This window comes from Amycolatopsis sp. NPDC051128, assembly GCF_040682715.1.
GTDB lineage: Bacteria > Actinomycetota > Actinomycetes > Mycobacteriales > Pseudonocardiaceae > Amycolatopsis.
Genome location: NZ_JBFBBN010000011.1, coordinates 1 through 57,671, shown reverse-complemented (window position 1 = coordinate 57,671; position 57,671 = coordinate 1). Strand labels below are relative to the sequence as shown.

At 74.7% G+C, this 57,671-nt stretch carries 5 protein-coding genes and 1 pseudogene (1 of these 6 running past the window's edge); all 6 read left to right on the top strand.

Annotated elements, in window-relative coordinates:
• Positions 1 to 8,487: the 3' portion of an SDR family NAD(P)-dependent oxidoreductase gene (locus AB0M82_RS14345; RefSeq protein WP_364721472.1), read on the top strand. It extends 1,830 nt beyond the left edge of the window; the window shows 8,487 of its 10,317 coding nt (coding positions 1,831-10,317); its start codon lies off the left edge, out of view; the stop codon is at positions 8,485 to 8,487.
• 2 nt (positions 8,488 to 8,489) lie between these two features.
• On the top strand, positions 8,490 to 23,396 hold the full coding sequence (locus AB0M82_RS14340) for a type I polyketide synthase (protein WP_364721470.1): 14,907 nt from the start codon (positions 8,490 to 8,492) through the stop codon (positions 23,394 to 23,396).
• A 26-nt stretch (positions 23,397 to 23,422) separates the two neighbouring features.
• Positions 23,423 to 37,576, top strand: a complete 14,154-nt coding sequence (locus AB0M82_RS14335; protein WP_364721468.1) for a type I polyketide synthase — start codon at positions 23,423 to 23,425, stop codon at positions 37,574 to 37,576.
• Between the two features lie 25 nt (positions 37,577 to 37,601).
• Positions 37,602 to 42,935 carry a type I polyketide synthase gene (locus tag AB0M82_RS14330; protein WP_364721466.1) on the top strand — a complete coding sequence of 1,778 codons (5,334 nt, stop codon included), beginning with the start codon at positions 37,602 to 37,604 and terminating at the stop codon, positions 42,933 to 42,935.
• Between the two features lie 46 nt (positions 42,936 to 42,981).
• Positions 42,982 to 51,180 carry a type I polyketide synthase gene (locus AB0M82_RS14325; protein WP_364721464.1) on the top strand — a complete coding sequence of 2,733 codons (8,199 nt, stop codon included), beginning with the start codon at positions 42,982 to 42,984 and terminating at the stop codon, positions 51,178 to 51,180.
• Positions 51,181 to 51,226: 46 nt separating this feature from the next.
• Positions 51,227 to 57,649: pseudogene (locus AB0M82_RS14320) on the top strand (type I polyketide synthase); the annotation flags it as partial.
• Positions 57,650 to 57,671 lie beyond the last annotated feature (22 nt).

Below are 57,671 nucleotides of genomic sequence, written 5' to 3'. Positions count from 1 at the left end.
GAGGTCTGGCGCTCCCACGGGGTCGAACCGGCGGCCGTCGTGGGCCACTCCCAGGGGGAGATCGCCGCCGCCGTCGTCGCGGGTGGCCTGTCCCTCGAGGACGGTGCCCGGGTGGTCGCGCTGCGGAGCAAGGCGATCCTGCGGCTGTCGGGCCTCGGCGGCATGGTGTCGCTGGGTGTTTCCCCCGAGCGTGCGGAAGAGCTGATCGCGCCCTGGGCCGGGCGGATCTCGCTCGCGGCGGTCAACGGGCCGTCGTCGGTCGTGGTTTCCGGCGAGACCGAGGCCCTGGACGAGCTGCTGGCCTCGGTGGACGTCCGGGCCAAGCGGATCGCCGTCGACTACGCCTCCCACTCCGCGCAGGTCGAGCTCCTGGAAGACGAACTGGCTGCCGCGCTGGCTCCGGTCCGGCCGCGGACGGGGAAGATCCCGTTCGTCTCCGCGGTGACCGGCGAGCCGCTCGACACCGCCGAGCTGGACGCGAGTTACTGGTACCGCAACCTGCGTGAACCCGTCCGCTTCGACCGGGCCGTGACGTCGCTGCTGGCGGGCCGGGCGACCGTGTTCGTCGAGTGCAGCGCCCACCCCGTGCTCACCGTCGGCGTCGAGGAGACGATCGAGCGGACCGGCGCGGCCGCCGCCGCGGTCGGCACCCTCCGCCGCGACGACGGCGGCCTGACCCGGCTGATCACGTCGCTGGGCGAGGCGTTCGCCCGCGGTGCGGACGTCGACTGGGCCGGGTTCTTCGCGGGCACGGGCACCCGCCGCGTCACCCTGCCGACCTACCCCTTCCAGCGCGAGCGCTACTGGTCCGGGCCCGCCGCCCCGCGTCGCCGCACGGCGGCCGACGACCTGCGCTACGAGACCACCTGGCGCCTGGTCCCGGTCGAGCGATCCTCTTTGGACGGCACCTGGGTCCTCTGTGGTCCGGACGGGGAACTCACCGATCGCCTCGAGCGCGGTCTTGTCCGCCACGGCGCCGAGGTGGTCCGCTCGGCCGGCGAGCCGGAAGACCTCACCGGCGTCCGCGGTGTCCTGGCGGTCGCCCCGACCGGGCGCGTGCCGGGCCACCCCGCGGTCCCGGCCGGGTTCGCGACGACCCTCGGCCTGGTCCAAGCTCTCGCCGCCGCGGAAGCTCCCCTGTGGACGGTCACGCGCGGAGCGGTGTCCACCGGCGCCGCGGACCCGGTCACCGACCCGGAGCAGGCGCTCGTCTGGGGCCTGGGCCAGGTCGTCCGCAAGGAGCAGCCCGGCCGCTGGGGCGGCGTCGCCGACCTGCCCGCCGACGTGGCTGACACCGACGACAGCGTCGTCGACCTGTTCCTCAGCGCCCTGACCGGCACCGAAGACGAACTCGCCGTCCGGCCCGACGGCGTGTTCGCGCGTCGCCTCACCCGCCCCGCGACCGCCACGGTTCGCCGCGAGTGGCGCCCCGAAGGCACGGTCCTGGTCACCGGCGGCACGGGTGCGCTCGGCGCGCACGTCGCCCGCAGGCTGGCCACCCTGGGCGCCCCGCACCTGCTGCTGGTCAGCCGGAGCGGCGGCGGCGCCGAGGGTGCGGCCGAGCTGGAGAACGAACTCACTGCCCTCGGCTCGCGGGTCACCATCGCCGCGTGCGACGCCGCCGACCGCGACGCGCTCGGCGCGCTGCTGGCCGCTCTCCCGGCCGACGCCCCGCTGCGCGCGGTGATCCACACCGCCGCCGTCCTCGACGACGCCGTCCTCGACGAACTGACGCTCGACCAGGCGAGCCGCGTCCTCCGTGTCAAGGCCGAAGCCGCGATCGCCCTCCACGAACTGACCCGCGACCTCGACCTCGACGCCTTCGTGCTGTTCTCGTCCCTCGCCGGCACGTACGGCGGCGCCGGCCAGGGCAACTACGCGCCCGGGAACGCCTTCCTCGACGCCTTCGCGCGCTACCGCCGTGGCCTGGGACTGCCGGCGACGTCGATCGGCTGGGGCCACTGGGCGGGCGGCGGCATGGCCGACGGCGCGCTCGAGGCACGCCTGGTGCGGCGCGGCGTCCCGCCGATGCCGCCGGAAGTGGCGCTCGACGGGCTGCAGCGCGTGCTGGACCTCGACGACACGGCCGTCGTCGTCGCGGACGTCGACTGGGCGGCCGCCCAGGACCCGGGCCCGCTGCTCGCCGACCTCCCGGAGGTTCGCGAGCAGCTCATCGCCGAGCCCGGCCTCGCGGACCTGGCGCCGGACGAGCGGGACCGGCGGCTGCTGAAGATCGTCCGCACGCAGATCGCCGCCGTGCTCGGGTTCGCCGAGCCCGACCGGATCGACGCCGCCCGCGCCCTGCGCGACCTGGGCTTCGACTCGCTGACCGCGGTCGAGTTGCGGAACAAGCTCGGTGCGGCGGTCGGCCTGCGGCTGCCCGCGACCCTCGTCTTCGACCACCCGAGCCCGGCCGCGCTGGTCCGCCACCTCGCCTCGCACTTCGGCGGCCGCGAAGACGTCACCGACCACGCCGAGCGCGGCGCGGCCGACGAGCCGATCGCGATCGTCGCGATGAGCTGCCGGTTCCCCGGCGGAGTCGGCTCGCCCGAGGACCTGTGGGAGCTCTTGGCCGCGGGCCGCGACACGGTGGTGCCGTTCCCGGCCGACCGCGGCTGGGACGTCGACGCCGTGTACGACCCGGATCCCGAGACCCCGGGCCGCTCCTACGTCCGGCACGGGTCCTTTGTGGACGATGTCACCGGCTTCGACGCGGCGTTCTTCGGGATCAGCCCGCGCGAGGCGCTGGCCATGGACCCGCAGCAGCGGCTGCTGCTGGAAACGACGTGGGAGGCGTTCGAACGCGCCGGGCTCGACCCGGCGGCGCTGCGCGGCAGCCGGGTCGGCGTCTTCGCCGGCACCAACGGCCAGGACTACAGCACCCTGCTGATGAACGCCCGCGAGCAGGTCGAGGGCTACCTCGGCACCGGCAGTTCGGCCAGCGTGTTCTCCGGCCGGGTCGCGTACGCGTTCGGGCTGGAGGGCCCGGCGGTCACGGTCGACACGGCGTGTTCGTCGTCGCTGGTGGCGCTGCACCTGGCGGCGCAGGCGCTGCGGCAGGGGGAGTGTTCGCTCGCGCTGGCCGGCGGGGTCACCGTGATGTCCACGCCGATCGGGTTCGTCGAGTTCTCGCGGCAGCGCGGGCTGTCGGCCGACGGCCGGTGCAAGCCGTTCGCGGCCGCCGCCGACGGCACGGCCTGGGGCGAGGGCGCCGGGCTGCTGCTGGTGGAGCGGCTGTCGGACGCGCAGCGCCTCGGCCACCCGGTGCTGGCGGTCCTCCGGGGCTCAGCGGTCAACCAGGACGGCGCGTCCAACGGCCTGACGGCACCGAACGGCCCGTCACAGCAGCGGGTGATCCGCGCCGCGCTGGCGACCGCGGGCCTGGAACCGTCCGATGTGGACGCCGTCGAAGCGCACGGCACGGGCACTCGCCTCGGCGACCCGATCGAGGCGCAGGCCCTGCTGGCCACCTACGGGCAGAACCGGGGCGGTCCGGTGTGGCTGGGTTCGGTGAAGTCGAACCTCGGCCACACGCAGGCGGCCGCGGGTGTCGCAGGGGTGATCAAGATGGTCCAGGCCCTGCGGCACGGGGTACTCCCGAAGACCCTTCACGTGGACGAGCCGTCCTCTCAGGTGGATTGGACGACCGGGGACGTCCGGCTCCTGACGGAGTCCGTGCCTTGGCCCGCTGGAGAACGGGTGCGTCGCGCCGGAATCTCGTCCTTCGGGATCAGCGGCACCAACGCGCACATCGTGCTGGAGGAAGCTCCTCGCGCGCCCGTCGCTCCGGCAGAGACCTTCTCGGGTCCTGTCGTGCCGTGGCTGGTCTCGGCTCGGAGCGAAGCCGGCCTGCGGGCTCAGGCCTCGCGTCTGCTGGAGTTCCTCGAGTCCGGACCCGATCTCGTCGAGACCGCGCGGACGCTGGCGACCGCTCGCGCGTCGCTCGAGTGCCGGGCCGTCGTGCTGGCGTCCGACCTCGAGGGCTTCCGCCGTGGGCTGACCGGGCTCGCCGAGGGTCGGTCCGTCGCCGAAGTGGTGCGATGCGCGTCCGGTGGGAAGGTCGCTTGCCTGTTCTCCGGGCAGGGTTCGCAGCGGGCCGGGATGGGTCGGGAGTTGTCCGAGGCGTTCCCGGTGTTCGCGTCGGCTTTTGATGAGGTTTGTGGTTATTTGGATCCGCGGTTGGGGGAGTTTTGGGGTTCGGCGGAGACGGAGTTCGCTCAGCAGGGGATTTTTGCTGTTGAGGTGGCGTTGTTCCGGCTTCTGGAGTCGTGGGGTGTGCGACCGGACTTCGTGGTCGGCCACTCGGTGGGGGAGGTCGCGGCGGCTCATGTGGCCGGGGTTCTTTCCCTTGAGGATGCTTGTGCGTTGGTTTCGGCTCGCGGTCGGTTGATGGGTGCGCTGCCTGAGGGTGGTGTGATGATCGCGGTTCAGGCGGCTGAGGTGGATGTTGTGCCGTTGCCGGAGGGTGTGTCGCTGGCGGCGGTGAACGGTCCGGATTCGATTGTGCTGTCGGGCTCTGAGGCCGCGGTGGCTGCGGTTGCCGCGAAGTTCGCGAAGACCAAGCGGCTCAATACGAGTCATGCGTTCCATTCGGCGTTGATGGAGCCGATGCTGCCCGAGTTTGCGGTGGCCATTGACGGGCTTGTGTGTGCTCCGGCGGTGGTGCCGTTTGTGTCCACTGTGGATGATTCGGTCGAGTTGTCGGGGGAGTATTGGGTGCGGCAGGTGCGGGAGCCGGTGCGGTTCGCCGACGCTGTCACGCGGCTGCGCGCCGAGGGGGTCACGCAGTTCGTCGAGATCGGGCCGGACGCCGTGCTCACTCCGATGGTCGAGGAGGCCGTGCCGACCCTCGTCGCCGGACGGCCGGAAGGCGCGAGCGTCCTGGCCGCCTTGGCGCGGCTGGCCGAGACCGCCGACTGGTCCCGGGTGTTCGGCGCCGGCCCGATCCGCACGGACCTGCCGACCTACGCCTTCCAGCACGAGCGGTTCTGGCTGGACGCCGCCGCGGCCGGCGACGTCGACGCGCTCGGCCAGGCCGCCACCGGCCACCCGCTGCTCGGCGCGGCGATGGAGCTGCCCGAGTCCGGCGGCTGGGTGCTGACGGGCGCGCTGTCGACGCGGACGTCGCCGTGGCTGGCCGGGCACGCCGTGCACGGCACGGTCATCCTGCCGGGCACGGCGTTCGTCGAACTCGCGCTGCGCGCGGGAGCCGAAGCGGGCTGCCCGACGCTCGAAGAGCTGACGATCGCCGCGCCGCTCGCGCTGACGGACACCGTCCGGGTCCAGGTGGCGGTCGGCGCGGCCGACGACGCCGGTCGCCGCCCGGTGACCGTGCACTCCCGCCGTGACGACGCCGAGCCGTGGACGCGGCACGCCACCGGCGTCCTGTCCGCCGAGCCCGTCGCCGCCGACGACGACCTCGGCGAGTGGCCGCCCGCCGGCGCGTCCGAAGTGGACGTCACCGACCTCTACCCGGGCTTCGAAGACCGCGGATTCACGTACGGACCGACGTTCCAGGGCCTGCGCGCGGGCTGGGTCCGGGACGGCGAGGTGTTCGCCGAGGTGGCGCTCCCCGCCGCCGACCGCGACCCGGCGGCCCGCTTCGGCCTGCACCCGGCCCTGCTGGACGCGGCCCTGCACGGCCTGGGGCTGGGAGAGTTGCTCCCCGACGACGGCCAGGGCCGCCTCCCGTTCACGTGGTCCGGCGTGACCCGGCACGCTTCGGGCCCGGCCTCCCTGCGCGTCCGGCTGACCCCCGTCGCCCCCGACACGGTCGCCCTGACGGTGGCCGGCTCCGACGGCCGCCCAGTTCTGTCGGTGGCGTCCCTCGTACTGCGCGCGGTCTCCCCGGACCAGCTCAGCCAGGTGAGCGACGCGCTCTTCCGCGTGGCGTGGCAGGAGGTCAGCGGTCCGTCCACTGCGGACCCGGTCCTGCTGCCGGTGGAAGCCGCGGATGTCCACACGACAACGGCGACCGTGCTCGCCGCGATCCAGTCCTGGCTCACCGATCCCCGCGACGGCGAGCTGGTGTTCGTGACACGAGGAGCCATCGCCGCGACCGACGGCGACAACGTGGCCGACCTCGCCGCGGCGGCGGCGTGGGGCCTGGTCCGCTCGGCCGGCACCGAGAACCCGGGCCGCTTCCGCCTGCTCGACCTGGGCGACGACACCGACTCGGTGCCCGCCCTCCCCGACGGCGAGCCAGAGCTGGCCCTCCGCGGCGGGCGGCTCTTGGCCCCCCGAATCGCCCGAGGCCCGGCGGCGGGCTTGGAGCTGCCGCTCGAGGATTGGCGGCTGGTGATCACCAAGCCGGGAACGGTGGACGGCATCGCGGTCCAGGTCTGCCCGGCGGCGCCGCTCACCAGCGGCGCGGCGCCGTTGCTCGGCGAAGGCGAAGTCCGCATCGCCGTCCGAGCCGCGGGCATCAACTTCCGCGACGTCCTCAACGTCCTCGGCCGATACCCCGGCGGGCCCGTCCCCCTGGGCCAGGAAGCCGCCGGCGTCGTGACCGAGATCGGCGCCGGCGTCACCACCCTGAAACCCGGCGACCGCGTCTTCGGCCTGTTCCCCGGCACCTTCGCCGCCCACGCCGTCACCGATCACCGGCTCGTCGCGCCCATCCCCGCCGGCTGGACCTTCCCGCAGGCGGCGACCACCCCCGTCGCCTTCCTCACCGCCTACTACGGCCTCGTCGAGCTCGCCGAGCTGAAGCCCGGCGAGTCCGTGCTCATCCACGCGGCCGCCGGCGGGGTCGGCATGGCCGCCGTCCAGCTCGCGCGGCACCTCGGGGCCGAGGTCTACGCCACCGCGAGCCCGGGCAAGCACACGACCGTCACGAACCTCGGCGTCGAGACAACTCACCTCGCCTCGAGCCGCACCCTCGACTTCGCCGACCGCTTCCCCCGGGTGGACGTCGTCCTCAACTCCCTGACCGGCGAGTTCGTCGACGCCTCCCGGAAGCTGCTCGCCGACGGCGGCCGGTTCCTCGAGATGGGCAAGACCGACGTCCGGGACGGCGAGAACTACCGCGCCTTCGACCTCGCCGAGGCCGGGGCCGAACGGCTCGGCCGGATGCTCGCCGAGGTCCTCGACCTCTTCGAAAAGGGGCACCTGCGCCCCCTGCCGGTCACCGCGTGGGACATCCGGCAGACCCCGGACGCCCTCCGCCACCTGAGCCAGGCCCGGCACGTCGGCAAGCTCGCCCTGACCGTCCCGCACCGGATCGACCCCGACGGCACCGTCCTGATCACCGGCGGCACCGGCGCGCTCGGCGCCGCCCTGGCCCGGCACCTCGTCCGCGACGGCGTCAAGCACCTCGTGCTCACCAGCCGCCGCGGGATGGCCGCGCCCGGCGCGGCCGCCCTGAAAGAGGAGCTGCCCGAGGTGACGATCGCCGCCTGCGACGTCGCCGACCGCGACGCCGTGGCGGAACTTCTCAAGACGCTGAGCAAGCCGCTCACCGCCGTCGTGCACGCCGCCGGGGTACTCGCGGACGCCACGGTCGACCGGCTCACCCTCGGCGACCTCGCGACCGTGCTGCGGCCCAAGGCCGACGGCGCCCGGCACCTGCACGAACTGACCCGCGACGCCGACCTGGCCGCCTTCGTGCTGTTCTCGTCGGTGTCCGGGCTCTCCGGCACGGCCGGGCAGGGCAACTACGCCGCCGCCAACGCCTACCTCGACGGCCTCGCCCGCCACCGCCGCGTGGCCGGGCTGCCCGCCGTCTCGCTCGCCTGGGGCGCGTGGGAGGCGGGCATGGCCGGCGGGCTCGACGAGGCCGACCGGCGCCGGATGGACCGGTCCGGACTGCTGCCACTGTCCACTGAGGACGGCCTCGCGCTGTTCGACACGGCGGTCCGAGACGCGGCGAGCCTGCTCGTCCCGATGCGGCTCGATCCGGCGGCGCTGCGCGGCGACGACGTCCCGCCGCTGCTGCGCGGGTTGCTCCGCGCCAAGCGGCGTGCGGCGGCGCCGTCCGACGCGGCCGGGCTGACCCGGCGGCTGACCGGGCGCACCCCGGCCGAGCAGGACGGGATCGTCCTGGAGCTGGTCCGCGAAGCGATGGCCGCCGTGCTCGGCCACGCCGACGCCACGGGCGTCGACCCCGGCCGCGGGTTCCTGGAGGTCGGCTTCGACTCGCTGACCGCCGTCGAGCTGCGCAACCGGCTCGCCACCGCGACCGGCCTGCGGCTGCCGTCGACGCTCGTGTTCGACCACGCCTCGCCCGCGGAGCTCGCGGCGCACCTGCGCGGCGAGCTGACCGGCGACGAGGCAGGCGCCGAGCGGCTGCTGTCCGAAGTGGACGGCCTGGAAGCCCGGCTGCTCACCGCCGATCTCGACGACGCCGCCCACGCGGCGATCCACGGCCGGCTGCAGACGCTGCTGGCCAAGTGGTCCGGCACCGCCCGGGCCGTCGTCCCCGACAGCCTCGCCACGGCGTCGGCGGACGACCTCTTCGACTTCATCGACAACGCATTGGGGAGCTGACGGTGTCCAACGAGGACCGGCTGGTCGAGTACCTCCGGCGGGTGACCGCCGAGCTGCAGCAGACGCGCACGCGGCTGCAGGAGGTCGAGTCCGGCGAACCCGAGCCGATCGCCGTCGTCGGCATGAGCTGCCGGTACCCCGGCGGCGTGGCGTCGCCCGACGACCTGTGGGACCTGGTCCGGGACGGCCGCGACGCCGTCACGCCGTTCCCGGCCGACCGCGGCTGGGACCTCGCCGCGCTGGCCGGACCGGACAGCGAACGCGGCACGAGCTACGCGACCGCCGGCGGGTTCCTCGATGACGTCGCCGGGTTCGACGCCGGGTTCTTCGGTATCTCGCCGCGCGCCGCGCTGGCGATGGACCCGCAGCAGCGGCTCCTGCTGGAGTCGGCGTGGGCGCTGTTCGAGGACGCCGGCGTCGACCCCGCGAGCCTGCGCGGCGGCCGCACCGGCGTGTTCGTCGGCGCGTCCTCCTCGGGCTACGGCAGCGGCTGGAACGTCGCTCCCGAAGGGCTCGAAGGCCATCTGCTGACCGGCAACGCCGGCAGCGTCATCTCCGGGCGGCTCGCCTACCAGTTCGGGCTGGAGGGGCCGGCCGTCACGGTCGACACGGCGTGCTCGTCTTCGCTGGTGGCGCTGCACCTCGCCGCGCAGGCCCTGCGCGCGGGCGAGTGTTCGCTCGCCCTGGCCGGCGGCGTCATGGTGCTCGCCTCGCCGACGTTGTTCGTCGAGTTCAGCCGCCAGCGCGGCCTGGCCGCGGACGGGCGCTGCAAGTCCTTCGCCGCCGCCGCCGACGGCACCGGCTGGGCCGAAGGCGTCGGCCTGGTGATGCTGGAGCGGCTCTCCGACGCCCGCCGCAAGGGCCACGAAGTGCTCGCGGTGGTCCGCGGTTCCGCCGTCAACCAGGACGGCGCGAGCAGTGGCCTGACCGCGCCCAACGGCCCCTCGCAGCAGCGGGTGATCCGCGACGCGCTGGCCGCCGCCCGGCTGGCACCGTCCGATGTGGACGCCGTCGAGGCGCACGGCACCGGTACCCGGCTCGGCGACCCGATCGAGGCGCAGGCCGTGCTCGCGACCTACGGCCGCGACCGCGCGCACCCGCTGTGGCTCGGCTCGCTGAAGTCGAACATCGGGCACGCGCAGTCCGCCGCCGGGGTCGGCGGCGTGATCAAGGTGATCCAGGCCCTGCGCCACGGCGTGCTGCCGAAGACCCTGCACGTGGACGAGCCGACGCCGCACGTCGACTGGGCGGCCGGGAACGTCCGGCTGCTCACCGAGGCCACGCCCTGGCCGGAGACCGGACGGCCGCGCCGCGCCGGCGTGTCGTCGTTCGGGATGAGCGGGACGAACGCCCACGTGATCCTGGAGCAGGCCCCGCCCGTCGAGCCCGCCGCGCTGCCCGCGCTGCCGGTCACGCCGGTGCTGCTCTCGGCCCGCACCGCGTCGGCGTTGCGCGAGCAGGCCCTTCGGTTGTCCACTGTGGAATCCGGCCTGCCGGAGCTGGCGGCCGCGCTGGCTACGCGGGGCGGGCTGGAGCACCGCGCCGTCGTCGTCGCCGAGGACCGGGACGCGCTGCTCACGGCCCTGCGGGAGTTCGACGTCATCCAGGGCGGCCCGGGCGGGAAGACCGCGTTCCTGTTCTCCGGACAGGGGGCCCAGCGGGCCGGGATGGGACGCGCGCTCTACGAGACGTTCCCGGCCTACGCGGCGGCCTTCGACGCCGTGTGCGCGCACCTCGACCCGCGTCTGAAGGACGTCCTCGGCACCGCCGAGCTGGACCGCACCGAGTTCGCCCAGCAGGGGATCTTCGCCCTCGAAGTCGCCCTGTTCCGGCTCCTGGAGTCCTGGGGCGTGCGGCCCGACTTCCTGCTCGGCCACTCGGTGGGGGAGATCGCGGCCGCGCACGTCGCCGGGGTGCTGACGCTGGCGGACGCCGGCACGCTCGTCGCCGCCCGGGGCCGTCTCATGCAGGCGCTGCCGGAAGGCGGCGCGATGATCGCCGTGCGGGCGTCCGAGGACGAGGTCCTGCCGCTGCCCGCGGGGGTGTCGCTGGCCGCGGTGAACGGGCCGGCGTCGGTCGTCCTGTCCGGGGCGGCGGACGCCGTGGCCGAGGTGGCCGCCCGGTTCGCGAAGAGCAAGCGGCTCAACACGAGCCACGCTTTCCATTCGGCGCTCATGGAGCCGATGCTGGCCGGGTTCCGGACGGTTCTGAACGGGCTTTCCTACGCCCCGCCGGTGATCCCGCTCGTGTCCACGGTGGCGGAGGACGCGTCCTGGGACGCGGACTACTGGGTCCGTCAGGTGCGGGAGCCGGTCCGGTTCCACGACGGCGTCGAGCGGCTGCGCGCCGAGGGCGTCACGGTGTTCGCCGAGGTCGGCCCGGCCGCGGTGCTCACCCCGCTCACCGACGACGTCGTCCCGCTGCTGCGCGCCGACCGGCCCGAACCGGCCACGCTGATCCGCGGCCTGGGCACCCTGCACGTCCGGGGCACCGTCGTCGATTGGCCGGAGTTCTTCGGCGGCACCCGCCGGCTCCCGCTGCCGCACTACCCCTTCGAGCACGAGCGGTTCTGGCTGACCGCGCCCGCCGCGACCGGCGACGTCACCGCCGCCGGGCTCACCCACCCCGACCACCCGCTCCTGGGCGCCGCGCTGGCCCTCGCCGACGGCGACGGCTTCCTCTGCACCGGCGTCCTCTCCCCGCGGTCGCACCCCTGGCTCGCCGACCACGTCGTGCTCGGCTCGACGCTGGTCCCGGGCACGGCGTTCGTCGAGCTGGCCCTGCGCGCGGCCGAGCAGGCCGGCGGCGACCGGATCGACGAACTCACCCTCGAAGCGCCGCTGACCCTCCCGGACGACGGCGTCGAGATCCAGATCGCCGTCGGCGCTCCCGGGCCGTCCCGCACCCTGCGGATCCACTCGCGCCCGGCGGGCTCGGCGTTCGACGAACCCTGGACGCGGCACGCCACCGGCACCCTGTCCACCGGCACCCGGCCCGTCGCGGACCCGGTCGAGTGGCCACCCGCCGGCGCCGAAGTCCTGGCCGTCGACGACCTCTACGCCCGGTTCGACGACCGCGGTTTCGGCTACGGCCCGGCGTTCCAGGGCCTGCGCGCGGCCTGGCGCCGCGGCAACGAGATCTTCGCCGAGGTCGCGCTCCCCGGAGCCGACGCCGGGAAGTTCGCCCTGCACCCCGCGTTGCTCGACAGCGCGCTGCACGCGATGGCGCTCGGCGTCCTGCCGGACACCGGCGCGGGCCGGGTGCCGTTCACCTGGACCGGCGTGACGGTGGCCGCGCGCGGCCGGGCGGCCCTGCGCGTCCGGCTCTCGGCCACCGGCGCCGACACGATCACGCTGACGGCCACCGACGAGGCCGGGCAGCCGGTCGTCGCGGTCGAGGCGCTGACCGTGCGGCCGGTCGCCGTGCCGCGGCAGTCGCTGTTCACCGTCGGCTGGCCGCAGCTGCCGCCGGGCGGGACGGCCGAGGCCATCCGGCCGACGTTCCTGCTCGTGGACGGCGGCACGGTCCACGATTCGACCGCCCGGGTCCTCGCCGGGCTGCAGGAGTGGCTGACCTCTTCGCACGAGCCCGGGGAACGCCTGGTCGTGGTGACCCGCGGCGCCGTTCCGGTCGACGGGGACGTCACCGATCTCGCGGGCGCGGCCGTGGGGGGCCTGGTCCGGTCCGCGCAGGCCGAGCACCCGGACCGGTTCCTCCTGGTGGACACCGACGATCCGGGGGGCCTGACCCGGTTCCCGGCTGGGGAACCGCAGTTCGCGATCCGCGACGGCCGCGTGTACGTGCCGCGCTTGACCCGGACCGCCGCGCCGGCCGCGGAAACGCCGGACTGGGACACGGTCCTGATCACCGGCGGCACCGGCGCGCTCGGCTCGGCCCTCGCCCGGCACCTGCTGGACCAGGGCGCCGGACGCGTCGTCGTCGCCGGGCGCCGCGGCCCGGACGCCCCCGGCGCGGCCGCACTCACGGAACTCGGCGTCGAGGTCGCCGCCTGCGACTTCACCGACCGGGACGCCGTTTCGGCGCTGCTCGCGTCGTTGCCCGGCCTCACCGCGGTGGTGCACGCGGCCGGAATCCTCGACGACGGCATGCTCGCGTCGCTGACGCCGGAGCGGCTCGCCGCCGTGCTGCGGCCGAAGGTGGACGCGGCCTGGCTCCTGCACGAACTCGTCCCGGACGCGCACCTCGTGCTGTTCTCCTCGGTCGCGGGCGTCTTCGGCGCCGCCGGGCAGGCGAACTACGCCGCGGCCAACTCCTATTTGGACGCACTCGCGGCCCACCGGCGGGCTCTCGGCCTGCCGGGCGCGTCGCTGGCCTGGGGTGCCTGGGACACCGGCATGGCCGCCGGGCGCGCCGGACTGTCCATCGAGGACGGGCTCGCGCTGTTCGACGCCGCGCTGGCCGCGGACCAGGCCGTCACCCTGCCCGTGCGGCTCGACCTCGCCGCGTTCCGCGCCGGTCCCGTACCCGCGCTGCTGCGCAGCCTCGTGCGGACGCCGTCCCGGCGCGCCCGGCCGGTTTCGTCGTTCGGCGAACGGCTGGCCGCTGTGCCCGCGGCCGAGCGGGAGACGCTGCTGCTGGACCTGGTCCGGACCGAAGCCGCGGCGGTGCTCGGGCACGAGCCGGGCGCCCGCGTCGACGCCACCCGGGCGTTCAACGACCTCGGATTCGACTCGCTGACCGCCGTTGAGCTGCGCAACCGGCTCGCCGAGGCGACCGGGCTGCGGCTGTCCTCGACGCTGGTCTTCGACCACCCCGGCGCGGACGCGCTGGCCGCGTTCCTCGGGGCCGAGCTGCTGGGCACCTCCGTTTCCGAGGTCTCTTCGGTCGTCGTGCGGGCCGACGAGCCGATCGCGATCGTGGGCATGAGCTGCCGGTACCCGGGCGGGGTCACCTCGCCCGAAGACCTGTGGCGGCTGGTGTCGGAAGGCCGTGACGGCGTCGGGGAGTTCCCGCTCGACCGCGGCTGGGACGTCGACTACGACCCCGACCCTTCGCATGCGGGCACGACCTACACCCGCGAGGGCGGGTTCCTGTACGACGCGGCGGAGTTCGACGCGGCGTTCTTCGGGATCTCGCCGCGCGAAGCCCTCGCGATGGACCCCCAGCAGCGGTTGCTGCTGGAGTCGTCGTGGGAAGCGTTCGAGAGCGCCGGGATCGCCGCCGACTCCCTGCGAGGCAGCCGGACCGGCGTCTTCGCGGGCCTGATGTACCACGACTACGGCGCCCGGCTCACCACCGCGCCGGCGGACGTCGAAGGGTTCCTCGGGATCGGCAACTCCGGCAGTGTCCTTTCCGGACGGATCGCGTACACGTTCGGGCTGGAGGGCCCGGCGGTCACCGTCGACACGGCCTGCTCGTCGTCGCTGGTCGCGCTGCACCTCGCGGCGCAGGCGCTGCGGTCCGGCGAGTGCTCGCTGGCGCTGGCCGGCGGCGTCACCGTGATGGCGACCCCGGCGACGTTCGTCGAGTTTTCGCGTCAGCGCGGCCTGGCCCCGGACGGGCGGTGCAAGTCGTTCGCCGCGGCGGCCGACGGCACCGGCTGGGGCGAGGGCGTCGGCGTCCTCGTCCTGGAACGCCTGTCCGACGCGCGGCGCAACGGGCATCGCGTGCTCGCCGTGGTGCGGGGCTCGGCGGTCAACTCCGACGGCGCGTCCAACGGCCTGACCGCCCCCAACGGACCGTCGCAGCAGCGTGTCATCCGTGCCGCGCTGGCGACCGCGGGGCTGGCGGCGTCCGAGGTGGACGTCGTCGAGGCGCACGGCACCGGCACCCGCCTCGGCGATCCGATCGAGGCGCAGGCCGTGCTGGCGACCTACGGTCAGGAGCGCGCCGAGCCGCTGTGGCTGGGTTCGGTCAAGTCCAACCTGGGGCACACGCAGGCCGCGGCCGGGGTCGCCGGCGTGATCAAGATGGTGCAGGCGCTGCGGCACGGGGTGCTGCCGAAGACGCTGCACGTCGACGAGCCGACCCCGCACGTCGACTGGACCGACGGTGCGGTCCGGCTGCTGACCGAGGCCGTTCCGTGGCCCGCCGGGGAGCGGGTCCGCCGCGCCGGGGTGTCGTCGTTCGGGATCAGCGGGACCAACGCCCACGTCCTGCTCGAAGAGGCGCCGGACGCTCCGGTCGTCCCGGCCGAATGGCCTGCCGTGCCGTGGGTGCTGTCGGCGAAGTCGTCCGCCGCGCTGCGCGCGCAGGCCCAGCGGCTGCTCGCCGCGGCGCCGGACCAGCCGGTCGCCGCCGTGGCCCGGACACTGGCCGTCGGACGTGCGGCGCTGGACCATCGCGCGGTGGTCGTCGGCGCCGACCGGGACGAACTGCTGCGCGGGCTTTCCGCCGTCGCCGAGGGGACCGCCGCCTCGGGCGTCCACATCGGACAGGTCGCCGATCGCCGGGTGGCGTATCTCTTCACCGGGCAGGGTTCGCAGCGGGCCGGGATGGGTCGGGAGTTGTATGAGGCGTTCCCGGTGTTCGCGTCGGCTTTTGATGAGGTTTGTGGTTATTTGGATCCGCGGTTGGGGGAGTTTTGGGGTTCGGCGGAGACGGAGTTCGCTCAGCAGGGGATTTTTGCAGTTGAGGTGGCGTTGTTCCGGCTTCTGGAGTCGTGGGGTGTGCGGCCGGACTTCGTGGTCGGCCACTCGGTGGGGGAGGTCGCGGCGGCTCATGTGGCCGGGGTTCTTTCCCTTGAGGAAGCTTGTGCGTTGGTTTCGGCTCGCGGTCGGTTGATGGGTGCGCTGCCTGAGGGTGGCGTGATGATCGCGGTTCAGGCGTCCGAAGCGGACGTTCTGCCGTTGCCGGAGGGTGTGTCGCTGGCGGCGGTGAACGGTCCGGATTCGATTGTGCTGTCGGGCTCTGAGGCCGCGGTGACTGCGGTTGCCGCGAAGTTCGCGAAGACCAAGCGGCTCAACACGAGTCATGCGTTCCATTCGGCGTTGATGGAGCCGATGCTGCCCGAGTTTGCGGCGGCCATCGATGGTCTTGTGTGTGCTGCGCCGGTGGTGCCGTTTGTGTCTACTGTGGATGTTTCGGTCGAGTTGTCGGCGGAGTATTGGGTGCGGCAGGTGCGGGAGCCGGTGCGGTTCGCCGACGCTGTTGCGCGGTTGCGGGCCGAGGGGGTCACCGAGTTCGTCGAGATCGGGCCGGACGCCGTCCTGGCCGCGATGGTGGACGGCTGTGTGCCGCTGCTGCGCGCGGGGCGTGCCGAGGTCCCGGCGGTGCTGTCGGCGGTGGCACGGCTGCACGTCCGCGGGGTTTCGCCGCGGTGGCCGTCGGTGTTCGGGGCCGCGACCCCGGTGGACCTGCCCGGCTACGCGTTCGAGCACAGCCGCTACTGGCTCGACGCCGGTCCGGCGGCGGGGGACGTGACCGCGCTCGGGCAGTCCGCGACCGGACACCCGCTGCTGGGCGCCGCGGTCGAACTGCCCGACGCGGGGACGGTGTTCACCGCCGCGCTGTCGGCCCGGACGGCGCCGTGGCTGACCGAGCACGAGGTGCTGGGCACGCTGCTGCTGCCCGGCGCGGCGTTCGCGGAGCTGGCGTTGCGGGCGGGGGCCGAGCTCGGCTGCCCGGTCGTCGACGAGCTGACGCTCGGCGCACCGCTGGTCCTGCACGGCGACGTCGCCCTGCGGGTCGCGGTCGGCGCGCTCGACACCGGACGGCGGACACTGACCGTCCACTCACGACAGTCGGACACGTGGACGCTCCACGCGACCGGCACGGTGAGCGACGGCGACGCGCCGGTGGCGAACCTGACGGAGTGGCCTCCCGCGGACGCGGTCCCGGTGCCGGTGGACGACCTGTACGACCGCGCCGCCTCGCAGGGGTTCGGCTACGGGCCGGCGTTCCAAGGCCTGCGGGCGGCGTGGCGGCAGGGGGAGACGGTGTTCGCGGAGGTGGCCCTGCCCCCGGACCGGGTGGCGGAGGCCGCCGGCTACGGCGTGCACCCGGCCCTGCTCGACGCGGCCCTGCACGGCGTCGGCCTGGGCGGCTTCGTGGACGGTCCGCACGTGCCGTTCGCCTGGACGGGCTTGACGCTGGCCGCGGCCGGCGCCGCCGAGCTGCGGGTCCGGATCAGCCCGGCGGGCCCGGACGCGATCACGTTGACCCTCGCCGACGCCACCGGCCGCGGCGTGGCGGCCGTGCGCTCACTGGCCCTGCGCCCGGTCGCGGCGGTGGCATCGGCCACGCCGGACGCGCTCTACCGGCTGGACTGGGTCCCGGCGGCGGAAACGCCGCTGAAGCCCAGCCTCCTGGACCTGGACTCCTTGACGGTGGGCGCCGACCCCGCCGAGCCGAAGCGCCCCAATGTGGCGTTGGGTGCGTTGGATGCACCGAACGCCACATTGGGTGCGTTGGACGCACCGAACGCCACTTTGGGTGCATTGGATGCAACCAACGCCACATTGGGTGCGCTGGACGCAACCAACGCCACATTGGGGCGCTCGGTCCCCGCCGTCATGGCGATCGAATGGGCCCCTTGCGACCTGACCGAAGCCGTCACCCGGGCGCTGGAGCTCGTCCGGACCTGGGTCTCCGACGACCGGTTCGCCCACTCCCGCCTCGTCGTCGTCACGCGGGGCGCCGTCGCGACCGAGCCGGGCGAGGACGTCACCGACCTCCCCGCCGCCGCGGCCCGGGGCCTGCTGCGCACCGCCCAGCAGGAACACCCCGGCCGCTTCGTGCTCGCCGACCTCGGTCCCGACGACCGGCTCCGCGAACTCCCCGACGAGCCGGAAGCCGCCGTCCGCGACGGCCGGGTCCTCGTGCCCCGGCTGGCCCGGGTCACCGAGCCCGGCGTGCCCACGACGATCGCCGGCGGCACCGTCCTCGTCACCGGGGCCACCGGCGCGCTCGGCACCGCCGTCGCGCGGCGCCTCGCCCAGCACGGCGCCGGGCACCTGGTGCTCACCTCCCGCCGCGGGCCGGCCGCCCCCGGCGCGCGGGATCTCGTCGCCGAGCTGGAAGAAACCGGCGCCCAGGTCACCATGGCGGCCTGCGACGTCGCCGACCGCGAAGACCTCGCAGCTCTGCTCGACCGCCTCCCGCCGCTCACCGCGGTCGTCCACGCGGCCGGGGTCCTCGACGACGGCCTCCTCACCGCCCAGGACCCGGCCCGGCTCGCCGCCGTGCTCGGTCCCAAGGCCGAGGCCGCCCGGCACCTGCACGAGCTCGTTCCCGACGCCCACCTCGTGCTCTTCTCCTCCGTCGCCGGGGCGTTCGGCAGCGCGGGACAGGCCGGGTACGCGGCCGCCAACGCCTACCTCGACGCCCTCGCCGCCCACCGCGTCGCGAACGGGCTGCCCGCGCAGTCCCTCGCGTGGGGGCCGTGGTCGGACGGCGGCATGGCGGCCGGGCTCGACCGGCGCCGGATCGGGCGCGGCGGTCTGCGCCCGATCGACACCGAGACCGGGCTGGCCCTGTTCGACGCCGCCCTCGCCCACGCCGACCCGGTCCTGTGGCCGGTCCTGCTCGACCACGCCGGGCTGCGCGCCCAGGGCGAGCATCTCCCGCCGATCCTGCGCGGGTTGGTCCGGACCCCGGTCAAGCGGGCCGCCCGCCGGACGGAAAGCCTGCTCGACGTCGTCCGCGCGGAGTCCGCGGCCGTGCTGGGGCACGCGTCGGCCGCCGCGGTCGAACCCGGCCAGGCGTTCTCCGAGCTGGGCTTCGACTCGCTCACCGCGGTCGAGCTGCGCAACCGGCTCGACGCGGTCACCGGGCTGCGCCTCGCCGCGACCGTCGTGTTCGACTACGCCACGCCGGAAGCGCTCGCGAAACACCTCGAAGCCGAGCTGAGCGGCGAACGAGCCGCGACGGCCGTCCAGCTGACGGCCGCCGTGGACGAGCCCATCGCGATCGTCGGGATGAGCTGCCGGTACCCGGGCGGCGTCACCTCGCCGGACGACCTCTGGCGGCTGGTCATGGCGGGCCGCGACGGCATCGGCGAGTTCCCCGCCGATCGCGGCTGGGACGTCGAGTACGACCCCGACCCCGAGCGGAGCGGCACCACCTACACCCGCGAGGGCGGTTTCCTCTACGACGCGACGGAGTTCGACGCGGCGTTCTTCGGGATCAGCCCCCGCGAGGCGCTCGCGATGGACCCGCAGCAACGCCTCCTCCTGGAGACGTCCTGGGAAGCCTTCGAAAGCGCCGGCATCGACCCGGGCACGCTGCGCGGCAGCCGCACCGGCGTCTTCGCCGGCCAGATGTACCACGACTACGGCGCCCGGCTCACCACCGTGCCCGAAGGCGTCGAAGGGTTCGTCGGCATCGGCAACTCCGGCAGTGTCCTTTCCGGACGCGTCGCCTACTCGTTCGGCCTCGAAGGCCCGGCGGTCACCGTCGACACGGCGTGCTCGTCGTCGCTGGTCACCCTCCACCTCGCCGCCCAGGCGCTGCGGCAGGGCGAATGCTCGCTGGCGCTGGCCGGCGGCGTCACGGTGATGGCGACCCCGGCGACGTTCGTCGAGTTCTCGAGGCAGCGCGGCCTCGCCCCCGACGGCCGGTGCAAGCCCTTCGCCGCGGCCGCCGACGGCACCGGCTGGTCCGAGGGCGTCGGCGTCCTCGTCCTGGAACGCCTTTCCGACGCCGAAAAGCACGGCCACCGCGTGCTCGCCGTGGTCCGCGGCTCGGCGGTCAACTCCGACGGCGCGTCCAACGGCCTCACCGCCCCGAACGGCCCTTCGCAGCAACGCGTGATCCGGCGGGCGCTCGCCACCGCCGGCCTCGGACCGTCCGATGTGGACGCCGTCGAGGCGCACGGCACCGGCACCAAGCTCGGCGACCCGATCGAGGCGCAGGCCGTGCTGGCCACCTACGGCCAGGACCGGGACACCCCGCTGTGGCTGGGCTCGATCAAGTCCAACCTCGGCCACACCCAGGCCGCGGCCGGGGTCGCCGGCGTGATCAAGATGGTGCAGGCGCTGCGCCACGGCGTGCTGCCGAAGACGCTGCACGTCGACGAGCCGACCCCGCACGTCGACTGGACCGCCGGGGACGTCCGGCTGCTCACCGAGCCCGTCCCGTGGCCCGCCGAAAACCGGGTCCGCCGCGCCGCGGTGTCGTCGTTCGGGATCAGCGGCACCAACGCGCACGTCATCCTGGAAGCCGGCCCGGCGCCCGCGGAAGCCGCCGTGCCCGCGCACCCGTGCCCGCCCGTCGTGCTCACCGCCAAGTCGCCGGCCGCCCTGCGCGCCCAGGCGACGCGCCTGCGGGCCCACCTGGCCGCCCACCCCGGCCGGCCGCTCCCGGCGGTCGCCCGGGCCCTGGTCACCACCCGGCCGCAACACGCCCACCGCGCCGTCGTCGTCGGCGACGTCCCGGCCGGGCTGGCCGCCCTCGGCCGCGGCGAACCCGGCGCCGTCACCGGCGTCGTCGTGCCGGACGGCCTGACCGCGTTCCTGTTCACCGGCCAGGGTGCCCAGCGGCCGGGCATGGGCCGCGAGCTGTACGAGACGTTCCCGGTCTACGCCGAAGCGTTCGACGCCGTCTGCGCGCACCTGGACCCGAGGCTGCGTGACGTCGTCTTCGAAGGACGGCCCGAACTGGACGGGACGGAGTTCGCGCAGCAAGCGATCTTCGCGCTCGAAGTCGCGTTGTTCCGGCTCGTGGAGGCGTGGGGCGTCCGGCCCGACGTCGTGCTGGGGCATTCGGTCGGCGAGATCGCGGCCGCGCACGTCGCCGGGGTGCTGAGCCTCGAAGACGCCGCGACGCTGGTCGCCGCCCGTGGCCGGCTCATGCAGGCGCTGCCCGAAGGTGGCGCGATGGTCGCCGTGCAGGCGTCCGAAAAGGACGTTCAGCCGCTGCCCGAAGGCGTCTCGCTGGCCGCGGTCAACGGGCCCGAGGCGGTGGTGCTCTCCGGCGACGCCGACGCCGTCACGGCGTTCGCCGCGGGCTGGGCGAAGACGAAACGGCTCAACACCAGCCACGGCTTCCACTCCTCGCTGATGGAGCCCATGCTCGGCGAGCTCCGCGCCGTCACCGAAAAGCTGACCTTCGACGAGCCGTGGCTACCCATCGTGTCCACAGTGGAGGACGGCGATCCGGCCACCGCGGACCACTGGGTCCGCCAGGTCCGCGAGCCGGTCCGGTTCCACGACGGCCTCGAGGCCCTGCGCACGCAGGGTGTCACGGACTTCCTGGAGCTGGGCCCGGACGGCGTGCTGACCGCGATGGTCGAGGACGGCGAGGCCGTCGCGACGCTGCGGGCGGACCGCCCGGAGGCGGAAACCCTGCTCACCGCGTTGGCCCGGCTCTACGTCCGGGGCCGCGCGGTCGACTGGGCCGCGGGCTTCGGTCCCGGCGGCGGGCACGTCGACCTGCCGTCCTACGCCTTCCAGCGGGAGCGGTTCTGGCTGGCCGCCGCGCCGGCCAACGACGTCACCGCGGCGGGCCTGGCGGCGACCGGTCACCCGCTGCTCGCCGCCGTCGTGCCACTGGCCGGGGAGGACGGCGTCCTCGGGACGGCCCGGCTGTCGCCGCGGACGCACCCGTGGCTGGCCGACCACGCCGTCGGCGGGACCACCCTCCTGCCGGGCACCGCGCTGCTGGAACTGGTGCTGCGGACCGCGGCCGAAGCCGGCTGCGACGTCGTCACCGAGCTGACCCTGGAAGCGCCGCTCGTGGTACCTGACCAGGGTGTTCAGGTCCAGGTCACGGTCGGCGCCCCCGAGGCCGGTGGCCGGCCGGTGCGGGTCCACGCCCGCCGTGACGACACCGAACCGTGGACGCGGCACGCCACGGGCACGGTCACCGAAGGCGGGAAGCCCGTGGTGGGCCTGACCGAGTGGCCGCCCGCCGAAGCCGAAGCCGTGCCGGTGGACGACGTCTACCCGCGGTTCGCCGGAGCCGGGTTCGGCTACGGCCCGGCGTTCCAGGGCCTGCGGGCGGCGTGGTCCCGCGGCGAGGAGCTGTTCGCCGAGGTCGGCCTGTCCGAGGTTCCCGGCGGGTTCCTGCTGCACCCGGCCCTGTTCGACGCAGCCCTGCACACGGCCGCGTTGCGCGGTGACGGCACCGCGAAGCTGCCGTTCGCGTGGACCGGGGTCCACCTCGCGGCGACGGGGGCGACGAGCCTGCGTGTCCGGCTCACTCCGGTGCCCGACGGCTTCTCGCTGGCGCTGGCCGACGGGACGGGCGCGCCCGTGGGTGTCGTGGATTCGCTGGCACTGCGGCCGTTCTCGGCCGAGGGCCTGGGTGTCCGGGACGCGCTGTTCCGCGTCGACTGGGTGCCTTCGCCGGTCACCGCGCCGCCCCTCGCGCGCTGCGCGGTGCTGGGTGAAGACACGGATCTCGTGGCCGCGCTCAAGCAGGCCGGTGCCGAGGTGACCGGCGATGCTCCGGACGTCGTGTTCCTGCCGGTGCCGCGGGTCGCCGGCGCGGTTCCGGCCGCGGTGCGCGAGACCGTCACGGCGGTGCTGGCCGCCGTTCGCGAGAGGCTGGCCGCCGAGGGGCCGAAGCTGATCGTCGTGACCCGCGGCGCGGTCGCGACGCGGCCCGGCGAGGACGTGCCGGACCTGGCCGCGGCGGCGGTGTGGGGCCTGCTGCGCTCAGCTCAGGCCGAACACCCGGGCCGGTTCGCGCTGCTCGACCTCGACGACCCGGACGCCGCGCCGGTGCCGACCGAGGAACCGCAGGCGGCGATCCGCGCCGGTGGTCTCCTGGTGCCGCGGCTGGCCCGCGTCCGCGCCGGGAACGGCGAGGCGCCGGCGACGTCCGGGACGGTGCTGGTCACCGGCGGCACCGGCGCGCTGGGCGCGGCCGTCGCCCGGCACCTGGCCACCCGGGGCGCCCAGCACCTGCTGCTGGTCAGCCGCCGCGGCGAGACGGCGCCGGGTGCGCCGGAACTGGCCGCCGAGCTTCGGGAACTCGGCGCCGAGGTGACGCTCGCCGCGTGCGACCTCGCCGACCGCGACGCGGTGGCCGGGCTGCTCGCCGCGCACCCCGTCACCGCGGTCGTGCACTCCGCCGGGGTGCTCGCCGACGGCGTCGTCGAAACCCTGACCCCGCAGCAGATCGAGACGGTGCTGCGGGCGAAGGCCGACGCCGCCTGGCACCTGCACGAGCTGGCCGGCGACCTCACGGAGTTCGTGCTGTTCTCCTCGGCCGCGGGCACACTCGGCACGCCGGGCCAGGCCAACTACGCGGCGGCCAACGCGTTCCTCGACGCGCTCGCCGCCCACCGCCGCGCGGCGGGGCTTCCGGCGCAGTCCCTCGCCTGGGGCCTCTGGGCCGACGGCATGGGCGATGCCGGCCGCCGCGGCGGCGTCACGGCACTGTCCACTGAGGATGGCTTGGCGTTGTTCGACGTCGCCCGCGCGGACGGCGCGGCGGCGCTCGTCCCGATCCGGCTCGACCTCACGGTCGCGGGCGAAGTGCCCGCGCTGCTGCGGGGTCTCGTCCGGACCCCGCAGCGGGCGGCGGCGCCCGCCCAGCTGGCGCAGCGCCTGGCCGCGGTGCCCGAAGCCGAGCGGCACGCGCTGCTCGTCGGGTTCGTCCGAGCCCAGGTGGCGGTCGTGCTCGGGCACGCCGACCCGGACGCCATCCCGGCCCGGCAGGCGTTCCGCGACCTCGGCTTCGACTCGCTCACCGCGGTCGAGCTGCGCAATCGGATCGGCGCCGAAACCGGGCTGCGGCTCCCGGCGACGCTGGTGTTCAGCTACCCGGACGCGGCAACGCTCGCCACGCACCTGGAGGCCGAACTGCACGTCGAGCCGGCCGAACCGGACCTGGCCGCGGTGCTCGCGGCCATCCCGGTGGAGCGGCTGCGCGCCGCCGGGCTGCTCGACGCGCTGCTGCGCCTGGCCGAGCCCGATGCCGAACCGGAACCGGCCGCCGAAGCCTCGATCGACGCCATGGACGTGGACGACCTCGTCTCCCTGGCGCTCGACCTTCCCTGACCAGACCGACCTGCGGAGCCCTCACCATGGCCACATCACCGGACAAGATCGTCGAAGCCCTGCGCGCGTCGCTCAAGGAGAGCGACCGGCTGCGGGAGCTCAACCGGCGGCTCGAAGCGGCGGCCGGCGAGCCGATCGCCGTCATCGGGATGAGCTGCCGCTATCCCGGCGGCGCCGGCTCGCCCGACGAGCTGTGGGACCTCGTCGCCCGCGGCGACGACGCCGTCACCGGCTTCCCCGCCCGGCGCGGCTGGGACCTGGCCGGCCTGTACGACCCGGACCCCGACCAACCGGGCAAGGTCTACACCCGCGAAGGCGGCTTCCTGCACGACGCCGACCAGTTCGACCCGGCGTTCTTCGGCATCAGCCCGCGGGACGCGCTGGCCATCGACCCGCAGCAGCGGCTGCTCCTCGAGGTGTCGTACGAGGCGTTCGAACGCGCCGGGCTGACCATGGACGCGGTGCGCGGCAGCCGCACCGGCGTGTTCGCCGGCGTGATGTACAACGACTACGCGGGCCGGATGTACGAGGTGCCCGAAGGCTTCGAAGGCCTGCTGGGCAACGGCAGCGCGGGCAGCGTCGCCTCCGGCCGGGTCGCCTACACCTTCGGGCTCGAAGGACCCGCGGTCACCGTCGACACGGCGTGTTCGTCGTCGCTGGTCGCCGTCCACCTGGCCGCGCAGGCGCTGCGCCAAGGCGACTGCACCCTGGCGCTCGCCGGGGGTGTGTCGGTGATGGCGACGCCGTCCGCGCTGATCGAATTCAGCCGTCAGCGGGCCCTGGCGCCGGACGGCCGCTGCAAGGCGTTCGCGGCCGCCGCCGACGGCACCAGCTGGGCCGAGGGCGCCGGGATTCTGCTGCTGGAAAGGCTTTCCGACGCCGAACGGCTCGGCCACCCGATCCTGGCCGTGGTCCGTGGCACCGCCGTCAACCAGGACGGCGCGTCCAACGGCATGACCGCGCCCAACGGGCCCGCGCAGCAGCGCGTGATCCGGGCGGCGCTGGCGAACGCGGGCCTCGCGCCGTCCGATGTGGACGTCGTCGAGGCGCACGGCACCGGGACGTCGCTGGGCGACCCGATCGAGGCCGAGGCGCTGCTCGCGACGTACGGCCAGGACCGCGAGCGGCCGCTGTGGCTGGGGTCGCTGAAGTCCAACATCGGGCACACGCAGGCCGCCGCCGGCGTCGGCGGGATGATCAAGATGGTCCAGGCGATGCGCCACGGCGTGCTGCCGAAGACGCTGCACGTCGACGCGCCTTCACCGCACGTCGACTGGTCGGCCGGGTCCGTCGAGCTGCTCACCGACGCCGTGGCGTGGCCGGAGACCGGGAACGTCCGGCGGGCGGGCGTGTCGTCGTTCGGGGTCAGCGGCACGAACGCGCACGTCATCCTGGAGGCGCCAGAGCGCCCCAATGTGGCGTTGGGTGCGTCTGACGCACCGAACGCCACATTGGGGCGTTGGGGAACCGCCGTGCCGTGGGTGCTTTCGGCGCGCGGTGAACCGGCTCTGCGCGCTCAGGCGCGGAACCTCCTGGCCCTGGTGGACGGCGACACCGCGGCCGTCGGGGCCGCGCTCGTCCGGTCGCGGCAGCTGTACGAGCACCGGGCCGTCGTCGCCGGGGACCTGCGCGCCGGGCTGACCGCCCTGGCCGAGCAGGGCGTCGGCGCCCAGGTCGCCCGCGGCTCGCGCCGGGCCGTGTTCGTCTTCCCCGGCCAGGGGTCGCAGTGGACCGGGATGGGCCGGGAACTCCTCGAAACGTCGCCGGTGTTCGCGGCGCGGATGACCGAGTGCGCCGCGGCGCTGGACGAGTTCGTGGACTGGAACCTGCTGGAGGTCCTCGACGGTGACCTGCGGCGGGTCGACGTCGTGCAGCCCGCGCTGTGGGCCGTGATGGTGTCGCTCGCCGAGGTCTGGCGCTCCCACGGCGTCGAACCCGCCGCCGTCGTCGGTCACTCCCAGGGGGAGATCGCCGCCGCCGTCGTCGCGGGTGGACTGTCCCTTGAGGACGGAGCCCGCGTCGTCGCGCTGCGGAGCAAGGCTTTGCTCGCGTTGTCCGGCAAGGGCGGCATGGTCTCGCTGACCGTCCCCGTGGAACGCGCGGAACAGCTCATCGCGCCGTGGGGTGAGCGCCTCTCGATCGCCGCGGTCAACGGCCCGTCCTCGGTCGTCGTCTCCGGCGACGCCGACGCCCTCGACGAGCTGATGACCCAGGACGTCCCGGCCAAGCGGATCGCCGTCGACTACGCGTCGCACTCCGCGCACGTCGAGGCCATCGAGGCCGAGCTGCTCGAAGCCCTCGCGCCGATCCGCCCGCGCATCGGCGACGTCCCGTTCCACTCGACTGTCACCGGCGAGCTGCTCGACACCGCCGCGCTCGACGCCGGCTACTGGTACCGCAACCTGCGCCGGACCGTCCACTTCGACCGGACGATCCGGCCGTTCGGCGGCAAGCCGGTCTTCGTCGAGTGCAGCCCGCACCCGGTGCTCGTGCCCGGCCTCGACGAGACCGCCGTCGGCACCCTCCGCCGCGGCGACGGCGGCCGTGCCCGGCTGCTCACTTCGCTCGGCGCCGCCTTCATCCACGGTGTCGACGTCGACTGGGCGCGGGAGTTCGACGGCGTCGACGCGACCGGCGTCGAGCTGCCGACCTACCCGTTCCAGCGCACCCCGTTCTGGCTCGACGCCCCGGCCGTGACCGGCGATGTCGCCGGGCTCGGCTCGGCCGGGCACCCGCTGCTCGGCGCGGTTGTCGCCCTCGCCGACGGCGACGGCTACCTGTTCACCGGACGGCTTTCGGCGCGGTCGCACCCGTGGCTGGCCGACCACGTCGTGCGGGGCACGGTCATCCTGCCCGGCACGGCGATGCTCGAACTCGCCGCGCGGGCCGCGCAGGAGACCGGCGGCCGGGTCGTCGAGGACCTCGTCCTGGAAGCGCCGCTGGTGCTGCCGGAGCAGGGCGCCCTCGAGGTCCAGGTCTCGGTCGGCGCGCCCGACGGCACCGGGCGGCGCACGGTCGGCGTGTTCAGCCGCGCCGCCGGCGACGGCTGGACCCGGCACGCGAGCGGCGTGCTGGGCGGCCCCGAGCCGGCGGGCACGGATCTGCTGACCTGGCCGCCCGCCGGTGCCGAGCCCATCGGCATCGAGGGCCTGCACGACCGGTTCGCCGCCCAGGGCTTCGCGTACGGCCCGGCGTTCCGCGGGCTGCGTGCGGCGTGGCGCCTCGGCGAGGAGATCTACGCCGAGGTCGCGCTGCCGGCCGGGATCGCGCCCGAGGCGGCCCGGTTCGGGCTGCACCCGGCGCTGCTCGACGCCGCCCTGCAGGCCGCGGCCCTCGGCGGCGGGGACCGCGCCCTGCTGCCGTTCGCGTGGTCCGGCGCGGTCCTGCGGGCGGGCGGCCCGGCCGCGCTGCGCGTGCGGATCCGGCCGGCCGGGGACGACGCCGTGGCCCTCGACGTCGCCGACTCCGCCGGGGTGGCCGTGGCGAGCGTCGCGTCGCTGGTCCTGCGTCCCCTCGCGGCGCAGCAGCTCGTCGCCGACTCGTTGTTCCGTCCTGAGTGGACACCGGTGGCGGTGCCCGCCCACGGTGACGCGGACCTGAAGCTGGTCCACGTCACGGGTGACCCGGACGACGTCGGCGGCAGCGTCCGGCGTGTCCTGGCCCACGCCCTCGAGACGATCCAGGCGCAGCTGGCCGAGGACGACGGCCGCCTGGTGTTCGTCACCCGCGGCGCGACGACCGGTGAGGACCCCGCGGGCGCGGCCGTCTGGGGCCTGGTCCGCTCGGTCCGCGCCGAGCACCCGGACCGGTTCCTGCTCGCCGACACCGACACCGGCGACGTCACCCCGCTCGTCGCGGTCCTCGCCGCCGGGGAAGAGCCCGAGGTCGCGCTGCGCGACGGCGTGGTCCTCGCGCCGCGCCTGGTGCGCGCCGACCAGCCGGACGCCGAGGCGGCGCCCGCGTTCGACGTCAGCGGCACCGTCCTGATCACCGGTGGCACCGGCGCGCTCGGCTCGCTGCTGGCCCGGCACCTGGTGACCAATCACGGCGCCCGCCGCCTGCTGCTCACCAGCCGCACCGGCGCCGGGAACCCCGAGCTCGACGACCTCGACGCCGACGTGCGGGTCGTCCGGTGCGACGTCGCCGAGCGCGAGCAGCTCGCCGCCGTCCTCGACGGTGAGCACGTCACCGCCGTCGTGCACGCCGCCGGCGCGCTCGCCGACGGCGTCGTGGAGTCGCTGACCCCGGAGCACTTCGAGCGCGTTCTGGGGTCCAAAGTAGACGCCGCCCTCACCCTGGACGAACTCACCGACGCGCCGACGTTCGTGCTGTTCTCCTCGGCGACCGGGACGCTCGGCAGCGCCGGGCAGGGTGCGTACGCCGCCGCGAACGCGGTCCTCGACGCCCTTGCCCAGCGTCGGCCGGGTGCGCAGTCGCTGGCCTGGGGCCTGTGGGCGCGCAGCGGCGGCATGACCGGCGCGATGACCGACGCCGACCGGCGGCGGATGGCCCGCGCCGGGTTCCCGCCGCTGCCGGACGAGCAGGGCATGGCGCTGTTCGACACCGCCCGCACGCTGGCCGACGCGGTGCTCGTGCCGGTGAAGCTGAACGTCTCGGCCCTGCGTGACCAGGCGGTACCGCCGATCCTGCGCAAGCTGGTGCCGGCGCGGGCAGCCGCGGTCGATCCGGGGCTGCGGACGCGGCTGGCCGGGCTCGACGACACCGAGCGCGAGCGCGTGCTCACCGAGATCGTCCGGACCCACGTCGCGGTCGTGCTCGGCCACGCCGACGTGTCCACCGTGGACACGTCGATGGCGTTCCGCGATCTGGGGTTCGACTCCCTGACCGCCGTCGACCTGCGCAACCGGCTGTCGGCGGCGACCGGGCTGCGGCTGCCCGCCGCGCTCGTCTTCGACCACCCGACCCCGGCCGCGCTCGCCGCGTTCCTGCGTTCGGAGCTCGGCGGGGCCGCGGCTTCGGTCGCGGTGACGACGACCGCCGCGTCGAACGAGCCGATCGCCATCGTCGGGATGAGCTGCCGCTTCCCCGGCGGCGTCACCTCGCCGGAGGACCTCTGGCGGCTCCTGGAGAACGGCGGCGACGCCATCACCGGGTTCCCTGCCGACCGCGGCTGGGACGTCGACGCGCTCTACGCCCCCGAGCCCCAGACCGGGAAGACCTACGTCCGCGCGGGCGGGTTCCTCGACGGCGCGGCCGACTTCGACCCCGGCTTCTTCGGCATCTCGCCGCGCGAGGCGCTGGCCATGGACCCGCAGCACCGCCTGCTGCTCGAAGCGGCGTGGGAGGCGTTCGAGCGGGCCGGGATCGACCCGGCGGCCGTGCGCGGCAGCCGCACCGGCGTGTTCGCCGGACTGATGTACCACGACTACGGCGCCCGGCTGTCCGACGCCCCCGACGACGTCGAAGGCTTCCTCGGCGTCGGCAACTCCGGCAGCGTCGCTTCGGGCCGGATCGCCTACACCTTCGGGCTCGAGGGGCCGGCCGTCACGGTCGACACGGCGTGCTCGTCGTCGCTGGTCGGGCTGCACCTGGCCGTGCAGTCGCTGCGCTCGGGGGAGTGCACGATGGCGCTGGCCGGCGGCGCGACGGTGATGGCCACGCCCGGCACGTTCGTCGAGTTCTCGCACCAGCGCGGCCTCTCGCGGGACGGCCGGTGCAAGGCGTTCTCCGCCGACGCGGACGGCGCCGGCTGGGCCGAGGGCGTCGGCATGCTGCTGGTCGAGCGCCTTTCCGACGCGCAGCGGCTCGGCCACCCGGTGCTCGCGGTCGTCCGCGGCACCGCGGTCAACCAGGACGGCGCGTCCAACGGCCTCACCGCGCCGAACGGCCCGTCGCAGCAGCGCGTCATCCGGGCCGCGCTGGCGAACGCCGGTCTGGCGCCGTCCGATGTGGACGTCGTCGAGGCGCACGGCACCGGGACGTCGCTGGGCGACCCGATCGAGGCGGACGCGCTGCTGGCCACCTACGGCCAGGACCGCGCGCACCCCCTGCTGCTCGGCTCGGTGAAGTCCAACATCGGCCACGCGCAGGCCGCCGCCGGGGTCGCCGGCGTGGTCAAGATGGTGCTCGCGCTCGGCCACGACACGGTGCCGCGCACGCTGCACGCGTCGACGCCGACTCCGCACGTGGACTGGTCGTCCGGCGCGATCCGGCTGCTGTCGTCGCCTTCGCCGTGGCCGGAGACGGGGCGGCCGCGTCGTGCGGCGGTTTCGTCGTTCGGGATCAGCGGGACCAACGCGCACGTGATCCTGGAAGCCGCTCCGGCCGCGTCGGTCCTGGTCGAACGGACAGCGCCGCCGGTGGTGCCTTGGGTGCTGTCGGCCCGGACGGAGGACGCGCTGCGGGCGCAGGCGGCTCGGATGCCGTTCGGTGATGTGCTGGACGTCGGATTTTCGCTGGCCACGACCCGGGCGGTGTTCGAGCACCGCGCGGTCGTCCTCGACGGGCACGCGGACGCGGCACGGGCGTTCGCCGACGGCGGCGCGCCCGCGGACGTCGTCACCGGCGTCGCCCGGCCGGGCCGCCGGGTGGTGTTCGTGTTCCCCGGTCAGGGCTCTCAGTGGGCCGGCATGGGGCTTTCGCTGCTCGAGTCGTCGCCCGTGTTCGCGGATCGGATGGCCGAATGCGCGTCGGCTCTGTCCTCCTTTGTGGACTGGGATCTGCTGGACGTGCTCTCCGACGCTTCGGCGCTGGAGCGGGTCGACGTCGTGCAGCCCGCACTGTGGGCGGTGATGGTGTCGCTGGCTTCGGTGTGGCAGTCCTACGGTGTCGAGCCCGCTGCCGTGGTGGGGCACTCCCAGGGGGAGATCGCGGCCGCCGTCGTCTCGGGTGGACTGTCTCTTGAGGACGGTGCTCGGGTGGTCGCGCTGCGGAGCAAGGCGATCCTGCGGCTTTCCGGCCTCGGGGGCATGGTTTCGCTGGGTGTTGCGCCCGGGCGGGCGGAAGAGCTGATCGCGCCGTGGGGTGAGCGGATCTCGATCGCCGCGGTCAACGGGCCGTCGTCGGTCGTGGTGTCCGGCGAAGCCGAGGCGCTCGAGGAGCTGCTGGCCGCGGTGGACGTGCGGGCGCGGCGGATCGCCGTCGACTACGCGTCGCACTCCGCTCAGGTTTCCTTGCTGGCCGAGGAGCTGGCCGCGGTGCTGGCGCCGCTGCGGCCGCGGACCGGGCGGATTCCGTTCGTCTCCGCGGTGACCGGGGAGGTGCTGGACACGGCGTCGCTGGATGCGGCGTACTGGTACCGCAACCTGCGAGAGCCGGTGCGGTTCGACCAGGCTGTGCACGGGTTGCTGGCGGGCGGGCACACGGCGTTCGTCGAGTGCAGTGCCCACCCGGTGCTGACGGCGGGCATCGAGGAGACCGCCGACGCGGCGGACCGCGCGATCGTGGCGACAGGCACGCTCCGCCGCGACGACGGCGGCGCCGACCGCCTGACGCGGTCCCTGGCGGAGGCCTTCGTGGCGGGGGTCCCGGTCGACTGGCCGGTGGTGTTCCGGGGGACCGGTGCGGCGCGGGTCGGGCTGCCGACTTACCCGTTCCGCCACCGCCGGTTCTGGCCGAGCGACCCGGAGCCACGCACGACGGACCCGGTCGACACCCGCTTCTGGACAGCGGTGGAGCGCGCCGACCTGACCGCTTTGGCCGACGACCTGCGCGCCGACGACGAGCAGCGTGAGGCGCTCGGTTCGGTGTTGCCGGCGCTCTCCTCCTGGCGACGGCGCCAGCAGGGGAAGTCCACGGTGGACGGCTGGCGCTACCGGGTGACGTGGCAGCCGGTGAAGGCGGCTTCGGCCAAGCTGAGCGGCCGTTGGCTGCTCCTGGTCCCGCAGGACGGCATCGGCTGGGCCCAAGAGCCGGCGGCGGGCGCCGACTGGGCCGAGGTTCTCGAAACCTCGCTGACCAGCCACGGCGCCGAGGTCGTGCGCGTCCCCGTCGACCCGGCCGCCGACCGCGCCGCCCTCGCCGGGCTGCTCACCGGCCACGGCGAGACCTCCGGCGTCCTCTCCCTGCTCGCCTCCGCACCCGGGCGGCACCCGCGGTACCCCGCCGTCCCGCTCGCTCATGCCGCCACGGTCACGCTCGTCCAAGCCCTCGGCGACGCCGGGGTCGAGGCGCCCCTGTGGGTGACCACCCGCGGGGCCCTGAGCACCGGGCCGGCCGATCCCGTCGAGGATCCCGAGCAGGCCCTCGTCTGGGGTCTCGGGCCGGTCGTCGGGCAGGAACACCCCGGCCGCTGGGGTGGCCTGATCGACCTCCCGCAGGCACCGGACCCCACCGCCGCCGATCGGGTCGGTGCCGTGCTCGCCAAGCCCGGCGGGGAGGACCAGCTGGCCGTCCGGGCTTCCGGCGCGCTGGCCCGGCGGCTCGCCCACGCGACCGACAGCGAGAGCACCCACACCTGGCGCCCGTCGGGGACCGTGCTGGTCACCGGCGGCACCGGAGCGCTCGGCGCGCACGTCGCGCGCTGGCTCGCCCGGGGCGGAGCCGAGCACGTCATCCTCACCGGACGTCGCGGGCTCGACGCCCCCGGCGCCCCGGAGCTGGTCGCCGAGCTGGCGGAACACACCGGCGTCAGCGTGTCCACTGTGGACCTGGCCGACCGCGCGAAGCTCGCCGAGCTGCTGGACGGCATCCCGGCCGAACGGCCGCTGACCGCCGTCGTGCACACGGCCGCCGCGCTCGACGACGCCCTCCTCGACCAGCTCAGCCTCGAGCAGGTCGACCACGTGCTGCGGGTCAAGGCCGAAGCCGCGCTGAACCTGCACGAACTGACCGGCGACCTCGACGCCTTCGTGCTGTTCTCGTCCTTCGGCGGCATGTTCGGCGCCGCCGGCCAAGGCAACTACGCCCCCGGCAACGCCTTCGTCGACGCCCTCGCGCGCCGGCGGCGGGCGGAGGGCCTGCCCGCGACCGCCGTCGTCTGGGGCCACTGGGCCGCCGGCGGCATGGCGACCGGCGCCGTCGAGGAACGCATGCTCTCCCGCGGTGTCCCGGCGATGGACCCGGACCTGGCGATCGCCGCCCTGCAGCGGGTGCTCGACCACGACGAGACCAGCGCCGTCGTCGTCGACATCGACTGGGCCCGCGTCGTCGCCGTGTCCGGCACGCCGAGCCCGCTGTTCCGCGACATCCCCGAGGTCCGGCGGCTCGTCGCCGAGACAACGCCGGAAGTCGTGACCGACCTCCTCGACGTCGTCCGCACGCAGGTCGCGGCCGTGCTCGGCTACGACTCCGGCGCCGAGGTCGACGCCGGCCGCGCGTTCCGCGACCTCGGCTTCGACTCGGTCACCGCCATCGAGCTGCGCAACCGCCTCCAGGCAGCGACCGGGTTGCGGCTGCCCGCGACCCTCGTGTTCGACTACCCGAGCCCCGAGGGGCTGGCCCGCCACCTCACCACCGAACTCGGCGGCGAGCGGGCCACCGACGCACCGGTCGTCGTCACCGCGTCCGACGAGCCCATCGCGATCGTCGCGATGAGCTGCCGGTTCCCCGGCGGGGTCGGCTCGCCGGAGGACCTCTGGCGCATGCTCGACGCGGGCGGGGAAGGCATCTCCGGGTTCCCGGCCGACCGCGGCTGGGACCTCGACGGCCTCTTCGACCCCGACCCGGACGCCCCGGGCAAGACGTACGTCCGCGAAGGAGGTTTCCTCGACGGCGTCGCGGACTTCGACCCCGCGTTCTTCGGGATCAGCCCGCGCGAGGCCCTCGCGATGGACCCGCAGCAGCGGCTGCTGCTCGAGACGTCGTGGGAGGCGTTCGAAGCGGCCGGCATCACCCCGGCCGCGCTGCGCGGCAGCCGCACCGGCGTGTTCGTCGGCGCGAGCTCGTCGTCCTACGGCGCCGGTCTCGCCGAGCCGCCGGAAGGCACCGAAGGCCACCTGCTCACCGGTACCTCGATGAGCGTCACCGCCGGGCGGCTGGCCTACACCTACGGCACCGAAGGCCCGGCCGTCACCCTCGACACGGCGTGCTCGTCGTCGCTGGTGGCGCTGCACATGGCCGGGCAGTCGCTGCGGACGGGGGAGTCCGAACTCGCACTGGCGGGCGGGGTGACCGTGATGGCGTCGCCGGCGCCGTTCGTGCTGTTCAGCCGCCAGCGCGGGCTCGCCCGCGACGGCCGCTGCAAGGCGTTCTCCGCCGCCGCCGACGGGATGGGCATGGCCGAGGGCATCGGCATGGTCGTCCTGGAACGGCTTTCCGACGCGCGGCGCAACGGCCACCCGGTGCTCGCGGTGATCCGCGGCTCGGCCGTCAACTCCGACGGCGCGTCCAACGGCCTGACCGCGCCGAACGGGCCGTCCCAGCAGCGGGTGATCCGTCAGGCGCTGGGCGCGGCGGGGTTGCGTCCGTCCGATGTGGACGCCGTCGAGGCGCACGGCACCGGGACGTCCCTTGGCGACCCGATCGAGGCGCAGGCGCTGCTCGCGACCTACGGGCAGGACCGCGAGACGCCGTTGTGGCTGGGGTCGGTCAAGTCGAACATCGGTCACACGCAGGCCGCCTCGGGGGTCGCGGGGGTGATCAAGATGGTGATGGCGCTGCGTCACGGCGTCCTGCCGCGCACGCTGCACGCCGAGGAGCGCTCGACGCACATCGACTGGACGGCGGGTGCGGTCGAGCTGCTCACCGAGCCGCGCCCGTGGCCGGCGCGCGAGAAGCGCCGCGCCGGGGTGTCGTCGTTCGGCGTCAGCGGCACCAACGCGCACCTGATCCTCGAACAGGCCCCGGACCCGGCACTCTCCGCCGCCGAGCCGGTCGCGCTGCCCGCGGTGCCGTGGGTGCTCTCGGCCCGCACCGCCGACGCGCTGCGGGACCAGGCCGCGAACCTGCTGCCCCGAGTGGACGGCCGCGACCCGTCCGACGTCGGGTACTCCCTGGCGACCACGCGGTCCGAGTTCGGCCACCGGGCCGTCGTCGTCGGCCGGGACGCGGCCGAGCTGCGGGACCGGCTGCGGTCGCTGGCCGGGGGAACGGCCGGGCCCGGCGTCGCGGAAGGTGTCGCCGGCACCCCCGGGAAGGTCGTGTTCGTCTTCCCCGGGCAGGGTTCCCAGTGGACCGGCATGGCCGCCGACCTGCTCGGCTCGTCGCCGGTGTTCGCCGGGCGGATGGCCGAGTGCGCGGCGGCGTTGGCGTCCTATGTGGACTTTTCGATGCTCGACGTCGTGCGCGAGCGCGAGCCGATCGAGCGGGTCGACGTCGTCCAGCCGGTGCTGTGGGCCATTCTCGTGTCGCTCGCCGCGGTCTGGGAGTCGCTCGGCGTCCGGCCGGACGCGGTGCTCGGGCACAGTCAGGGCGAGATCGCCGCGGCCTGCGTCGCCGGGGCGCTGACCCTGGACGACGCCGCGCGCGTGGTGGCGCTGCGCAGCCAGACGATCCGGGAACTGGCCGGGCAGGGCGGGATGGTCTCGGTCGCGCTCGGCGCCGACGCCGTCCGCGCCCGGCTGGCGGACTACGCCGACCTGTCGGTCGCCGCGGTCAACGGCCCGGAGTCGGTCGTCGTGTCCGGTGGAGCGGACGAGCTGACCCGGTTCCAGGACGACTGCGTGGCCGCCGGGGTGCGCGTCCGCCGGATTCCGGTGGACTACGCCTCGCACTCCGGGCACGTGTCTCGCATAGAGGACAGGCTGCGGGCCCTGCTGGCCCCGGTGACGCCGGTGGCCGGCAGCGTGCCGTTCTTCTCGACGGTGACCGGCGAGCTGATCGACACGACCGCGCTCGACGCCGGGTACTGGTACCGGAACCTGCGGCAGACGGTGGAGTTCGAGCGGGCCACGCGGGCGTTGCTGGATTCCGGGCACGGCGTGTTCGTCGAGTGCAGCCCGCACCCGGTCCTGACCACGGCGATCGGCGAGACGGCGGACCACGCCGAACGCGCGGCCATCACGGGCGGCACGCTCCGGCGCGGTGACGGCGGCGCCGACCGGGTCCTCCTGTCGGCGGCGGAGCTGTCCGTCCTCGGCGTGCCGGTCGACTGGGCGGGCGTCTTCCCCGGTGGCCGCCGGGTCGATCTGCCGGTCTACCCGTTCCGCCACCAGCGGTTCTGGCTGGACTTCCAGCTGCCCGCCGCGGTGGCCGCGGAAGACGCCGGGTTCTGGTCCGCGGTCGAGTCGGGTGACCCGGCCGGGCTGGCCGCGGTCCTGGACGTCGATCGTGACGCCGTGGCCACGGTGCTGCCCGCGCTCGCGCGCTGGCGGGCCGATCGGGCGGAGCAGTCCACTGTGGACGCGATGCGCTACACGGTCGAGTGGGAGCGGGTCGCCGAGCCGGTCGCGGGCGAGCCGGGCCGCTGGCTGTTCGTGACTCCGGACGGTGGTGACGACCCGGTCATCGCGGAGTTCGTCCGGCAGGGGCACGAGGTCGTGGTCACGGGGGCCAGTGGACTATCTGGTGAGTTCGCAGGGTCGGACGGTGGACTGAACGGTGAGTTCACCGGCGTGGTCTCCCTTCTCGCCTCCGACCGAACCGAACTCCGGCCGGGCGTCACCGCGGGGCTCGTGGCGACCCTCGTCCTCTCCCAGACCCTGACCGAAGCCGGAATCACCGCACCCCTCTGGTGCGTGACCCGCGGCGCGGTACGCACGAGCACGACCGACCTCCCGCCCGACCCCGTCCAGGCCCAAACCTGGGGCTTCGGCCGCGTCCTCGGCCTCGAACAACCCCAGCGCTGGGGCGGGCTGGTCGACCTCCCGGCGGAGCCGGACCAGGAAACCCTGCACCGCTGCCTCGCCACGATCACCGGCCACGGCCCCGAAGACCAGGTCGCCCTGCGCGGCGACGGCGTCTTCGGCCGTCGCCTGGTGAGGGACGCGCGGCCGGCCACCGTCCCGGCTCCGTGGCGTCCGCGGGGCACCGTGCTGGTCACCGGCGCCACCGGGGCCCTCGGCCCGGTGATCGCCCGGAAGCTCGCCGAAGGCGGGGCGGAGCACCTGGTGCTGACCAGCCGCCGGGGGAGTGCGGCGGCCGGGATGACCGAGCTGGCCGCGGAACTCGGCGAGGCCGGCGTCGGCGTCACTGTCGCGGCCTGCGACGTCGCCGATCGGGACGCCCTGGCCACGCTCGTCGAGAAGACCGAAGCCGACCACGGGCCGATCCGGTCGGTCGTGCACGCCGCCGCGCTGATTCGGCTCACCGCGCTCGCCGAGTCCACTGTGGACGAGTTCGCCGACATCCTCGCGGCCAAGGTCGCCGGGGCCGCCCACCTCGACGAGCTGTTCGCCGAGCGGGACCTCGACGCCTTCGTGCTCTTCTCCTCGATCGCCGGGGTCTGGGGCAGCGGTGACCACGGCGCCTACGCGGCCGGGTCGGCCTACCTGGACGCGCTCGCCGAGCGCCGCCGGGCCGCGGGCCGCACCGCGACCTCGATCGCCTGGGGCGTGTGGGACGCGCAGCACGTGCTCGACGACGGTGTCGTGGTCGAGGACCTGATGAACCTCAACCCGGAGTGGCACGGGCTGTCGCCGATGGCCCCGGCCGCCGGCATGCGCGGCATGCAGCGGGCGCTCGACCTCGACGACACCTTCGTCGCGGTCGCCGACGTCGACTGGGCGCGGTTCACCGCCGCGTTCACCTCGGCGCGGCCGAGCCCGCTGCTCGGCGGGATCGACGACGTCCGGCGGATCCTCGCCGCGGAGGCCGAGGCCGACGCGGCCGCTACTCCCGCGATGGAAGCGTTTCGGGAGCGGCTGCTGGCAATGTCGGTCGTCGAGCGGCAACGGACCGTGCTCGACCTGGTCCGGGGCATCGCGGCGACCGTGCTCGGGCACGACTCGCCGTCGGCGCTCGACCCGGCCCAGGCGTTCCAGGAGCTCGGGTTCGACTCGCTCACCGCGGTCGACCTGCGCAACCGGCTCGCCACGGCCACCGGGTTGCGGCTGCCGGCCACGCTCGTCTTCGACCACCCGAGCGCGCACGCGCTGGCCGCGCACGTGCTCGCCGAACTCCTGCCCGGCGACGAGGCCCCGGGCCTGGCCGAGCTCGACCGGCTCGAGGCGGCGCTGGCGGACGGCGTCGCCGACGGCTCCGCGCGCACCGAACTGACCCTGCGGCTGGAGACCCTGCTGAGCCGGCTGAGCGCCACCGAACCCGCGCCCGAGGAGCGCGACCTCGGCGAAGCGACCGACGACGAGCTGTTCGACGTCCTCGACGGCCTGCGCACCTCCTGACCTCTTCGCACCTAGGAGCACCTCCATGGACACCCCCGAAGGCAAACTGCGGGAGTACCTCCGCTGGGCCACCACCGACCTGCGCGACACCCGCAAGCGGCTCGCCGACGTCGAGGACCGGGCCCACGAGCCGATCGCGGTCGTCGGCACCGGCTGCCGCTACCCGGGCGGCGTCCGCTCGGCCGCCGACCTCTGGCGGCTGGTCCGCGAGGGCGGGGACGCCGTCGGCGAGTTTCCCGCCGAGCGCGGCTGGGACGTCGAGGCGCTCTACGACCCCGACCCGGACAGCCAGGGCACGACCTACGCCCGCGGCGGCGGGTTCTACCGCGACGCGGCGAAGTTCGACGCGGCCTTCTTCTCGATCAGCCCGCGCGAGGCGCTGGCCATGGACCCCCAGCAGCGGCTGCTGCTGGAGATCGGCTGGGAGGCCTTCGAAAGCGCGGGCATCGACCCGGTGTCGATGCGCGGCGAACCGGCGGGCGTGTTCGTCGGCGGTGGGTTCTCCGACTACGGCGGCGCGATGCAGTCCGCGCCCGAAGGCGTCGAGGGCCACCTGGTGACGGGCAAGGCCGGCAGTGTCCTTTCCGGACGGATCGCCTACACCCTCGGCCTGGAGGGCCCGGCCGTCACGGTCGACACGGCGTGTTCGTCGTCGCTGGTGGCGCTGCACCTCGCCGTGCAGGCCCTGCGGCGCGGCGAGTGCACGATGGCGCTCGCCGGTGGCGTGACGGTGATGTCGACCCCGGCCGTGCTGATCGAGTTCAGCCGCCAGCGGGGGGTCGCCCCGGACGGGCGCTGCAAGGCCTTCGCCGCCGCGGCCGACGGCATGGGTTTGGCCGAGGGCGCCGGCATGGTGCTGCTGGAACGCCTTTCGGACGCGGTCGCGAAGGGCCGGACCGTGCTCGCGGTGATCCGCGGCTCGGCGATCAACCAGGACGGCGCGTCCAACGGGCTGTCCGCGCCTAGCGGTCCCGCCCAGCGGCGCGTGATCCGCAAGGCACTGGCCGACGCGCGGCTCACCCCGGCCGAGGTCGACGTCGTCGAGGCGCACGGCACCGGCACCGAACTGGGTGACCCGATCGAGGCGCAGGCCCTCCTGGCCACCTACGGCCAGGCCCGGGCGGGGGCGCCGCTGTGGCTGGGCAGCGTCAAGTCGAACATCGGGCACGCGCAGGCGGCTTCCGGGGTGGCGGGCGTGCTCAAGATGGTCGAGGCGCTGCGGCACGGCGAGCTGCCGAAGACCCTGCACGTCGACGAGCCCTCGCCGCACATCGACTGGGCGGCGGGCGAAGTCGAGCTGCTGACCGAGGCCCGCCCGTGGCCCGGTTCGGCGGAACGGCCGCGTCGGGCGGCGGTGTCGTCGTTCGGCGTGAGCGGCACGAACGCGCACGTCATCCTCGAGGAAGCGCCAGAGCGCCCCAATGTGGCGTTGGGTGCATCTGACGCACCGAACGCCACATTGGGTGCGTTGGACGCACCGAACGCCACATTGGGTGCGTTGGACGCACCCAACGCCACATTGGGGCGTTTGGGGGCCGTGGTGCCGTGGGTGCTGTCCGCCAAGACCCCGGGTGCGCTGCGGGCCCGGGCCGCGCAGCTGCGCGAGGTCGACGCCGACCCGGCCGACATCGGGTTTTCGCTCGCCACCACCCGGACCGTGCTCGACCACCGTGCGGTCGTCCTCGGCCGCGGCGACGAACTGCGGCGGGGGCTGGCCGCGCTGGCCGCGGGCGAACCGGACCCGGCGGTCGTCGAAGGCACGCCGTCGGCCACCGGCGGGGTCGTCTTCGTCTTCCCCGGCCAGGGTGCACAGTGGGCCGGGATGGGGCAGGAGCTCCTCGAAACCGAGCCCGTCTTCGCCGCGCGGATGCGCGAGTGCGCCGACGCACTGACGTCCTTTGTGGACTGGAAGCTGCTCGACGTGCTGTCCGACGAAGCCGCTCTGCGGCGCGTCGACGTCGTGCAACCCGTGCTGTGGGCGGTGATGGTGTCGCTGGCCGCGGTGTGGCGTGCCCACGGCGTCGAGCCCGCGGCGGTCCTCGGGCACAGCCAGGGCGAGATCGCGGCGGCGTGCGTCGCCGGGGCCCTGTCCCTCGAGGACGCCGCCCGGGTCGTCGCCATGCGCAGCCGGGAGCTGGCGAGCCTGGCCGGCGCGGGCGGCATGGTGTCGGTGGCCCAGCCGGTCGCCGCGGTGACCGAGCGGATCGACGGCACCGGCCTGTCGATCGCCGCCGCCAACGGGGCCGGCTCCGTCGTCGTCTCCGGGACGCCGGAAGCCCTCGACGACCTCATCGCCGGCTGCGAGGCCGACGGCGTCCGCGTCCGCCGCGTCCCGGTCGACTACGCGTCGCACTCCGAGCAGGTCGAAGCCATCGAGGAACGGCTGCTCGAGGTGCTCGCCCCGGTGCGGCCGCGGGCGGGGGAGCTGCCGTTCTACTCGACCGTCACCGGTCGTCCGGCCGACACCACCCAGCTCGACGCCGGTTACTGGTACTGCAACCTCCGTCAGACCGTCGAGTTCGAGCGGGCGACGCGCGCGCTGCTCGCCGACGGCCACGGCGTGTTCGTCGAGTGCAGCCCGCACCCGGTGCTGGCCACGGCCGTGCAGGAGACGGCGGAGGACGCGGGCCGCGAGGTCGTCGCGGTCGGTTCGCTGCGCCGCGACGACGGTGGGAAGGCGCGCTTCCTGCGGTCGGTCGCCGAGGCCTTCGTGCGCGGCGTTCCGGCCGGCTGGGCGAAGGCGTTCGACGGCGCGAACGTCGTCCCGCTGCCGACCTACCCGTTCGAAGGCGACCACTTCTGGCTCCCCGCCACGGCCGCCGCCGCGGACCTCGGCTCCGCGGGCCTCAGCGAGGCCGGGCACCCGCTGCTCGGGGCGGCGGTCGAGCTGCCCGACGACGGCGGCTTCCTGTTCACCGGACGGCTTTCGCTGCGGTCGCACCCGTGGCTGGCCGAGCACGCCGTGCACGGCACGGTCCTGCTCGCCGGCACCGCGTTCGTCGAACTCGCGCTGCACGCCGCGGCCGAAGCCGGCTGCGCCGAAGTGGAAGAGCTGGCCCTGGAGGCGCCGCTCGTGCTGGCCTCCGACGGCGCCGTGCGGATCCGGCTCAGTGTCGGCGCGGCCGGTGCCGACGGCCGCCGGGCCGTCGCGCTGCACTCGCGCCCGGAGGACGACCTGCTCGGCGACTGGACGCGGCACGCGGCCGGGTTCGCCGCGCCGGGCGACGCCGCTCCGGCGGCCGGGCTCGCGCTGTGGCCGCCGTCCGACGCCGAGCCCGTCGCGCTCGACGACGTCTACGGGCAGGCGGCCGACCGCGGATTCGTGTACGGGCCGGTGTTCCAGGGCCTCAAGAGCGTCTGGCGACGCGGTGACGAGGTGTTCGCCGAAGTGGCCCTGCCGCGTGAGCACCACGCCGAGGCCGCGCGGTTCGGCGTGCACCCGGCCCTGCTCGACGCGGCCCTGCACGCCGTCGCGCTGGGCTCGCTCAACGCCGAAGGCACCGGGCGGCTGCCGTTCTCGTGGGCCGGGGTCCGGCTGTACGCGGCCGGGGCGACCGCGCTGCGCGTGCGGCTCGCGCCGTCCGGCCCGGAGACGCTGACCGTCGAGGTCGCCGACGAATCCGGCGCGCCGGTCGCGGTGATCGACGCGCTCACCTCGCGGCCCGTCGTGCCCGGCCAGGTGCGGGCGGCACGGCGGTCCGGCCCGCTGTTCCGCGTCGGCTGGGTGCCGCTGCCCGCACCCGCCGAGCAGCCGGACGCCGAGTTCTTCCGGGTTCCCCGCGGCGACGTCCGCGAAGTGCTGGGCGCGGTCCTGAACCGGCTGAAGTCCGGGCTCGGCGAGGAGCGGCGGCTCGTGTTCGTGACGTCGGGCGCGACCGCCGACGATCCCGACCTCGCCGCGGCGGCGGCCTGGGGCCTGGTGCGCTCGGCGCAGGCCGAGCACCCGGACCGGTTCGTCCTCCTCGATCTGGAACACCCGGACGACCCGTTGCCCACCGGGTTTCCGCCCGACGAAGACCAACTCTCCATCCGAAGTGGACAGACCTTCGTGCCGCGGCTGACGCCGGTGCCCGCCGAACCGGCCGAGCCCCCGGCCTTCGGGGGCAGCGTGCTGATCACCGGCGGGACCGGGACGCTCGGCCGCCTGGTCGCCGGGCACCTCGCGCGGAACGGGACGAAGCGGCTGGTGCTGGTGAGCCGCCGCGGATACGCCGCTCCCGGCGCCGCGGACGTCGTCTCCGGCCTGACCGCGCTGGGTGCGGAGGTCACCGTGGTCGCGTGCGACGTCGCCGACCGAGCCCGGCTCGCCGAGGTCCTCGACGGCGTTCCGGACCTCGCCGCCGTGGTGCACACGGCCGGCGCGCTGGACGACGGCGTCGTCGAAGCCCTGACGCCGGAACGGATCGACACCGTCCTGCGGGCCAAAGCGGACGCCGCGTGGCACCTGCACGAGCTGACGCGGGACCGCGAGCTGGCGGCGTTCGTGCTGTTCTCCTCGGCCGCGGGCACGTTCGGCACGCCGGGGCAGGGCAACTACGCCGCCGCCAACGCCTACCTCGACGCCCTGGCCCGGCACCGGCGGGCGCACGGCCTGCCCGCGCAGTCGCTGGCCTGGGGGCTTTGGGCGGACACCAGCGAACTGACCGGCACGCTCGGCCGGACCGGCCAGGACCGCCTGCGCCGCACGGGATCCCGGGCGTTCACCGCCGAGGACGGCCTGGCGGCGTTCGACCTGGCCCTCGCGACCGGCGAACCGGTGCTGGTGCCGGTGCGGCTCGACCTCCGCGTGCGCGGTGACCAGGGGGTGCCACCGCTGCTGCGCGGCCTGGTCCGCACGCCGCCGCGGCGGACCGCGGCCGGCGACACTTCCCTGCGCAGCCAGCTGGCCGGGCTGGCTCCGGAGGAGCGGGACCGGGTGCTGCTCACCCTCGTGCGCGCCCAGGCGGCGGCGGTGCTCGGGCATGCGGGCCCGGGCGCGGTGGAGCCGGGACGCGGGTTCCTGGACCTCGGGTTCGACTCGCTCACCGCGGTCGAGCTGCGCAACCGCCTGCAGGCGGCGACCGGCCTGCGGCTGCCCGCGACGCTGGTGTTCGACCACCCGACGGCGACCGCGCTGGCGGCGTTCCTCGCCGACCGGTTCGGCTCGGACGGCGCCCCGGCGCTCGCCCCCGCGCTGGCCGAACTCGGCCGTCTCGAAGCGGTGCTGGCGCCGTTCGCCGGCGAGGCTCGCACGGCGATCACCCTGCGCCTGAAGGAACTTCTCTCCCGGTGGAGCGACGAGCCGGGCCCAGCCGACGACATCGACGCTGCCACGGACGACGAGCTGTTCGGCGTCCTCGACGAGCTGCGCACCCCCTGACCTCGGGCGAGCGCGCGCCGGAAACCCCACACACAGGAGCCATCGGATGTCCCACGAACAGAAGCTGCGCGACTACCTCAAGCAGGCCGCCAAGGACCTGCGCGAGGCCCGCGGCCGGGTGCACGAGCTGGAGGAACGCGATCGCGAGCCGATCGCGATCGTCGGGATGAGCTGCCGCTACCCCGGCGGGGTCACCTCGCCGGAGGACCTGTGGCGGCTGGTCGCCGAGGGCTCCGACGCCATCTCGGAGTTCCCCGGGGATCGCGGCTGGACCGTCGACGACGTTTACGATCCCGACCCGGAGACGCCCGGCAAGTCGTACGTGCGCGAGGGCGGCTTCATGTCCGGTGCCGCCGACTTCGACCCCGGCTTCTTCGACATCAGCCCGCGCGAGGCCCTGGCCATGGACCCGCAGCACCGGCTGCTGCTGGAGACGTCGTGGGAGGCCTTCGAGCGTGCCGGGATCGACCCGGCCACCGTGCGCGGGCACAAGATCGGCGTCTTCGCCGGCGTGATGTACCAGGACTACGCCGCGCGGCTGACGTCCGTGCCGGAGATCGTCGAGGGTTACCTCGGCAGCGGCAACGCGGGCAGCGTCGCTTCCGGCCGGGTCGCCTACACCTTCGGCCTCGAGGGTCCGGCGATCACCGTCGACACCGCGTGCTCGTCTTCGCTGGTCGCGCTGCACCTCGCCGTCCAGTCGCTGCGCCGCGGCGAGACCACGATGGCGCTGGCCGGCGGGGTCACGATGATCGTGACGCCGACCGGGTTCATCGAGTTCAGCCGCCAGCGCGGCCTCGCGCCGGACGCCCGCTGCAAGTCGTTCGCCGGCGCGGCGGACGGCACCGCGTGGGCCGAAGGCGCCGGAATGCTGCTGGTGGAACGGCTTTCCGACGCACAGCGGCTCGGGCACCCGGTCCTCGCGGTGGTCCGCGGCACCGCCGTCAACCAGGACGGCGCCAGCAGCGGGCTGTCCGCGCCGAACGGACCCGCGCAGCAACGCGTCATCCGCGCCGCGCTGGCCGACGCCGCGCTGACGTCGGACCTCGTCGACGCCGTCGAAGCGCACGGCACCGGCACGGTGCTCGGCGACCCGATCGAGGCCCAGGCGGTGCTGGCCACCTACGGCGCCGAGCGCCCGGCCGAGCGGCCGCTGCTGCTGGGGTCGCTCAAGTCGAACGTCGGGCACACGCAGGCCGCGGCCGGCGTCGGCGGCGTGATCAAGATGGTCGAGGCGATGCGCCACGGCGTGCTGCCGAAGACACTGCACGTCGACGAGCCGACGCCGCACGTGGACTGGGCGGCGGGCGCGGTCGAGCTGCTCACCGAGGCGACGGACTGGCCGGACACCGGCCGCCCGCGCCGCGCGGGGGTGTCGTCGTTCGGGGTGAGCGGGACGAACACGCACGTCATCCTGGAACAGGCGCCGGCCGAGGAGATCACCGAGCCGGGCGAGCCGCCCGCGGTGCTGCCGTGGGTGCTGTCGGGGAAGACGGAGGCCGCTCTGCGCGCCCAGGCCGAGCGTCTGCTGGAGGTCGACGCGGATCCGGTCGATCTGGCCGTGGCACTGGCGACCAGCCGGGCGCACTTCGGCGAACGCGCGGTCGTGCTCGGGGACCTCGACGCGGGCCTGCGGGCGATCGCGGCCGGGGAGCCCGCGCCGTCGGTCGTGCGGGACACCGTCGCCGCGGGCGAACTCGCGTTCCTGTTCTCCGGACAGGGTTCGCAGCGGGCCGGGATGGGCCGCGAGCTGCACGAGACGTTTCCGGTGTACGCGCGGGCGTTCGACGAGATCTGCGCCGGCTTCGACCCCCGCGTGCGAGAGCTGGTGCTCGACGGCGGCGCGGACCTCGACCGCACCGAGTACGCCCAGGCCGCGCTGTTCGCCGTCGAGGTCGCGTTGTACCGGCTCGTCGAGTCGTGGGGCGTCCGCCCGGCCTACCTGCTCGGGCACTCGATCGGCGAGATCGCCGCCGCGCACGTCGCGGGGGTGTTCTCGCTGGAAGACGCGCGAACCCTCGTGACGGCCCGCGGACGGCTGATGCAGGCGCTGCCCGCCGGTGGCCTCATGGTCGCCGTGCGCGCGAGTGAGGAGGACGTCCGCGCGGCGCTGCGGGACGGCGTCTCGATCGCCGCCGTCAACGGCCCGGAGTCGGTGGTGCTCTCCGGCGAGGCCGACGCGGTCGCCGCGGTCGCCGCGGTCGCGGCCGGGTTCGGGAAGGCCAAGGCCCTCACCACCAGCCACGCCTTCCACTCCGCGCTGATGGACCCGATGCTGGCCGGGTTCCGCGCGGCCATCGAGGGCCTGAACTTCGCCGAGCCGCGGATCCCGCTCGTGTCGGACGTGACCGGCGCGCTCGCCACGCCCGGGCTGGTCACCGACCCGGACTACTGGGTGCGGCACGTCCGCGAGACGGTCCGGTTCGCCGACGGCGTCACGGCTTTGCACGCCGAGGGCGTCCGGACGTTCCTCGAGCTGGGCCCGGAGGGCGTGCTCAGCGCACTGGCCCAGGACTGCCTGCCCGGGGACGCCGCCGCCGTCGCGGTCCTGCGCGCCGGACGACCGGAAGCGCGCTCGGCCGTCGCCGCGCTGGCCCGGCTCCACACGCGGGGCGTGACGCCCGAATGGGCCGCCTACTTCGCCGGGAGCGGCGCCCGCCGGGTCGACCTCCCGACTTACGCGTTCCAGCGCACGCGATACTGGCTGGAAGCCACCGGTTCCGGCGGGTTCGTCGAACTCGCCGCCAAGCCGGAACCGCCGAAGGGCGCGCTGGCCGCCCGGCTGTCCGGGGCCCCGGCGAACGAGCGGATCCGGGTGCTGACCGACCTGGTCCGCGGCCAGGCCGCGGTGGTGCTCGGCCACGGGACCGCCGACGAGGTCCGCGCGGACCGGCCGTTCAAGGAACTGGGCTTCGACTCGCTCACCGCCGTCGAGCTGCGCACGCTCCTGGCCACCGCGCTCGGCCGTGAGCTGCCGGCCACGCTCGTTTTCGACCACCCGACGCCGTCGGCGCTGGCCGCCTACCTCGACGGCGTGGACCTCGAAACCGCCGAGGAAACCGTGGTGGCGCACGACGAGCCGATCGCCATCATCGGCATGAGCTGCCGCTACCCGGGCGGGGTCACCTCGCCCGACGACCTCTGGCGGCTGGTCGCCTCCGGCGCCGACGCCATCTCGCCGTTCCCCGAGGATCGTGGCTGGGACGTCGACGCGCTGTTCGACCCGGACCTGTCGCGGCCCGGCACCACCTACTCGATCGAAGGCGGGTTCGTCACCGGCGCCGCCGAGTTCGACGCTGGCTTCTTCGGCATCTCGCCGCGCGAGGCCCTCGCGATGGATCCGCAGCAACGGCTGCTGCTGGAAGCGTCGTGGGAGGCGTTCGAGCACGCCGGCGTCGACGCTTCGGCGTTGCGCGGGGCGAAGGTCGGCGTGTTCGCCGGCACCTCGGCGCAGGACTACAGCTCTTTGCTGGCCACCATCCCCGCCGAGGCCGAGGGGTACGTCGGCACCGGGACCGCGTCCAGCGTCGTCTCCGGCCGGATCGCCTACACCTTCGGCTTCGAGGGCCCGGCGCTGACCGTCGACACGGCGTGCTCGTCCTCGCTGGTGGCCCTGCACCTCGCCGCGCAGGCACTGCGCTCCGGCGAGTGCTCGATGGCACTGGCCGGCGGCGTGACGGTGATGTCGACCCCGGCCGGGTTCATCGAGTTCAGCCGCCAGCGCGGGCTCGCGCCGGACGGCCGCTGCAAGTCGTTCGCCGGGGCCGCCGACGGTGTCGGCTGGTCGGAGGGCGCCGGCGTGCTGCTCGTGGAACGGCTCTCCGACGCTCTGCGCAACGGTCACGAAGTCCTCGCCGTGGTCCGGGGTTCGGCGGTGAACTCCGACGGCGCGTCGAACGGCCTGACCGCGCCGAACGGGCCCGCGCAGCAGCGGGTGATCCGGCAGGCGCTGGCTGTCGCGGACCTGCGGTCGTCCGATGTGGACGTCGTCGAGGCGCACGGCACCGGCACCACCCTCGGCGACCCGATCGAGGCGCAGGCGGTGCTGGCCACCTATGGCCAGGACCGGGAAACGCCGTTGCTGCTCGGCTCGCTGAAGTCGAACATCGGCCACACGCAGGCCGCGGCCGGCGTCGCCGGCGTGATCAAGATGGTGCAGGCGATGCGCCACGGCGTGCTGCCCAAGACGCTGCACGTCGACGAGCCGACGCCGCACGTCGACTGGGCGGCGGGATCCGTCGAGCTGCTCACCGAGGCCCGGGAGTGGCCGATGGGGGAGCGGCCGCGACGGGCGGGGGTGTCGTCGTTCGGCGTGAGCGGGACCAACGCGCACGTCGTCCTCGAAGAACCCCCGGCCGTCGAGCCGCGCGAGCCGGAAACCCTGCCGGTGCTGCCGTTCGTGCTGTCCGGGCGGGACGCCGAAGGCCTGCGGGCCCAGGCGGCGAAGCTGCGAACCGCCGACCTCCCGCTCCCGGACGCCGCGTGGACCTTGGCGACCGGCCGCGCCGCGCTGGAGCACCGGGCGGCCGTGGTGGCCGCCGATCGTGAGGAACTCCTGGAGGGTCTCGGGGCCCTCGCCGAGGGCCGGGCCCACCGGTCCGTCGTGCAGGGCACGCCCGTGAGCGGGGGCGTCGCGTTCCTGTTCACCGGGCAGGGCTCGCAGCGGGAAGGGATGGGCCGCGAGCTGTACGCGACGTTCCCGGTCTACGCGGCGGCGTTCGACGCCGCTTGCGCGCACCTGGACCCGCGGGTGACGGAACTCTCGGGCGCGCCGGACACGGAACTCGCCCAGCAGGGCATCTTCGCGGTGGAAGTCGCGTTGTTCCGGCTCCTGGAGTCGTGGGGCATCCGGCCGGACCACGTCGTGGGGCACTCGGTCGGCGAGATCGCCGCCGCCCACGTCTCCGGGGTGCTGAGCCTCGAAGCCGCGTGTGCGCTGGTCGCCGCGCGGGGCCGGTTGATGCGGGCCCTGCCCGAAGGTGGCGTGATGATCGCCGTCCAGGCGTCCGAAAAGGACATCCGGCTGCCCGCCGGGGTGTCGCTGGCGGCGGTGAACGGCCCGGACTCGGTCGTGCTGTCCGGCGAGGAGGCCGCGGTCGTCGAGTACGCGGCGGAGTTCGCGAAGACCAAGCGGCTCAACACCAGTCACGCGTTCCACTCGGCGTTGATGGAGCCGATGCTCGCCGAGTTCGCCGCCGCGATCGACGGGCTCACCGCCGCCGAACCCACCATCCCGTGGGTGTCTACTGTGGAGGCTGGCGGCGACGGCTCCGCGGCCTACTGGGTGCGTCAGGTCCGCGAGTGCGTCCGGTTCGCCGACGCGGTCGCCACGACGAACGCGCGGACGTTCGTCGAGATCGGTCCGGACGCGGTGCTGAGCGCCGTGGTCGACGACGCCGTCCCGGTGCTGCGCGGCGGGCACGACGAGGTCCGGACCGCGCTGGCCGCGGTCGCGCGGCTGCACGTCCGCGGGGTCACCCCGGACTGGACCGCGGTGCTTCCCGGCGGCCGCAAAGCCGACCTCCCGACCCAGGCGTTCCGGCGTGACCGGTTCTGGGTGGAGCCGTCGTGGGCGGCGGGCGACGTCACCGCCGCCGGGCTGTCCGCCGCGGAACACCCGCTGCTCGGCGCGGCCGTCGAGCTGCCCGGCACCGGCGGCTGCCTCCTGACCGGCTCGCTCTCGGTCAAGACGCACGCGTGGCTGGCCGACCACGCCGTGCAGGACACCGTGCTGCTGCCCGGCACGGCGTTCGTCGAACTGGCGTTGCGTGCCGCCGACGAGGTGGGCTGCGCGGCGATCGAGGAACTGACCCTCGCCGCGCCGCTGGTCCTCCCGCCGAAGGGCGCGGTCCGGATCCAGGTCGCCGTCGGCGCGGCGGACGACGCGGGCAAGCGCCCGATCACCTTGCACTCCGCCACCGGCGACGACGACCAGGCGTGGAGCCTGCACGCCACCGGCACCCTCGCGCCCGAGGCGCCGGCCCGGGCCGACGGCCTCGCGGTCTGGCCGCCGGACGGTGCCACGGAGATCGACGTCACCGGGCTGTACGACGGCCTGCAGGACAACGGGTTCGGCTACGGCCCCGCGTTCCAGGGGCTGCGCGCGGCCTGGTCGCTCGATGGCGCCGTCTACGCCGAAGTCGCGCTGCCGGACGAGCAGCGCGATTCCGCCGGCCGGTTCGGGCTGCACCCGGCGTTGCTCGACGCCGCGCTGCACGCGGTCGGGCTCGGCGACTTCGTCACCGCGAAGGGCCAGGGCCATCTGCCGTTCTCGTGGAACGGGGTGGCGCTGCGGACGTCCGGCGCGGCGAGCCTGCGGGTCCGGCTGGCGCCGGTCGGGCCGGACACGATCAGCCTGACCGTCGCCGACGGCGCGGGCCGTCCGGTCGCGTCGGCGGAATCCCTGCTGCTGCGCGCGATTTCCGCGGCGGGCATCGAGGCACGGGCCGAATACCACCGGTCGCTCTTCCGGATCGACTGGGCGCCCGCCGCCACCGGCGCCGTGCCGGCGGCCACCTGCGCGGTCCTCGCCGATCCCACCCTCGCCGCGGCGCTGCGCGGTGCCGGAGCCGTTGTCAAGACCACGGACGAACCGGCGGACTTCACGTTCCTGCCGATCACCGGCGACGACGTCCACCGCGTCACCACCGAAGTGCTCGAGACGGTCCAGAACCGGTCCGCCGGCCGGCTGGTGTTCGTGACCCGGGGCGCCGAACGGGACGTCGCCCTCGCGGCCGCGTGGGGTCTCGTGCGCACCGCCCAGGCCGAGAACCCGGACCGCTTCACGCTGCTGGACCTCGACGGCGACCTCGACGGCCGCGCGATCCTCGCGGCCCTCGCCGGCGGTGAACCGCAGGTGCTGCTGCGCGGCGGAGAGACGTTCGCACCTCGCCTGGCCCGGGTCCCGGCGGGCGAGGAGACGGCTCCGGCGTGGAAACCCGGCGGCACCGTGCTCATCACCGGCGGCACCGGCACGCTCGGTGGCCTGCTCGCCCGCCACCTCGCCGCGGGCGGTGTCCGCCACCTGGTGCTCGCGGGCCGTCGCGGCCCGGACACGCCGGGTATCGCCGAGCTCGTGTCCGAATTGGACACCCTGGGGGCGCACGCCGAAGTCGTCGCGTGCGACGTGGCCGATCGTGAAGCCTTGACGGCACTCCTGGCCGGGATCCCCGCCGAGCACCCGCTCACCGCGGTCGTGCACACCGCCGGCGTTCTCGACGACGGCGTCCTCGCTTCGCTCACGCCGGAGCGGTTCGCCACCGTGCTGCGGCCCAAGGCGGCCGCGGCGTGGCACCTGCACGAGCTGACCGAGCACCTGGACCTGGCCGCGTTCGTGCTGTTCTCGTCCGCGGCGAGCACCCTCGGCAACGCCGGGCAGGCCAACTACGCCGCCGCCAACGCGGTCCTGGACGCGCTGGCCCGCCACCGGCACGCCCGCGGCCTGCCCGCGACGTCGCTGGCGTGGGGCCTGTGGGAGCAGTCGAGCGGCCTGCTCGGCGAACTCACCGACGTCGACAAGCGCCGGATGAACCGCGGCGGCTTCGGCGCGCTGGCCACGAAGGACGCCCTCGCGCTGTTCGACACCGCGCTGAGCCGGCCCGAGCCGGTCCTGCTCCCGATGGAACTGGACGTCGCGGCGATGCGGACGCGGATCGGCGGCGGCCCGGTGCCCCCGCTGTTCCGCGGCCTGATCCGCGCCACCCGGCGGCCGTCGGCCGCGCCCGAGGAAGGCGAGCTGGCCGCGCGGCTGGCCGAGGTACCCGCCGAAGAGCAGGAAGCGGTCCTGCTCGACCTGGTGCGGGCACAGGTCGCGGCCGTGCTCGGGCACGCGTCCGCCGACGCGATCGACCCGGACCGCGGGTTCGGCGACTTCGGATTCGACTCGCTCAGCGCGGTCGAGCTGCGCAACAACCTGGCCGCCGCGACCGGGCTCCGGCTGCCGGCGACGTTGATCTTCGACTACCCGGACCCCCTGGTTCTCACCGGCTTCCTCCTGACCGAGCTGGGCCGCTCGACGACCGAAGCGGCCGATCCGGCGCTCACGGCGTTGGCGCAGCTCGAAGCCGGTCTGGCGGCCGGCGAACCGGCGGAAGCGACGCGGATGGCGCTTAGAACCCGTTTGGAAGTGCTGCTTGCGACCCTCTACCCGCAGACCGGTGACCAGGGCGGCGCCGGCGAACATCTCGACTCCGCCACGGACGAGGAGCTGTTCGCCCTGATCGACCAGGACTTCGAAGTCCACTAGCCGCCGCCCGCCGAACCCCACCGATCCACCCGAGGAGACGCCCGGAATGGCGAACGAAGACACCCTCCGCGACTACCTGAAGCGGGCCACGGCCGACCTGCGGCAGGCGCGGCAGCGGCTCGGCGCGACGCGCTCGCAGCTGGCCGAGCTCGAAGCCCAGGCCAGGGAGCCGATCGCCATCATCGGGATGAGCTGCCGGTACCCGGGTGGCGTCGGCGACCCCGACGGGCTGTGGGACCTGGTGGACCAAGCCCGGGAGGGCATCGGCGCGTTCCCCGAGGACCGCGGCTGGGACCTCGGGAAGCTCTACGACCCGGATCCCGACCACCTCGGCACGTACTACGTCACCGAAAGCGGCTTCCTGCGTGAGGCCGCCGACTTCGACCCGGCGTTCTTCGGCATCTCGCCGAGGGACGCGCTGGCCATGGACCCGCAGCAGCGGCTGCTGCTGGAACTGTCGTGGGAGGCCATCGAGTCGGCGGGCCTCGCCCCGGCGTCGCTGCGCGGCAGCCGGACCAGCGTGTTCGCCGGCGTCATGTACAACGACTACGCCGCGCGGCTGCAGCCCGTGCCCGACGGCTTCGAAGGGTTCATCGGCAACGGCAGCGCGGGCAGCATCGCGTCCGGCCGCGTCGCCTACACCTTCGGGCTGGAAGGCCCGGCCCTCACCATCGACACGGCGTGCTCGTCGTCGCTGGTGGCGTTGCACCTGGCCGCCACCGCGCTGCGCCGCGGCGAGTGCTCGATGGCGCTGGCCGGCGGCGTGACCGTGATGTCCACCCCGACCGCGTTCATCGAGTTCAGCCGGGCCCGCGGGCTCGCCCCGGACGGCCGCTGCAAGTCCTTCGCCGCGTCCGCCGACGGCACCAGCTGGGGCGAGGGCGCCGGGATGCTGCTGGTGGAACGGCTTTCCGACGCGCGGCGCCTCGGCCACCCCGTGCTGGCCGTGGTCCGGGGGACCGCGGTGAACCAGGACGGCGCGTCCAACGGGCTCACCGCGCCGAACGGCCCCGCCCAGCAGCGGGTGATCCTCGACGCGCTCGCCGCGGCCGGTCTCGAACCGTCCGAAGTGGACGCCGTGGAGGCGCACGGCACCGGCACGGTGCTCGGCGACCCGATCGAGGCACAGGCGGTGCTGGCCACCTACGGGCAGGACCGGACGGAGCCGCTCTACCTCGGCTCGCTGAAGTCGAACATCGGGCACAGCCAGGCCGCCGCCGGCGTCGGCGGCGTGATCAAGATGGTGCAGGCCATGCGGCACGGCGTCCTGCCGAAGACCCTGCACGTCGACGAGCCCAACCCGCGGGTCGACTGGACCGCGGGCGCCGTCGAGCTGCTCACCGAGGCCCGCCCGTGGCCGGAGACCGGGCACCCGCGTCGCGCCGGCGTGTCGTCGTTCGGGGTCAGCGGCACCAACACCCACGTCGTGCTGGAACTCCCCGAAGAGACCGCGGAACCGGCCGAGCGGGTCACCCCGCCGGTGCTGCCGCTGCTGGTCTCGGCCCGGAGCCAGGACGCGCTGGCCGCCCAGGCACTGTCGCTTCTGGACCACCTTGACGACGATGCGTCCCTTGTGGACGCCGCATACACGACCACGACCCGGGCGCGGCACCCGCACCGGGCGGTCGTGCTCGGCCGCGACCGGGCGGAACTGCGGCAAGGACTGGCCGACCTCGCGGCCGGGCGGCCCACGGTCGTCGCGGACACCGCGGCGCCGGGCAAGACCGCCTTCCTCTTCTCCGGGCAGGGCGCCCAGTACGCGGGCATGGCGACCGAGCTGTACCAGGCTTATCCGGTGTTCGCCGCCGCGCTCGACGCGGCGCTGGCCGAGCTGGACCCCGCGGTGCGCGTCGCGGTGTTCGACGGTGACCGCCTGGACGACACCGAATTCACCCAGCCCGCGCTGTTCGCGGTCGAGGTCGCGCTGTTCCGCCTGCTCGAGGCGTGGGGGGTGCGACCGGACTTCCTGCTGGGGCACTCGATCGGCGAGATCGCGGCCGCGCACGTGTCCGGGATCCTTTCGCTGGCCGACGCGGCCACGCTGGTCACCGCGCGCGGACGGCTGATGCAGGCCCTGCCGGCGGGCGGCGTGATGGTCGCGGTCGAGGCCGGTGCGGGCGAGATCGCCCCGACGCTGCCCGACGACGTCGCGATCGCCGCCGTCAACGGGCCCGGCGCGGTCGTGCTCTCCGGTACGGCCGAAGCCGTCACGACCGTCGCCGCGGCCTGGGCCGAGAAGGGCCGCAAGACCCGCGAACTCGCGACCAGCCACGCCTTCCACTCGCCGCTGATGGCGCCGATGACCGCGGAGTTCCGGGCCGCGATCGCCGGGCTTTCCTTCGGGACACCGGCCATCCCGGTCGTGTCCACGGTGACCGGGAAGCCGATCGAGCTCGCCGACCCGGACTACTGGGTCACGCACGTGCTCGCCACGGTCCGGTTCGCCGACGGTGTCGCCACCCTGCTCGGTTCCGGCGTGACGACGTTCGTCGAGGTCGGGCCCGGCGGCCGGCTGGCGGCGCTCGTCCCCGGGGAGGCGGTCGCGGTCGCCACGCTGCGGCCGGAGCGGCCGGAACCGCTGACTTTCGCCGCCGCCGTCGCCCGCCTGCACACGCGGGGCCGGGAGCTGGACTGGGCCGCGGTGTTCGAGGGCACGGGCGCGCGGCAGGTCCCGCTCCCGACGTACGCGTTCCAGCGCAGCCGCTACTGGCTGGAGGCGAAGGAAACCGGCGGTGACGCGGCTTCGGTCGGCCTGGGGGCGACCGAACACCCGCTGCTCGGCGCCGCAGTGTCCCTCGCCGGCGGTGACGGGTTCCTGTTCACCGGGGTGCTCTCCCGGCGGGCGCACCCGTGGCTGGCCGACCACGCCGTGCTCGGGACGGTGCTGCTGCCCGGGACCGCGATGCTGGAGCTGGCGTTGCGCGCGGGGGAGCAGGCGGGCTGCGGACGAGTCGAGGAACTGACGCTCGAAGCGCCGCTCGTCCTCGGCGACGACGGCGTGCAGGTGCAGCTTTCGGTCGGGGCCCCGGACGACGCGGGCCGCCGGAGCGTCGGCCTGCACTCGCGGCCGGACGGCGCCGCCTTCGACGAGCCGTGGGTCCGGCACGCCACCGGATTCCTGGCCCCCGGGACGGCGTCGCCGGGGCCGGACCTGAGCGAATGGCCGCCACCGGGCGCCGAACCGGTACCCGTCGACGGCATCTACGACGCCGTCGAGACGGCCGGATTCCACTACGGACCGGCGTTCCGCGGGCTGCGCGCGGCCTGGCGCCGCGGCGAGGAGGTGTTCGCCGAAGTCGCGCTCGACGACGACCACGCGGGAGACGCCGAACGGTTCGGCGTGCACCCGGCGCTGCTGGACGCGACCCTGCACGCGGCGGGCCTGGCCACCCCGGACGCGGCTCCCGAAGGACGGCTGCCGTTCGCCTGGACCGACGTTTCCCTCTTCGCCGCCGGCGCGTCTTCCGTCCGGGTCCGCCTGGTCCCGGCGGGCCCCGGCGCCGTGTCGCTGACGCTGGCCGACCCGGCCGGGAAACCGGTCGCCACCATCGGCTCGCTGGTCTCGAGGCCCGTGTCGGCCGACGGCCTCGACGCCGGACGCAGCCTGCGTGACGCCCACTTCACCGTGGACTGGCCACCGGCTCCGGCCGGGGACTTCGCGGGACCGGTCGAGGTCGCGTACCTTCCTTCCTGCACTGCCGCGGTGCCCGAGCAGGTGCGCGAGACGACCGCCGCCACCCTGGCGTTGCTGCAGGACTGGCTCGCGGGCGCCCAGGAAGCCCGGCTCGTGCTCGTGACGCGTGGCGCGGTGGCCGAGGTGCCCGACCTCGCCGCGGCCGCCGCGTGGGGGCTCGTGCGCGCCGCGCAGTCGGAGAACCCCGGCCGGTTCGTGCTGCTCGACCTCGACACCGAAGAGCTGTCCGACGAGGTCCTCGCCGCGGCCGCCGCGACCGGCGAACCCCAGCTCGTCCTCCGCGACGGCGAACTGCGGATGCTGCGCCTGGCCCGCCCGCCGGTGTCCGATGTGGACGCTCCGGTCTTCGACGGCACGGTGCTGATCACCGGCGGCCTCGGGAGCATCGGCGCGCTGACCGCGCGGCACCTCGCCGGGCAGGGCGTCCGGCGTCTGGTCCTGACCGGCCGGCGCGGACCGGACACCCCCGGCGCCGCGGACCTGGTCTCGGATCTTGCTTCGGTGGGCGCCGATGCCTCGGTGGTGGCGTGCGACGTCGCCGACCGGGACGCGTTGGCCGCGGTTCTCGATGGCATCCCGGACTTGTGCGCCGTGGTGCACGCGGCGGGCGTGCTCGACGACGGCGTCGTGGAATCCCTGACCCCCGAACGGTTCGAGGCGGTCTTCCGGCCCAAGGTGGACGCCGCCTGGGCGTTGCACGAGCTGACGGCCGACCGCCCGCTGTCGGCGTTCGTCGTGTTCTCCTCCGCCGCGGGCGTGATGGGTGGCGCGGGCCAGGGCAACTACGCCGCGGCCAACGCCTTCCTCGACGCGCTGATGACCCGCCGCCGGGCCGACGGGCTGCCCGGCACCGCGATGGCCTGGGGTGCGTGGGCCCAGGGCATGGCCGCGGACCTCGCCGACGCCGATCTGCGCCGGATGAGCCGCGGCGGCATGATCCCGCTGTCCACTGTGGATGGACTGGCGCTGTTCGACGCCGCGCTCGCTTCCGCGGCGCCGGTGCAGCTGCTGAGCAGGCTCGATCTCGCCGTGCTCGGCAAGCAGGCGTCCGCCGGGATGCTGCCGTGGCTGCTGCGCGGCCTGGTCCGGACCCCGATGCGGCGGGTAGGCGACGCGGTCGACACCGGTCTCGCGCAGCGGCTGGCCGGGCTGGCCGAGCCGGAACGCCGTGAGGTGCTCGCCGACGTCGTCAGCACGCACGTCGCGGCGGTGCTCGGCCACGGCTCGACGGCCGCGGTCGACCTCGAAGGCGCGTTCAAGGACCTCGGCTTCGATTCGCTGACCGCGGTGGAGCTGCGCAACCGCCTCGGTGGCGCGACCGGCCTGCGGCTGCCCGCCACGCTGATCTTCGACTACCCGAGCCCGGCCGCGCTCATCGACCACCTCGTCACCGAACTGGGCGGCGCGGCGTCGCCGGTGGCCCCGGTTTCCGCCTCGGTCCCGGCCGACGAGCCCCTGGCCATCATCGGCATGAGCTGCCGCTACCCCGGCGGCGTCAGCTCGCCCGAGGAGTTCTGGGAGCTGCTCACGGAAGGCCGTGACGGTATTTCGGGATTCCCCGCCGACCGCGGCTGGGACCTCCCCGACACGGGCGACTTCGTGCCCGAAGGCGGGTTCCTCTACGACGCCGACCGCTTCGACCCCGAGTTCTTCGGCATCTCGCCGCGCGAGGCCATGGCCATCGACCCGCAGCACCGCCTGCTGCTGGAGACGGCGTGGGAGTCGTTCGAGCGAGCCGGCATCGATCCCGGCTCGCTCAAGGGCAGCCGGACCGGGGTGTTCGCCGGCCTGATGTACCACGACTACGTCTCGCGGCTCACCGCCGTGCCGGACGACCTGGCGGGCTACCTCGGCAACGGCAGCGCGGGCAGCGTCGCTTCGGGACGCGTGGCCTACACGTTCGGCCTGGAAGGGCCCGCGGTCACGATCGACACGGCGTGCTCGTCTTCGCTGGTCGCCCTGCACCTGGCCGCGCAGTCGCTGCGCTCCGGCGAGTGCACGATGGCGCTGGTCGGTGGCGTGACGGTGATGTTCACGCCGACCGCGTTCCTCGAGTTCAGCCGCCAGGGCGGGCTGTCCGGCAACGGGCGGTGCAAGTCCTTCGCCGCGTCCGCCGACGGCACCGGGTGGGCCGAAGGCGCCGGGATGCTGCTGGTGGAACGGCTTTCCGACGCGCGACGGCTCGGCCACCGCGTGCTGGCGGTGGTCCGCGGCACGGCGGTCAACCAGGACGGCGCGTCCAACGGCCTCACCGCGCCCAACGGCCCGGCCCAGCAGCGCGTGATCCGCGCGGCGCTGGCCGGTGCGCGGCTCCAGCCGTCCGAAGTGGACGCCGTCGAGGCGCACGGCACCGGTACTTCGCTGGGCGACCCGATCGAGGCGCAGGCCCTGCTGGCGACGTACGGCCAGGAACGGTCCGAGCCGCTGTGGCTCGGTTCGGTGAAGTCCAACATCGGCCACACGCAGGCCGCGGCGGGGGTCGCGGGCGTGATCAAGATGGTGCAGGCCATGCGGCACGGCGTGCTCCCGGCGACCCTGCACGTCGATGCCCCTTCGCCGCACGTCGACTGGTCCGCGGGTGCCGTCGAGCTGCTCACCGAGGCGCGGCCGTGGCCGGAGACCGGCCGTCCGCGCCGCGCGGCGGTCTCGTCGTTCGGGGTCAGCGGCACCAACGCGCACGTGATCTTGGAAGAACCCGAGCGCCCCAATGTGGCGTTCGGTGCGTCAGACCGCGGAGGTAGAAGAACTGCTCGCGCAGCTCGTCCTCGTTCGTGATGATGGCGCCGCCGACGACGTC

What these genes read in the sequence shown, in the direction of transcription:
- AB0M82_RS14330 (WP_364721466.1), top strand. Translation starts at nt 37,602, where the DNA reads ATGGACACCCCCGAAGGCAAACTGCGGGAGTACCTCCGCTGGGCCACC.
- AB0M82_RS14335 (WP_364721468.1), top strand. Translation starts at nt 23,423, where the DNA reads ATGGCCACATCACCGGACAAGATCGTCGAAGCCCTGCGCGCGTCGCTC.
- AB0M82_RS14325 (WP_364721464.1), top strand. Translation starts at nt 42,982, where the DNA reads ATGTCCCACGAACAGAAGCTGCGCGACTACCTCAAGCAGGCCGCCAAG.